The 57,671-nt window shown below is 69.4% G+C and carries 50 protein-coding genes and 2 tRNA genes (2 of these 52 running past the window's edge); 41 read left to right on the top strand and 11 right to left on the bottom strand.

Features of this window, described 5'->3' with window-relative positions:
• From ilvD to serA, 7 genes are all read left to right on the top strand, one after another.
• Positions 1–1,249 carry the 3' portion of a dihydroxy-acid dehydratase gene (ilvD, locus tag AB0O24_RS13260; RefSeq protein ID WP_058614257.1) on the top strand. 470 nt of this gene lie to the left of the window's left edge, so only the last 1,249 of its 1,719 coding nucleotides appear in the window; its start codon lies off the left edge, out of view; it ends in the stop codon at positions 1,247–1,249.
• Positions 1,250–1,297: 48 nt separating this feature from the next.
• On the top strand, positions 1,298–3,106 hold the full coding sequence (locus tag AB0O24_RS13255) for an acetolactate synthase large subunit (RefSeq protein WP_058614256.1): 1,809 nt from the start codon (positions 1,298–1,300) through the stop codon (positions 3,104–3,106).
• A gap of 1 nt (position 3,107) precedes the next feature.
• Complete coding sequence (gene ilvN, locus AB0O24_RS13250; RefSeq protein ID WP_058595899.1) at positions 3,108–3,617, top strand: acetolactate synthase small subunit; 510 nt, start codon at positions 3,108–3,110, stop codon at positions 3,615–3,617.
• Positions 3,618–3,768: 151 nt separating this feature from the next.
• Positions 3,769–4,794: a ketol-acid reductoisomerase gene (ilvC, locus tag AB0O24_RS13245; RefSeq protein ID WP_363375460.1), complete on the top strand. Its 1,026-nt coding sequence runs from the start codon at positions 3,769–3,771 to the stop codon at positions 4,792–4,794.
• A 138-nt stretch (positions 4,795–4,932) separates the two neighbouring features.
• Positions 4,933–5,463 (top strand): DNA polymerase III subunit gamma/tau, encoded by a 531-nt coding sequence (locus AB0O24_RS13240; protein ID WP_275799566.1) that lies wholly within the window; start codon positions 4,933–4,935, stop codon positions 5,461–5,463.
• A complete protein-coding gene (locus tag AB0O24_RS13235) occupies positions 5,460–5,798 on the top strand; it encodes a bacitracin resistance protein (protein ID WP_363375457.1) in 339 nt (112 codons plus the stop codon). The genes AB0O24_RS13240 and AB0O24_RS13235 overlap by 4 nt, the downstream gene beginning before the upstream one ends.
• A gap of 172 nt (positions 5,799–5,970) precedes the next feature.
• Positions 5,971–7,575 (top strand): phosphoglycerate dehydrogenase, encoded by a 1,605-nt coding sequence (serA, locus tag AB0O24_RS13230; RefSeq protein ID WP_275799563.1) that lies wholly within the window; start codon positions 5,971–5,973, stop codon positions 7,573–7,575.
• A 192-nt stretch (positions 7,576–7,767) separates the two neighbouring features.
• Here the strand turns inward: serA and AB0O24_RS13225 are convergent, their stop codons facing one another.
• On the bottom strand, positions 7,768–8,310 hold the full coding sequence (locus AB0O24_RS13225) for a TetR/AcrR family transcriptional regulator (protein WP_058628563.1): 543 nt from the start codon (positions 8,308–8,310) through the stop codon (positions 7,768–7,770).
• A gap of 79 nt (positions 8,311–8,389) precedes the next feature.
• On the opposite strand from AB0O24_RS13225, the gene AB0O24_RS13220 reads away from it, so the two are divergent.
• The 5 genes from AB0O24_RS13220 to AB0O24_RS13200 all read left to right on the top strand — a co-directional run bounded on the left by AB0O24_RS13220 (position 8,390) and on the right by AB0O24_RS13200 (position 14,559).
• Positions 8,390–9,928, top strand: a complete 1,539-nt coding sequence (locus tag AB0O24_RS13220) for an MFS transporter (protein WP_363375453.1) — start codon at positions 8,390–8,392, stop codon at positions 9,926–9,928.
• Between the two features lie 25 nt (positions 9,929–9,953).
• Positions 9,954–11,003 (top strand): 3-isopropylmalate dehydrogenase, encoded by a 1,050-nt coding sequence (locus AB0O24_RS13215; protein WP_275796718.1) that lies wholly within the window; start codon positions 9,954–9,956, stop codon positions 11,001–11,003.
• Between the two features lie 54 nt (positions 11,004–11,057).
• Entirely contained in the window at positions 11,058–12,164 is a 1,107-nt protein-coding gene (locus AB0O24_RS13210) for a branched-chain amino acid aminotransferase (protein WP_058614249.1), read from the top strand.
• Between the two features lie 393 nt (positions 12,165–12,557).
• On the top strand, positions 12,558–13,325 hold the full coding sequence (locus AB0O24_RS13205; RefSeq protein ID WP_307385995.1) for a fumarylacetoacetate hydrolase family protein: 768 nt from the start codon (positions 12,558–12,560) through the stop codon (positions 13,323–13,325).
• The gene (locus AB0O24_RS13200) at positions 13,318–14,559 is read left to right on the top strand and encodes an MFS transporter (RefSeq protein ID WP_363375450.1); all 1,242 of its coding nucleotides are present in this window, start codon (positions 13,318–13,320) and stop codon (positions 14,557–14,559) included. The genes AB0O24_RS13205 and AB0O24_RS13200 overlap by 8 nt, the downstream gene beginning before the upstream one ends.
• Before the next feature lie 181 nt (positions 14,560–14,740).
• On the opposite strand, the gene AB0O24_RS13195 is transcribed toward AB0O24_RS13200, so the two are convergent.
• The gene (locus tag AB0O24_RS13195; protein WP_363375448.1) at positions 14,741–15,826 is read right to left on the bottom strand and encodes an aminotransferase class V-fold PLP-dependent enzyme; all 1,086 of its coding nucleotides are present in this window, start codon (positions 15,824–15,826) and stop codon (positions 14,741–14,743) included.
• 80 nt (positions 15,827–15,906) lie between these two features.
• Between AB0O24_RS13195 and AB0O24_RS13190 the strand changes: the two genes are divergently transcribed.
• The 12 genes from AB0O24_RS13190 to AB0O24_RS13135 all read left to right on the top strand — a co-directional run bounded on the left by AB0O24_RS13190 (position 15,907) and on the right by AB0O24_RS13135 (position 30,544).
• Positions 15,907–16,863: a LysR family transcriptional regulator gene (locus AB0O24_RS13190; protein WP_275801298.1), complete on the top strand. Its 957-nt coding sequence runs from the start codon at positions 15,907–15,909 to the stop codon at positions 16,861–16,863.
• A gap of 10 nt (positions 16,864–16,873) precedes the next feature.
• Entirely contained in the window at positions 16,874–18,388 is a 1,515-nt protein-coding gene (gene gltX / locus AB0O24_RS13185; protein ID WP_275801299.1) for a glutamate--tRNA ligase, read from the top strand.
• Positions 18,389–18,589: 201 nt separating this feature from the next.
• Positions 18,590–18,661 (top strand) — tRNA-Gln (locus AB0O24_RS13180).
• A 103-nt stretch (positions 18,662–18,764) separates the two neighbouring features.
• Entirely contained in the window at positions 18,765–19,451 is a 687-nt protein-coding gene (locus AB0O24_RS13175) for a hypothetical protein (RefSeq protein ID WP_275799297.1), read from the top strand.
• Between the two features lie 396 nt (positions 19,452–19,847).
• Positions 19,848–21,539: a hypothetical protein gene (locus AB0O24_RS13170; RefSeq protein WP_363375444.1), complete on the top strand. Its 1,692-nt coding sequence runs from the start codon at positions 19,848–19,850 to the stop codon at positions 21,537–21,539.
• Positions 21,540–21,553: 14 nt separating this feature from the next.
• Positions 21,554–25,087 (top strand): S8 family serine peptidase, encoded by a 3,534-nt coding sequence (locus AB0O24_RS13165; protein ID WP_363375441.1) that lies wholly within the window; start codon positions 21,554–21,556, stop codon positions 25,085–25,087.
• A 71-nt stretch (positions 25,088–25,158) separates the two neighbouring features.
• Positions 25,159–25,734: a helix-turn-helix domain-containing protein gene (locus AB0O24_RS13160; protein ID WP_275799306.1), complete on the top strand. Its 576-nt coding sequence runs from the start codon at positions 25,159–25,161 to the stop codon at positions 25,732–25,734.
• Positions 25,735–25,937: 203 nt separating this feature from the next.
• Entirely contained in the window at positions 25,938–26,270 is a 333-nt protein-coding gene (locus AB0O24_RS13155) for a hypothetical protein (protein ID WP_275799308.1), read from the top strand.
• 156 nt (positions 26,271–26,426) lie between these two features.
• The gene (locus AB0O24_RS13150) at positions 26,427–27,209 is read left to right on the top strand and encodes a DeoR/GlpR family DNA-binding transcription regulator (protein WP_275799311.1); all 783 of its coding nucleotides are present in this window, start codon (positions 26,427–26,429) and stop codon (positions 27,207–27,209) included.
• A complete protein-coding gene (locus AB0O24_RS13145; RefSeq protein ID WP_363375437.1) occupies positions 27,206–28,171 on the top strand; it encodes a 1-phosphofructokinase family hexose kinase in 966 nt (321 codons plus the stop codon). Before AB0O24_RS13150 ends, AB0O24_RS13145 begins: the two co-directional genes overlap by 4 nt.
• 18 nt (positions 28,172–28,189) lie before the next feature.
• On the top strand, positions 28,190–30,247 hold the full coding sequence (locus tag AB0O24_RS13140) for a fructose-specific PTS transporter subunit EIIC (protein WP_363375434.1): 2,058 nt from the start codon (positions 28,190–28,192) through the stop codon (positions 30,245–30,247).
• A gap of 27 nt (positions 30,248–30,274) precedes the next feature.
• Positions 30,275–30,544, top strand: coding sequence for an HPr family phosphocarrier protein (locus AB0O24_RS13135; protein ID WP_058595874.1), 270 nt, complete (start codon positions 30,275–30,277; stop codon positions 30,542–30,544).
• Positions 30,545–30,721: 177 nt separating this feature from the next.
• Here the strand turns inward: AB0O24_RS13135 and AB0O24_RS13130 are convergent, their stop codons facing one another.
• Positions 30,722–31,360: an MBL fold metallo-hydrolase gene (locus tag AB0O24_RS13130; RefSeq protein WP_275799320.1), complete on the bottom strand. Its 639-nt coding sequence runs from the start codon at positions 31,358–31,360 to the stop codon at positions 30,722–30,724.
• 211 nt (positions 31,361–31,571) lie between these two features.
• On the opposite strand from AB0O24_RS13130, the gene AB0O24_RS13125 reads away from it, so the two are divergent.
• A tRNA-Glu gene (locus AB0O24_RS13125) sits at positions 31,572–31,647 on the top strand.
• A 215-nt stretch (positions 31,648–31,862) separates the two neighbouring features.
• Here the strand turns inward: AB0O24_RS13125 and AB0O24_RS13120 are convergent.
• Both AB0O24_RS13120 and AB0O24_RS13115 read right to left on the bottom strand, forming a co-directional pair.
• Positions 31,863–32,909, bottom strand: a complete 1,047-nt coding sequence (locus AB0O24_RS13120; protein ID WP_363375431.1) for a DUF4349 domain-containing protein — start codon at positions 32,907–32,909, stop codon at positions 31,863–31,865.
• Positions 32,906–33,460, bottom strand: a complete 555-nt coding sequence (locus tag AB0O24_RS13115) for an RNA polymerase sigma factor (RefSeq protein ID WP_275799323.1) — start codon at positions 33,458–33,460, stop codon at positions 32,906–32,908. The genes AB0O24_RS13120 and AB0O24_RS13115 overlap by 4 nt, the downstream gene beginning before the upstream one ends.
• 175 nt (positions 33,461–33,635) lie before the next feature.
• Between AB0O24_RS13115 and AB0O24_RS13110 the strand changes: the two genes are divergently transcribed.
• Positions 33,636–34,706, top strand: a complete 1,071-nt coding sequence (locus AB0O24_RS13110; protein ID WP_307386023.1) for a TerC family protein — start codon at positions 33,636–33,638, stop codon at positions 34,704–34,706.
• Between the two features lie 243 nt (positions 34,707–34,949).
• On the opposite strand, the gene AB0O24_RS13105 is transcribed toward AB0O24_RS13110, so the two are convergent.
• Both AB0O24_RS13105 and AB0O24_RS13100 read right to left on the bottom strand, forming a co-directional pair.
• Positions 34,950–36,263: an LLM class flavin-dependent oxidoreductase gene (locus AB0O24_RS13105; RefSeq protein WP_275800761.1), complete on the bottom strand. Its 1,314-nt coding sequence runs from the start codon at positions 36,261–36,263 to the stop codon at positions 34,950–34,952.
• Entirely contained in the window at positions 36,260–37,570 is a 1,311-nt protein-coding gene (locus tag AB0O24_RS13100; RefSeq protein WP_275800762.1) for a PLP-dependent transferase, read from the bottom strand. Before AB0O24_RS13100 ends, AB0O24_RS13105 begins: the two co-directional genes overlap by 4 nt.
• Positions 37,571–37,830: 260 nt before the next feature.
• On the opposite strand from AB0O24_RS13100, the gene leuC reads away from it, so the two are divergent.
• The 6 genes from leuC to AB0O24_RS13070 all read left to right on the top strand — a co-directional run bounded on the left by leuC (position 37,831) and on the right by AB0O24_RS13070 (position 44,185).
• A complete protein-coding gene (leuC, locus tag AB0O24_RS13095; protein WP_275800763.1) occupies positions 37,831–39,291 on the top strand; it encodes a 3-isopropylmalate dehydratase large subunit in 1,461 nt (486 codons plus the stop codon).
• Position 39,292: 1 nt separating this feature from the next.
• Entirely contained in the window at positions 39,293–39,889 is a 597-nt protein-coding gene (leuD, locus tag AB0O24_RS13090) for a 3-isopropylmalate dehydratase small subunit (RefSeq protein WP_058595867.1), read from the top strand.
• Between the two features lie 63 nt (positions 39,890–39,952).
• On the top strand, positions 39,953–41,326 hold the full coding sequence (gene murA / locus AB0O24_RS13085) for a UDP-N-acetylglucosamine 1-carboxyvinyltransferase (protein ID WP_275800764.1): 1,374 nt from the start codon (positions 39,953–39,955) through the stop codon (positions 41,324–41,326).
• A 4-nt stretch (positions 41,327–41,330) separates the two neighbouring features.
• Positions 41,331–42,068 (top strand): lysophospholipid acyltransferase family protein, encoded by a 738-nt coding sequence (locus AB0O24_RS13080; protein ID WP_275800765.1) that lies wholly within the window; start codon positions 41,331–41,333, stop codon positions 42,066–42,068.
• Positions 42,043–43,194 carry an NAD(P)H-dependent glycerol-3-phosphate dehydrogenase gene (locus tag AB0O24_RS13075; protein ID WP_363375423.1) on the top strand — a complete coding sequence of 384 codons (1,152 nt, stop codon included), beginning with the start codon at positions 42,043–42,045 and terminating at the stop codon, positions 43,192–43,194. The genes AB0O24_RS13080 and AB0O24_RS13075 overlap by 26 nt, the downstream gene beginning before the upstream one ends.
• A complete protein-coding gene (locus AB0O24_RS13070; protein WP_275800767.1) occupies positions 43,100–44,185 on the top strand; it encodes a D-alanine--D-alanine ligase family protein in 1,086 nt (361 codons plus the stop codon). The genes AB0O24_RS13075 and AB0O24_RS13070 overlap by 95 nt, the downstream gene beginning before the upstream one ends.
• A gap of 135 nt (positions 44,186–44,320) precedes the next feature.
• Here the strand turns inward: AB0O24_RS13070 and AB0O24_RS13065 are convergent, their stop codons facing one another.
• The gene (locus tag AB0O24_RS13065; RefSeq protein WP_275800768.1) at positions 44,321–44,836 is read right to left on the bottom strand and encodes a DUF3515 family protein; all 516 of its coding nucleotides are present in this window, start codon (positions 44,834–44,836) and stop codon (positions 44,321–44,323) included.
• 25 nt (positions 44,837–44,861) lie between these two features.
• On the opposite strand from AB0O24_RS13065, the gene thiL reads away from it, so the two are divergent.
• Positions 44,862–45,866 (top strand): thiamine-phosphate kinase, encoded by a 1,005-nt coding sequence (gene thiL, locus AB0O24_RS13060; protein ID WP_363375420.1) that lies wholly within the window; start codon positions 44,862–44,864, stop codon positions 45,864–45,866.
• A gap of 12 nt (positions 45,867–45,878) precedes the next feature.
• On the opposite strand, the gene rsmD is transcribed toward thiL, so the two are convergent.
• Positions 45,879–46,442: a 16S rRNA (guanine(966)-N(2))-methyltransferase RsmD gene (gene rsmD, locus AB0O24_RS13055; RefSeq protein WP_363375418.1), complete on the bottom strand. Its 564-nt coding sequence runs from the start codon at positions 46,440–46,442 to the stop codon at positions 45,879–45,881.
• Between the two features lie 77 nt (positions 46,443–46,519).
• Between rsmD and AB0O24_RS13050 the strand changes: the two genes are divergently transcribed.
• The 6 genes from AB0O24_RS13050 (at position 46,520) to mutM (ending at position 51,849) form a co-directional block, all read left to right on the top strand.
• Entirely contained in the window at positions 46,520–48,721 is a 2,202-nt protein-coding gene (locus AB0O24_RS13050; RefSeq protein WP_363375416.1) for an ATP-dependent DNA helicase RecG, read from the top strand.
• Between the two features lie 27 nt (positions 48,722–48,748).
• Positions 48,749–49,246, top strand: coding sequence for a pantetheine-phosphate adenylyltransferase (gene coaD, locus AB0O24_RS13045; RefSeq protein WP_275801507.1), 498 nt, complete (start codon positions 48,749–48,751; stop codon positions 49,244–49,246).
• Positions 49,247–49,556: 310 nt separating this feature from the next.
• Positions 49,557–50,051 carry a DUF177 domain-containing protein gene (locus AB0O24_RS13040; RefSeq protein ID WP_058596518.1) on the top strand — a complete coding sequence of 165 codons (495 nt, stop codon included), beginning with the start codon at positions 49,557–49,559 and terminating at the stop codon, positions 50,049–50,051.
• A gap of 2 nt (positions 50,052–50,053) precedes the next feature.
• On the top strand, positions 50,054–50,263 hold the full coding sequence (rpmF, locus tag AB0O24_RS13035) for a 50S ribosomal protein L32 (protein ID WP_013586329.1): 210 nt from the start codon (positions 50,054–50,056) through the stop codon (positions 50,261–50,263).
• 10 nt (positions 50,264–50,273) lie between these two features.
• Complete coding sequence (rnc, locus tag AB0O24_RS13030; protein WP_058614223.1) at positions 50,274–50,966, top strand: ribonuclease III; 693 nt, start codon at positions 50,274–50,276, stop codon at positions 50,964–50,966.
• The gene (gene mutM, locus AB0O24_RS13025; RefSeq protein WP_275797884.1) at positions 50,959–51,849 is read left to right on the top strand and encodes a bifunctional DNA-formamidopyrimidine glycosylase/DNA-(apurinic or apyrimidinic site) lyase; all 891 of its coding nucleotides are present in this window, start codon (positions 50,959–50,961) and stop codon (positions 51,847–51,849) included. Before rnc ends, mutM begins: the two co-directional genes overlap by 8 nt.
• 10 nt (positions 51,850–51,859) lie before the next feature.
• Here the strand turns inward: mutM and AB0O24_RS13020 are convergent, their stop codons facing one another.
• Positions 51,860–52,942, bottom strand: a complete 1,083-nt coding sequence (locus AB0O24_RS13020; RefSeq protein ID WP_363375413.1) for a GNAT family N-acetyltransferase — start codon at positions 52,940–52,942, stop codon at positions 51,860–51,862.
• 62 nt (positions 52,943–53,004) lie between these two features.
• On the bottom strand, positions 53,005–53,271 hold the full coding sequence (locus AB0O24_RS13015; protein WP_363375410.1) for a hypothetical protein: 267 nt from the start codon (positions 53,269–53,271) through the stop codon (positions 53,005–53,007).
• A gap of 440 nt (positions 53,272–53,711) precedes the next feature.
• Between AB0O24_RS13015 and smc the strand changes: the two genes are divergently transcribed.
• Complete coding sequence (smc, locus tag AB0O24_RS13010) at positions 53,712–57,233, top strand: chromosome segregation protein SMC (RefSeq protein ID WP_363375407.1); 3,522 nt, start codon at positions 53,712–53,714, stop codon at positions 57,231–57,233.
• A 4-nt stretch (positions 57,234–57,237) separates the two neighbouring features.
• Positions 57,238–57,671 carry the beginning of a signal recognition particle-docking protein FtsY gene (gene ftsY, locus AB0O24_RS13005; RefSeq protein ID WP_275798150.1) on the top strand. The gene runs 439 nt beyond the window's last position, so 434 of the gene's 873 nt are visible here — the first part of the coding sequence; its start codon is at positions 57,238–57,240; its stop codon lies beyond the right edge, outside the window.

The raw sequence follows: 57,671 nt of genomic DNA, 5'->3' as shown, positions 1-57,671 counted from the left end.
GGGCTCGATCGCCCCCGGCTGGGTCAAGCTCAGCGACGGCACCGAGAAGGACGTCACGATCATCGACTCGTTCGAGGCCGTGGGCGCGTGCCTCGCGGGCAAGATGAGCGAGGCCGACCTCAAGCGCATCGAGTGCGCGATCGCCCCGGGTGAGGGCGCGTGCGGCGGTATGTACACCGCCAACACCATGGCATCCGTCGCCGAAGCCCTGGGTCTCAGCCTTCCGGGCTCCGCCGCCCCGCCGTCGGCCGACCGTCGTCGCGACTACTTCGCCCACCGTTCGGGCGAGGCCGTGGTCAACCTGCTGCGCCAGGGCATCACCACGCGCGACATCCTCACCAAAGAGGCGTTCGAGAACGCCATCGCCCTCGCCATGGCACTCGGCGGCTCGACCAACGTCGTGCTCCACCTCCTCGCGATCGCCAACGAGGCCGAGGTCGAGCTGAACCTGCACGACTTCAACCGCATCGGCGACCGTACCCCGCACGTCGCCGACATGAAGCCGTTCGGGCAGTACGTCATGAACGACGTCGACCGTCACGGTGGCATCCCCGTCATCATGAAGGCGATGCTCGACGAGGGTCTGCTGCACGGTGACGCGCTGACCGTCACCGGAAAGACGCTCGCCGAGAACCTCGCCGACCTGAACCCCGACCCCGTCGACGGAAAGGTGATCCACCGCTTCGACGACCCGATCCACGCCACGGGCGGCATCACGATCCTCCACGGCTCGATGGCTCCCGAGGGTGCCGTCGTGAAGTCGGCCGGCTTCGACGGCAACGTCTTCGAGGGCCCCGCCCGCGTGTTCGAGCGCGAGCGCGCCGCCATGGACGCCCTCGAGGCGGGCGACATCGCCGCGGGCGATGTCGTGGTCATCCGCTACGAGGGCCCCAAGGGCGGCCCCGGCATGCGCGAGATGCTGGCGATCACCGCAGCCATCAAGGGCGCGGGGCTCGGAAAAGATGTACTACTCTTGACGGACGGTCGATTCTCAGGCGGCACAACCGGCCTCTGCATCGGCCACATAGCTCCCGAAGCGGTGGACGCAGGTCCGATCGCCTTCGTGCGCGATGGTGATCTGATACGGGTCGATATCGCCGCTCGCACTCTCGACTTGATCGTCGATGAGGCCGAGCTGAGTTCCCGCCGCGAAGGCTGGGAACCGCTTCCCCCGCGCTATACCCGTGGCGTTCTGGCCAAGTACTCCAAGCTCGTGCACTCCGCCGCGGAGGGCGCGGTCACGGGCTGACGGCCGTCCCCCTTTTTCTCACCTTCTTCCGGTTCTCGAGGTACTCCCATGTCCATCGATTCCCCTACGGCGGCCGTGCCCCGGCCTCCCGCCCGCACCGCCCCGGCGCCCGTGATGACGGGTGCGCAGGCGGTCGTCCGCTCGCTCGACCTGCTCGGTGTCACCGACGTCTTCGGCCTGCCGGGCGGGGCGATCATGCCCGTCTACGACCCGCTGATGGACGACGAGCACGTCCGCCACATCCTCGTGCGCCACGAGCAGGGCGCCGGCCACGCGGCAGAGGGCTACGCCGCGGCTTCCGGCAAGGTCGGCGTCGCGATCGCGACGTCGGGTCCGGGTGCCACCAACCTCGTCACCGCGATCGCCGACGCCTACATGGACTCGGTGCCTCTCGTGTGCATCACCGGACAGGTGTTCTCGACCCTCATGGGGACGGACGCGTTCCAGGAGGCCGACATCGTCGGCATCACGATGCCCATCACCAAGCACTCGTTCCTGGTGAAGACCGCCGAGGAGATCCCCGGCGCCCTCGCCGCGGCCTTCGAGATCGCCTCGACGGGTCGTCCCGGTCCCGTGCTGGTGGACATCACGAAGGATGCGCAGCAGGCCGAGGTGCCCTTCGTCTGGCCGCCCAAGATCGACCTGCCCGGCTATCGTCCGGTGACGAAGGCTCACGGCAAGCAGATCCAGGCCGCGGCGCAGCTGCTCGCCACCGCGCAGAAGCCCGTCCTGTACGTGGGCGGCGGAACGATCCGCGCGAACGCCGCTGCCGAGCTGAAGGTCCTGGCCGAGGCGACCGGTGCGCCCGTCGTGACCACGCTCATGGCGCGGGGTGCATTCCCCGACTCGCACGAGCAGCACCTGGGGATGCCCGGCATGCACGGCACCGTTCCCGCGGTGCTCGCCCTTCAGGAGAGCGACCTCATCGTCTCCCTCGGCGCGCGCTTCGACGACCGCGTGACGGGCAAGGCGTCGCTGTTCGCACCGCACGCGCAGGTGGTGCACGTCGACATCGACCCCGCCGAGATCTCCAAGATCCGTACCGCTGACGTGCCGATCGTGGGCGACCTCAAAGAGGTGCTCGTCGACCTGGATGCCGCCTTCCGCGCCGCCGACGCCGAGCACCCGCACGATTACTCGGAGTGGTGGACGTACCTGAACGGCCTCCGCGAGGAGTTCCCGCTCGGCTACACGCCCACCAGCGACGGTCTGCTCTCGCCGCAGCACGTGATCCAGCGCATCGGCGAGCTGACCGGTCCCGAGGGCGTCTACGCCTCCGGTGTGGGTCAGCACCAGATGTGGGCGGCGCAGTTCATCAAGTACGAGCGCCCCAACGCCTGGCTGAACTCCGGCGGCGCCGGCACCATGGGCTACGCGGTTCCGGCCGCGATGGGCGCCAAGGTCGCTCAGCCCGAGCGTGCCGTGTGGGCGATCGACGGCGACGGCTGCTTCCAGATGACCAACCAGGAGCTCGCGACCTGCGTCATCAATGACATCCCCATCAAGGTCGCGATCATCAACAACTCCTCGCTCGGCATGGTGCGCCAGTGGCAGACGCTGTTCTTCGACGGACGTCACTCCAACACCGACCTGAACACGGGGCACGGCACGCGCCGCATCCCCGACTTCGTCAAGCTCGCCGAGGCGTACGGGTGCCTCGCGATCCGCGTCGAGAAGGAAGACGAGATCGACGCGGCGATCCAGCTCGCGCTGGACACCAACGACCGTCCGGTCGTGATCGACTTCGTCGTGAGCGCCGACGCGATGGTGTGGCCGATGGTGCCGCAGGGCGTCAGCAACAGCTACGTCCAGTACGCGCGCGACCACTCGCCCGCCTTCAACGAGCAGGAGGACTGAGATGTCTCGTCACGTTCTGAGCCTCCTCGTCGAGGACAAGCCCGGTCTGCTCACGCGCGTCGCCGGCCTCTTCGCCCGCCGCGGGTTCAACATCGAGTCCCTGGCCGTGGGCGTCACCGAGGTGCCGGGTCTCTCCCGCATCACGGTGGTCGTCGACGTCGAAGGTCTGCCGCTGGAGCAGGTCACGAAGCAGCTCAACAAGCTGATCAACGTGATCAAGATCGTCGAGCTCGACCCCGCGGCATCCGTCCAGCGCGAGCACGTGCTGGTCAAGGTGCGGGCGGACAACGCGACCCGCTCGAACGTGCTCGAGGTCGTCAACCTCTTCCGCGCGTCGGTGGTCGATTACGCACCCGATGCGATCGTGATCGAGATCACGGGCGACTCGGGCAAGGTCGGTGCGTTCCTGAAGGCCATCGAGCCGTTCGGAGTGAAAGAGCTCGCGCAGTCGGGCCTTCTCGCCGTCGGTCGCGGAGGCAAGAGCATCACCGAGCGCGTCCTCCGCAGCTGAACCCCGTCGGTCCCTGAGCGCGTCGACGGGCCCGACACCCCGAACCCGTCGGTCCCTGAGCCTGTCGAAGGGTCCGACTGCCCAACTTCACACGTCCCACAACCCGGTCCCTTCGACAAGCTCAGGGACCTGAATCCAAGGAGAAAGTTCCATGGCAGAGATCTTCTACGACGACGACGCCGACCTCTCGATCATCCAGGGCAAGAAGGTCGCGATCGTCGGCTACGGCTCGCAGGGCCACGCGCACGCGCAGAACCTGCGCGACTCGGGTGTCGAGGTCGTCATCGCGCTCAAGGACGGCTCCAAGTCGGCACCCAAGGCGCAGGAAGACGGCTTCGAGGTCAAGAACGTCGCGGATGCCGCCGAGTGGGCCGACCTCATCATGATCCTCGCGCCCGACCAGCACCAGCGCTCGATCTACGCCGACTCGATCAAGGACAAGCTGACCGAGGGCAAGACGCTCGCCTTCGCGCACGGCTTCAACATCCGCTTCGGCTACATCGACGCTCCCGAGGGCGTCGACGTGATCCTCGTCGCGCCCAAGGCTCCCGGTCACACCGTGCGTCGCGAGTACGTCGCGGGCCGCGGTATCCCCGACATCATCGCCGTCGAGCGCGACGCCTCGGGTTCGGCCTGGGACACCGCTCTCTCGTACGCGAAGGCCATCGGCGGCACCCGCGCCGGCGTCATCAAGACGACCTTCACCGAAGAGACCGAGACCGACTTGTTCGGCGAGCAGTCCGTGCTCTGCGGCGGCATGAGCCACCTCGTCCAGTACGGCTTCGAGACGCTGACCGAGGCTGGCTACCAGCCCGAGATCGCGTACTTCGAGGTGCTGCACGAGCTCAAGCTCATCGTCGACCTCATGTGGGAGGGCGGCATCGCCAAGCAGCGCTGGTCGATCTCCGACACGGCCGAGTACGGCGACTACGTCTCCGGCCCCCGCGTCATCGACCCGTCGGTGAAGGAGAACATGAAGGCCGTCCTCGCCGACATCCAGTCCGGCGCGTTCGCGAAGCGCTTCATCGACGACCAGGACAACGGCGCCACCGAGTTCCTCGCCCTCCGTGAGAAGGAGCAGGGTCACCCGATCGAGGCGACCGGCAAGGAGCTCCGCGGTCTGTTCGCGTGGAAGCAGCAGGACAGCGACTACGTCGAGGGCTCGGCCGCCCGCTGATCCGTCCGTCGAACGCCCCGGGGCCTTACGGTTCCGGGGCGTTCGCCGTTGCATCGGGTGTTCTGGCCCCGGATGCCATGGACGCGGCGCCCGGCGGGGCGTGGCCCGGTCGCGGGGGAGCGCCGCTACCGTGGGATCGTGAGCACACCGCGCGATGACGACGCCCTCTCGTGGGGCGGTGACGACGATCCGACTCTCGACGTCGGCGACAAGCGCACGCCCGACCCGGTGGGGGAGCCGGTCGCGGGACCGGAACCGCTCGTGCCTCAGCCCCCTGTTTCGGATGCGCCGCCGACACGCGAGGCGCCGCGCGCGCCCGAGGCCGCGGCATCCGTCGATTCTTCTTCGAATGCGACTCCGGATGCCGCGCACTCCGCGCCGCTCGGAAACGTCGGCCTCGTGGGCATCGGCATGGTGGCGGCGACGTTCCTGCTCTTCGCGCTCGGCTGGCTGCTTTCGGGACGCCAGCTCCAGAGTCTCGGCATCCCCATCCCGGACGTGACCGTCGTCGCGATGACCATCGGGGCCACCCTCGCTCCGATCGTGTGGTTCGTGACGGTCCTCGTGCTCACGCGCTCGTGGCGCACGTGGCAGCGATTCCTGCTGCTGATCCTGGGCATCGTCCTGCTCGTGCCCTGGCCGTTCCTGTCGATGGGATCTCTCGCATGAGCGCCGTCGCCCGCACCCGTCACCTGCCGACGTGGCTCGTCGTCACGATCGCGGGAGTCTTCGGACTGTTCTACGCGTACGTCGTGTGGAGTTCGGTGGCGCTGCTCGTCCTGCAGGTCAACGGGCCGCTGGGACTCAACGGCCTCGGCTGGTTCGTCTACTGCCTGCCGATCGTCTTCCCGCTGATCGCGTTCGGCGTCGCTTTCGCGATCGGCGCGCGTCGGAAGGCGGGCGAGTTCGCCCTCGTGCTGCTGGCCGGCCTGACGCTGTCGGCGGCCTTCTGGCTCGCGATCGTGGGATACGGGACGACGTCGTACGGGTTGTACGGGTCGTAAGCGCGGCTCCGCGCACGTCGTCGTAGGCGACCCTCCGGCGTCACACGGTCCGGCATCCGTGCGCCTCCGCGCTAGGCTGGCAGACGGCCCGCACGGGTCGCGCGCCCGGTTCGCGCCGGCGGTGCGCGACGGTGCGCGTCAGACCCCCAGCACCGTTTCGAAGGACGCATCCGTGACGAAGCCCGTCGTGCTCATCGCCGAAGAACTCTCTCCCGCCACGATCGACGCGCTCGGCCCCGACTTCGACGTGCGCAACGTCGACGGGACCGACCGCCCCGCGCTGCTCTCGGCCCTCGCCGACGCGCACGCGGTGCTCGTGCGCTCGGCCACCCAGATCGACGCCGAGGCTCTCGCCGCAGCGCCGTCGCTCAAGGTCGTCGCCCGTGCCGGTGTCGGCCTCGACAACGTCGACATCAAGTCGGCCACCGCGGCCGGAGTCATGGTCGTCAATGCGCCGACCTCCAACATCATCTCGGCCGCCGAGCTGACCGTCGGGCACGTGCTGTCTCTCGCCCGTCGCATCCCGGCTGCCCACTCCTCGCTCGCGCAGGGCCTGTGGAAGCGCAGCTCGTTCACCGGCACCGAGCTGTTCGAGAAGACGATCGGCATCATCGGCCTGGGTCGCATCGGTGCCCTGATCGCCGCCCGGTTGCAGGCGTTCGACATGCGGGTGATCGCGTACGACCCCTACGTCACCGCGGCTCGCGCGCAGCAGCTCGGTGTGCAGCTCGTCTCGCTCGACGAGCTCCTCGAGCAGAGCGACTTCGTCACCATCCACATGCCCAAGACGCCCGAGACGACGGGAATGATCGGCGCCGAGCAGCTGCGCCGCATGAAGAAGACGGCGTACGTCATCAACGTCGCGCGAGGTGGCCTCATCGACGAGGAGGCGCTGTTCGACGCCCTCACCGCCGGCGAGATCGCCGGTGCCGGCCTCGACGTGTTCTCGACCGAGCCTCCCGCCGAGGGCGGCCCGGCGCGCAAGCTCCTCGACCTGCCGAACGTCGTGGTCACCCCGCACCTCGGCGCCAGCACCGAGGAAGCGCAGGAGAAGGCGGGTGTCTCCGTCGCCCGCTCCGTGAAGCTCGCCCTCGAGGGCGACCTCGTTCCGGATGCCGTGAACGTCGCCGGCGGCGCGATCGACCCGTTCGTGCGTCCCGGTATCGCGCTCGTCGAGATGCTCGGCCAGTTCTTCAGCGGCCTCGCCGACAGCGCCCTCACCAGCCTCGACATCGAGGTGCGCGGCGAGCTCGCCGCCTACGACGTGAGCGTCTACCGCCTCGCCGCGCTGAAGGGATACTTCAGCCGGATCGTCAGCGAGAGCGTGTCGTACGTCAACGCGCCGCTCTTCGCCGAACAGCGCGGGGTCGAGGCGCGGCTCGTCGTCGAAGCCGAGAGCCCGCTGTACCGCAACATCACGATCCTGCGCGGCACGCTCGCCGACGGCTCGACCCTGACGGTTGCGGGTACGCTCGCCGGAACCCGCATGGTGCCGAAGGTCGTCGCCATCAACGGCTACGACATCGAGGTGCCGATCGAGAAGCACCACCTCGTGATGCGCTACGCCGACCGCCCCGGCATCGTCGCGATCTACGGCCAGAAGCTGGGCGAGGCGGGCATCAACATCGCCGGTCTCCAGGTGGCGGCTCCGGATGCTACGGGCCGTGCGCTCTCGGTCCTCACCGTCGATTCGCCCGTGCCCGACGAGATCCTCGGCGCCATGCGCGAGGCCGTCGGCGCCGACCTGTTCCGGCAGATCGACATCGTCGAAGACTGACGCGACAGCGTTCGGGGGAGGGGGTCGCGGGAGCGGCCCCCTTCGTCGTTTCCGGGATGGTTCTGTACGGGGTGTTCATGGCGTGACGGCCTGGGCGACGATGCGAGCAGCCCGCGAGGGGTCAGGACGGTGGCCTCTTCGGCGCGCGGCTCGCTGGCCGCATCCTGGATGGATGCGCCGGTCACCCGTCGTTCAGGTGGTCGCCGCGACGACCGCGGCGATGAGCTTGTCGAGGTCAGCACCCTCGACCCGCGGGCTCGGGACGGCGTTGAGGTCGAGAACGGCGTTGAAGTAGAGGCCGTCGCTGACGAGCAGCACGATCTGCAGTGCGGTCTCGTCGCGGGTGTGGCCCCGCAGGCTCTCTTCCCAGAGCTCGCGCACGCGTCGGAGTGATGCGGTGGCGGCGTCGTTGCCGTTCTGCGCGAGGCGGGATACCGCGAGGATCGTCACGTCGAGCGCGGAGCCGGTGTTCTGCGATGAGCGGATGTGCGCGGCGACGGCGCCCTCCGTGGACCTCTCGATCTCTTCCACGTCTTCGCGCGCGAGCTTCTCGAGGCGCTCCACGAGCGCCGCTTCGAGGGCGCTCTTGGAGCTGAAGTGGTAGAGGAGACCGCCCTTGGAGACACCGGCCGATCGCGCGGTGGCATCGACGGTCGCCGCGCGCTCTCCCTCGTCGACGAGGATGCGCGTGAACGCGTCGAGGACGGCTTCGCGGGCGAGTGGGGGGCGGCTCATGACTCCTCGATCGTACTGGCGGCGGATGCTTCTCGTCTGTTACTATACCGGCTGGACGGTTTAGAAACGGATTCGAAGAATGCTCACCTCGTCGTTGCCCACGCAAGACATCGCCGTGACCCGCGCCGGGTGGCGTGGCTGGTTCGCGCTGGCGGTGCTCATGCTGCCCGTGCTCCTGGTCTCGGTCGACAACACGGTGTTGAGCTTCGCTCTCCCCGAGATCGCACTCGACCTGCAGCCGTCGAGCATCGAGCAGCTCTGGATCATCGACGTCTACCCGTTGGTTCTGGCTGGTCTCCTCGTCACGATGGGCACCCTCGGCGACCGCTTCGGCCGCAAGCGCATGCTGCTGATCGGCGCGACGGGTTTCGCAGCCGTGTCGGCGCTGTCCGCCTTCGCCCCGACGGCGGCTGCTCTCATCGCGGGCCGCGCGTTGATGGGCGTGTTCGGCGCGATGCTCATGCCCTCCACGCTGTCCCTGCTGCGGAGCATCTTCCGCGACCGTGATCAGCGTCGCTTCGCGATCGCGATCTGGGCCTCGGGCTTCTCGGCCGGCGCTGCGCTCGGTCCGATCGTCGGCGGCTTCCTGCTCGAGCACTTCTCGTGGGGCTCGGTATTCCTCATGGCGGTACCGGTGCTCGTGCCTCTGCTCATCCTCGCCCCGATCTTCGTGCCCGAGAGTCGCGACCCCGCGCCTGGCCGCTTCGACCCGATCAGCGTCCTCCTGTCGCTCGCGACCATGGTGCCGATCGTCTATGGCATCAAGAAGCTCGCCGTCGACGGCCCGGTGTCACTCGCGCCCCTGCTCTTCGTCATCGGCGTCGTCTTCGGCTGGTTGTTCGTGCGGCGTCAGCGGCGCCTGTCCGCGCCGATGCTCGACATGACGCTGTTCCAGCGCGGCACGTTCTCGGGCGCGATCCTCGTGAACCTGCTGAGCGTGGTCGGTCTCGTCGGGTTCCTGTACTTCGTCGCCCAGCATCTGCAGCTCGTCGTCGGGCTGACGCCGATGGTCGCGGGCTTCGCCCTGCTCCCGGGGCTCGCCCTCATGATCGTGTCCGGCCTCGCGGTCGTGCCCATCGCGGCGCGTTTCGCACCGCGCGTCGTCGTGCCGATCGCGCTCGGCTTCTCGGCGGTCGCCTACGTGATGGTCGCGCTCTCGACCGCCGACCTCGTTCAGCTCGTCGTGGCATTCGGTCTGCTGGGCGTCGGTATCGGTGCGGCTGAAACGGTGTCGAACGAGCTGATCCTGTCGAGCGCGCCCTCCGCGAAGGCGGGTGCCGCGAGCGCCGTCTCCGAGACGGCGTACGAGGTGGGCGCGGTGCTCGGAACGGCTGTGCTCGGCGGCATCCTGGCGGCGTTCTACCGCGCTCAGCTGGTCCTGCCGGCGGGGCTCCCGGATGCCGCGGCCTCAGCCGCGCGAGAAACCCTCGCCGGGGCTGTCGCCGTCTCGCACACCCTCGACGATGCGAGCCTGGCCGAGGCTCTGCGCGCCGCCGCGGCCCACGCGTTCGACTCAGGTGTGGTCGTCACGGCTCTGATCGGAGCGGGCCTCATCGTCGTCGCGGGTGTGATCGCTGCCACTACCCTGGGAGGATCCCGCGGCACGTCGACGAAGTGACGTGCCCCGAGCTCTGAGGAGAGCGATGTCGCGTGTCGTGAAGCTGGCCGTCATTCCGGGTGACGGCATCGGTCCCGAGGTCGTTGCGGAGGCCGTGAAGGTCCTCGACGCGGTCACCGCCGAATCGGAAGTCGTCTTCGCGAAGACGCATTTCTCCCTTGGGGCGGGTCGCTACCTCGAGACGGGCGACACGCTCACCGACGACGACCTCGCCGCCGTCGCGGCGCAGGATGCGATCCTGCTCGGCGCCGTCGGAGGAGTCCCCGGCGACCCGCGCTTGAAAGACGCGAACATCGAGCGGGGCCTGCTGCTGAAGCTTCGGTTCGAACTCGATCACTATGTGAACCTGCGTCCGTCGAAGCTGTACCCCGGTGCGAGCGGTCCGCTCGCCGACCCGGGAGATATTGACTTCGTGGTCGTGCGCGAGGGCACCGAGGGACCGTACGTCGGCAACGGCGGCGCCATCCGTCGCGGCACTGCGCACGAGGTCGCCAACGAGACGTCGGTCAACACCGCTTTCGGCGTCGAGCGAGTCGTCCGATACGCGTTCGCCCTCGCGGAGCGTCGTCGCCACAAGCTCACGCTCGTGCACAAGACGAACGTCCTCGTGCACGCCGGCGGCATGTGGAAGCGGATCGTGGATGCCGTGGCATCCGAGTACCCCGGGGTCGACGTAGACTACCTGCACGTCGACGCGGCAACGATCTTCCTGGTCACGAACCCGGGCCGCTTCGACGTGATCGTCACCGACAACCTCTTCGGAGACATCCTGACCGATTTGGCCGGCGCCGTCACCGGAGGCATCGGCCTCGCCGCTTCGGGCAACATCAACCCCGACGGCGCGTTCCCCTCGATGTTCGAGCCCGTCCACGGATCGGCGCCCGACATCGCGGGCACCCAGAAGGCCGACCCCACGGCCGCGATCCTCTCCGTCGCCCTCCTGCTCGATCACCTCGGGCTCACCGACGAAGCCGCCCGCGTCACCCGCGCGGTCGAGGACGACATCGCGAGCCGCGACGGCGCCCGCAGCACCGCTCAGATCGGCGACGCCATCGTCGAACGCGTCCAGGCGTAACCTGGACCGATCGGCCCGCATCGCCCCCGCGCATCGAACAGTTTTGGATCACGAATGACCACCATCGACACTGACCCCGACACCGGACTCGACCCGCTCGAGTTCGCCGTCACCCGCAACCTCGCGGCGAAGAGCGCGGCGGATCGCGACGCGATCCTCGCCAACCCCGGGTTCGGGCAGAGCTTCACCGACCACATGGTCGACATCTGCTGGTCGGTCCGCGGCGGCTGGCACCGCCCGCGCGTCTCGCCCTACGGGCCGATCTCGCTCGACCCGGCCGCAGCTGTCCTGCACTACGGACAGGAGATCTTCGAGGGCATCAAGGCCTACCGTCACGCCGACGGATCCGTGCACACCTTCCGCCCCGACCAGAACGGTCGTCGTCTGCAGCGCTCGGCCCGCCGCCTGGCGCTGCCCGAGCTGCCCGTGCCGTACTTCCTGCAGTCGCTGCGCGAGCTGATCGCCGTCGACGGCGCGTGGGTGCCGTCGGGCGAGGATCAGAGCCTCTACCTGCGGCCGTTCATGTTCGCGAAGGAGGCGTTCCTCGGCGTGCGCCCCGCGCACAAGGTCGCGTACTACCTCATCGCCAGCCCCGCGGGTGCGTACTTCAAGGGCGGCGTGAAGCCGGTCTCGATCTGGCTCAGCGAGGACTACTCGCGCGCCGGCAAGGGCGGTACCGGTGCGGCGAAGACCGGTGGCAACTACGCCGCCAGCCTCCTGCCCCAGTCCGAGGCGTACGAGAACGAGTGCGACCAGGTCGTCTTCCTCGACCAGGACCGCAACGTCGAAGAGCTCGGCGGCATGAACGTCGTGTTCGTCTACAAGGACGGCACGATCGTCACCCCGCAGTCCGACTCGATCCTCGAGGGCATCACGCGCGACTCTCTTCTGCAGCTCGCCCGCGACCGAGGGCACCACGTCGAGGGGCGCAACGTGTCGCTCGACGAGTGGCGCCGGGGTGTGGCATCCGGCGACATCGTCGAGGTGTTCGCGTGCGGCACGGCCGCGGTGGTGACGCCGATCGGCATCCTGAAGGGTCGCGACTTCATCGACGAGCAGCCGACAGGCACTCTCGCCCTCGAGCTGCGCGAAGAGCTCACGAACATCCAGTACGGCCGCGCCGAAGACAAGCACGGCTGGCTGTACCGCCTCGACGCGTAAGCGCCGAGTCCATCGGAGGGGTTCCCGGATGCCGGGGGCCCCTCCGTCGTCTCCGCCGGGCATCGTCCGCCATAAACGCGATCCGCTCACGCAAACGCGGTGTGCACGTGTTTCTGCGCGTGGATCGCGTTTATGGGTGCGATGGGTGCGGCTTTCGGTTGGGTCGGAAGCGGGTTCGTCGGTGTCGGCATCGGTGATGCGGCGCAGCCCGCCCCCGTCCATAAACGCGATCCGCTCACGGAAACGCGGTGTGCACGTGTTTCTGCGCGCGGATCGTGTTTATGGGTGCGGAATCCTGGGCGCGCTGATGCGGTTTCGCTCGACCCGGTCTCGCGCGCTCCGCGCGGGTCGGGAGACGGATGCCATGTCCGACCCCGCGGATAGGCTGAAGCGGTGAAGATCGCTCGATTCAGCCACCAGGATGCCATTCGCTACGGGATCGTCGACGACGGCGAGCTCGTGGTCCTCGCCGGAGACCCGATGTTCGCGGGCTTCGACACGACGGGGGAGCGCGTGCCCCTGTCCGATGTCGCGCTCCTCGCGCCGGTCATCCCGCGGTCGAAGGTGGTCTGCATCGGCAAGAACTACCACGACCACGCCGCCGAGATGGGCGGCGAGGCGCCCGCCGAACCCCTGATGTTCCTCAAGCCCAACACCTCGGTGATCGGCCCGGGCGATGTGATCGTTCGCCCCACGAGTCTGAGCTCGCACACCGACTACGAGGGCGAGCTCGCCGTCGTCATCGGCCGTATCGCCAAGAACGTTCCCGCCGAGAAGGCGAGCGACTACATCTTCGGTTACACCGTGGCCAACGACGTCACCGCGCGAGATCTTCAACGCAGTGATGGGCAGTGGTCGCGCGCGAAGGGGTTCGACACGTTCTGCCCCGTCGGCCCCGTCATCGAGACCGAGCTCGACCTCGAGACCGCCGCGATCACCACCCGCGTCAACGGCGAGGTCCGTCAACAGGGTCCGGTGTCCGACATGATCCACGGCGTCGGCGCCCTGGTCGCGTACGCATCCGCGGTCTTCACGCTCCTGCCCGGCGACCTGATCCTCACCGGCACCCCCGCCGGCGTCGGTCCCTTCGTCGCCGGTGATGCCGTCGAGGTCGAGGTCAGCGGTATCGGGGTTCTGCGCAACACCGCGCGCGATGCCTGACGCGACCGCGCCGGTGGGCATCGACCTCGCCGCCACCCAGCGCCGTACGGTGCGGGTCCTGGCGGCGGGGCAGGTGCTCACCGGAGTGGCTTTCGGGGCCACCCTGTCGCTCGGAGCTCTCCTCGCGGCCGATCTGTCGGGCCAGGAGGCGCTGTCGGGCTTCGCGACCGCCGCGGTCACCCTCGGCGCTGCCCTGACCGCCATTCCGCTCGCCCGACTGGCTGCCCGTCGCGGCCGGCGATTCGCGCTGACGACGGGAAACCTCGCGGCACTCATCGGGATCATCGTCGTCATCGCGGCGGCCGCCACCCGCACCTTCCCCCTGCTGCTGGTGGGCATCGCGCTTATCGGGGCCGGGAACGCCGGCACCCTCCAATCGCGCTTCGCCGCCACCGACCTCGCGACAACCGCACGTCGCGGTCGCGACCTCGCGACGGTGGTCTGGGCGACCACCGTCGGTGGGGTGGTCGGTCCTCTGCTCCTCGCACCCGGTGAGCTCATCGGGGCGAGCATCGGGATGCCGCGGCTGACGGGCGCCTACCTTTTCTCGATCGCCGCGCAGGTGTGCGCGTTCGCTCTGTACGTGCTCGTTCTGCGGCCCGACCCCCTCTTGCTCGCGCAGCGCCTCGACCGGGAGAAGGCGGCTTCCGTGGTCGCGGCCCCCGAGGTCGATCGCCCCGGTCTCGCTCGCTTCGCGATGCTTGCGGTTGCCGCCTCGCACGTCACCATGGCGTCGGTGATGGCGATGACTCCTGTGCACCTGTCGCACATCGTCGCTCCGGATGCCGTCACGCTCGCCGTCGGTGTCACGATCGCGCTGCATGTGTTCGGCATGTACGGCCTGTCCCCGGTGTTCGGCGTCCTCGCCGACCGCGTCGGCCGGCTTGCTGTGATTCTGCTCGGTCAGGCGCTGCTCGCGGCGTCGCTGGTCATCGCATCGCTCTTCGCGGACTCTCAGGCCGGAGTGCTGGTTGCTCTCGTTCTGCTCGGCCTCGGCTGGAGTGCGGCGACGGTGGCGGGCTCCGCCTTGCTGACCGAGGCGACCCCGCTCTCCCTGCGCCCGCGACGACAGGGACGCAGCGACACCCTCATGACCGCCTGCGCCGCAGTCGGATCGGTCCTCGCAGGCGTGATCCTCGGGCTCGTCGGATACGGGGGTCTCGCCCTGTGGGCCTTCGTGCCGGTCGCGCTCGTGTGCGTGGGTGCGGTGGTCGTCCGAGCGCGCGTGTCGTGAGCGTCGGGGCGACATGCCCCCCCCGGCGCGCACGAGAGCCCGCTTACCTATCCGCGTGCGCGTGCGAAACTCCTGAGAGATCGGGGCCGTGCACCGCGCGGCCGTCGAGAACAACGCGGTGAGCCCAGAAAGTCAGGAGTTCTGCACGCGCCCGGGCCGTGGCCGCGTGCGCGCCGACCGCTCAGATCGAGTAGCTCAGAGCTACCGGCCAGGCGGCGGGCACGGCGGTGGTCCCCAGCGCGCGGAGCGCGCGGTCCACGTCGCCGTCGTCGTTGAAGACGTGGAACGCGACGCGCGCTCGGCCCGCGCGTCCCGACGCCGTGATGCCGCGCGCAGACAGCCGCCGGAGGGCTTCGCCGTCGGCATCCGGCCACGTGACGATCGCCGAGGGGCGTACCGGCTGGGGGAGTCCGAGTCCCTCGCGGAAGCGCGCCGCCAACCCCGTCGTGTGGGCGTAGACCTCCGTGATGTCGGCGTCGGCGAACATCTCGATCGCGGGGGCGGCCCCGACGAAGGCCTGCCAGGCGGGCGAGATGTCGAACCGGCGCGCGTCCGGCGCGAGGGTGCCGCCGGTTCCGTAGCACGACGCCCACGGATCGTCTCCCGAGTACCAGCCCGCCTGCACCGGCCGGAGCGACCGCGCGAAATCGGGTCGCACGGTGAGGAAGCCCACGCCACGCGGGCAGCAGAGCCACTTGTACGCGTGACAGACCGTCGCGTCGAAGAGGGTGGCGTCGACCGGATGCCAGCCCGCGGCCTGCGTGAGATCGCACAGCGTGCGCGCCCCGACGCGGGCGGCCGCGGCGACGATCCCCGCGGCATCCACGACTTCTCCGGTCGCCGACTGCACGAGAGAGAAGGCCACGAGAGAGGTCTCGGCATCGACGGCGTGGGCGAGCTCGCCGAGCGACGCGGTGCGCAGACGGATGCCTCGACCGGCGTGGGCGAAGGGGGCGACGAGCGAAGCGAAGTCGCCCTCGGGGCAGAGGACCTCGGCACCGTCGGGAAGCGAAGCGGCGATGAGAGACACCATCACTGACGTCTGCGAGGCGATCGCGACGTCGCTGGCGGGGCAGCGCATGAGGCGCGCGTACGCGCCGCGCGCATCCTCGACGGCGCGGGACGCGGCGGCGACATCGGGGCGACCGGATGCCGCGGCGTCGAGGTCGGCGCGCACGGCGCGCACGGTGGCGCGAGACGGGAGACCGACGGTACAGGCGGCGAGATAGTCGCGGCCGCCGGTGAAGCGGGAGGCGAGGCTGCTCATGGATCCAGGCTCCCGCGGAGCGCGACATTGCACTAGAGCAGGTATTGCATGAGAAACATGCACTCTGCTTATGTATCAGGGTGACCGATCAGGACGACGACCTCGACGCCCATTCGCTCCGCGTCGTGAAGGCCATCGCCGACACCGGCTCGATCACCGCGGCCGCCCACGCGTTGGGCTACAGCCAGCCGGCGGTGAGCCAGCAACTGCGGCGGCTCGAGCGGCGCGCGGGCACGCCCATCGTCGAGCGCGTCGGGCGCGGTGTGCGCCTGACGGAGGCCGGCCGCGTCCTCGCGCGGCACGCGGCGGTGGTCACGACGGCCCTCGAGGCCGCTGCCGGTGACCTCGCCGAGCTGCGTGGTCTGCGGGCCGGTCGCGTGCGCATCGCCGCGTTCCCATCCGCGTCGTCGACCGTCGTTCCCCGCGTCATCGCCGCCGTCACGGCTCGCCGTCCCGGGGTTTCGATCAGTTTCGTCGAAGCCGAGCCGCCCGAAGCGATCGTCGCTGTGCGCGAAGATCGTGCCGACATCGCCCTCACCTACAGCTATCCGGGGGATCGTCGAGAGCTCGACCTCGCCGCCAACGGCCTCTCGGTGCGCGCGGTCGGCGGAGACGACACGGTGCTCGTCCTGCCCGTCGACCACCCGGCTGCCGCCGGCCCCATCGACCTCTCGCGTCTCTCGGGCGAGCGGTGGATCGCGGGGTGCCCCCAGTGTCGCGGGCACCTGCTCGAAGCCTGTGCGCGAGCGGGCTTCGTCCCCGACATCGCCTTCGAGACCGACAACTACATCGCGGTCGAGAACCTCGTCGCACAGGGGGTCGGTGTGGCGATCCTGCCGCGCATGGCCGTGGCATCCTTCCCTCTGCTCGCAGGAATCGCCGCTCCCCGGCTACCGGATGCCGAGGCCCGCACGCTGCACGTGGTGACCGCTCGCGGTGCGGAACGCGTGCCGGCGGTCGGGGTGGCGCTCGACGTCATCGCCGAGGTGCTCGCCGACTACCCTCTGCCCTCGGGGCGTCAGGCGCGCCGCCGGTAGGATCGAGGGGATGTCTGCCTCTCCCGATCCCCGCACCACGACCGCCACCGGCGCCGACGTTCGCGTCCGCTTCTGCCCGTCTCCGACGGGGCTGCCGCACGTCGGTCTCATCCGCACCGTCCTGTTCAACTGGGCCTACGCCCGGCACAACGGCGGAAAGCTCGTCTTCCGCATCGAAGACACCGACGCCGCGCGCGACAGTGAAGAGAGCTACCAGCAGCTTCTCGACGCGCTCCGGTGGATGAACATCGACTGGGACGAGGGCGTCGAGGTCGGCGGTCCTCACGCCCCCTACCGGCAGTCCCAGCGTCACGAGATCTACCGCGAGGTGCTCGACAAGCTCGTCGCGGCCGGCGCCGTATACGAGAGCTACTCGACCGCTGAAGAGATCGACGCGCGCAACGAAGCCAACGGCCGCGCGAAGCAGCTCGGGTACGACAACTTCGACCGCGACCTCACCGAGGAGCAGAAGGCCGCGTTCCGCGCCGAGGGGCGTCAGCCCGCGTGGCGTCTGCGCGTGCCCGACCACGACCTCACCTACGTCGACCTCATCCGCGGCGAGGTGACGTTCCCGGCGGGCTCGTTCCCCGACTTCGTGCTCGTGCGCGCGGGGGGAGTGCCGCTCTATCCGTTCGTGAACCCGGTCGACGACGCCCTCATGGGCATCACCCACGTCATCCGCGGTGAAGACCTCATGCCCTCGACCGCGCGGCAGCTCGCGCTGTACTCGGCGCTGGTGGATGCCGGCGTCACGACGTTCATTCCGCGCTTCGGCCACATGCCGCTGGTGCTGGGTGAGACCGGCAACAAGAAGCTCTCGAAGCGCGACCCGCAGGCCGACCTGTTCCTGCAGCGTGAGAAGGGATTCATCCACGAGGGGCTGCTCAACTACCTCTCGCTGCTCGGGTGGTCTCTGTCGAGCGACCGCGACGTGTTCTCGCTCGACGAGATGGTCGCCGCGTTCGACATCGCCGACGTCAACCCGAACCCCGCGCGTTTCGACCAGAAGAAGGCCGAGGCGATCAACGGCGACCACATCCGGATGCTGGATGCCGGCGACTTCGCCGCGCGGATCGTCCCCTATCTCGCGGGGGCCGGGTTCATCGCCGAGGAGCCGTCGCCGGAGCACCGGGCGATCATCGCCGCCGCCGCGCCCCTCGTTCAAGAGCGTGTGCAGCTGCTCGGCGAGGTACCGGGCATGCTCGGCTTCCTCTTCGTCTCCGAGGTGGAGTACGCCGAAGATGCGCTGAAGGGGCTGCCGGCCAACGCGGCCGAGGTGCTCGTGGCGTCGGTCGGAGCCCTCGAGCTCGTGCCGGGGGCGGAGTTCACCGCCGCGGCCGTGCAGGAGGCGCTGTCGACGGCGCTCGTCGAGGAACTCGGGCTGAAGCCGCGCGTCGCGTACGGGCCGCCCCGCGTGGCGCTGACCGGTCGCCGCGTCTCGCCGCCGCTCTTCGAGTCGATGGAGCTGCTCGGCAAGGCCGAGACTCTGCGTCGCCTCGACGCGTTGGTACGCCACCTCGGCTGAGCGTCCGCCGCCTCTCGCCCCGCCCGCGAGACTCGCAGAACCTCGCAGAATCCCCGTCGGATTCTGCGAGGTTCTCGCATTCTGTGCGCGTTTCGCGCCCGCAGGATTGCGGGGCGCGACGCGCGCGGGCCGACGCCGGTTTGGCACTGGGCCGCGCGTCACGTAAGCTTGATCCTCGGCACGAGTTCCGGCTCAGCGCCTTGGGGTATGGTGTAATTGGCAACACGGCGGTTTCTGGTTCCGTTGTTCTTGGTTCGAGTCCAGGTACCCCAGCAAGACGAAAAGCCCCGGTCAGCGCGCGAAGCGCGAAGAACCGGGGCTTTTGCTTTCCCCCGAGGGGCTCGCACCTACGCGGTCATCCTGATAGGCAGGATGTATGACCACGACCGCCTCTCCACCGCAACGACCGTCGCACGCGGAGCGTCGTACCCGCCGTGAGCGGCTGGCGACGTGGATCACGATCGGTGTCGTGCTCGTCGTCTGCGCCGTCGCGGCGTTCGGGGCGTACGGCATGGCGAACTCGTGGTGGGTCGAGGACGCTCCGACCGCCTCCGCCGATCAGCAACTCCCGGATGGGCAGTCGCGGTTCGACCAGGCCGGCCTCGACTTCCTGAACCGGCAGGGACTCGCCACCGTCGATGTCGTCGACGGTGGCTCCGCAAGTGAAATCGGCCTTCCCCCGAACGGCGACACGCCGGTCGAAACGCTCGTTCCGCTGACCGTCGATGTCCGCGGGAGCGAGGGAGTGATCTCCTTCGCCGGGGTCTCCTCGTTCGCCCTCGCGACGGAGCAGGACCGACTGACCGCTCTGACGGTGGCTCCCGCCTCGAGCACCACCTGGGTCGCCATCCGCTCGGATCTGGAGCAGCGCGCGGCTCAGTGGGGATGGTCGGAGAGTGATCTGCGGGACCTGCAGCAGAACGTCGGGGATGCGGGGCGCGAGGAGGGTGTCGCTCAGACGTTCCGTCTGCCGGCGACGCCCGTCGACGGGATGACCGTCACCGCCGAGGTCTCGGTGGATGAGGGCGGGCGCATTTCCCTGCGATACGTCTTCGCGCGCTGACCCCGCCCGTCCCCTCGTGACGCGTCGCGAGCACAATGGGGTCATGGGAATCTTTGCGCAGCGTCCGGAGGAACCGACCGAGTGGGCGGGGCTGCCCGGTGAGCCACGGCGCCCTCGAAGTCGTGCGGAGATGCTTCCGGAGGACGAGGTGATGAGCGCCTCGCCAGCGGACCTGCTCGGGGTGGGGGAGGCGCATCTCTCGTCGATCTCGATCCCCCTCGAAGTCGAGGGACCCTCTACTGATGACGGGGGAGAGACCGCGTCCACGTGATCGCTACGAGCGCCGCAACATGACGATCATGTGACGGTCTGTGGCGCTGGCAAAAAATATCTGAAAAATTCCTTCACATCGTGCTTCACTGTACGCACATCATCCGTACACCCCCTGAGGCACCTATGAAGAAACCCTGGATCGCCGCCGGTGCGGCCCTCGTCGCCGTCCTCGTCGTCGGTGGCACCGCCGGCACCGTCGCCGTCGCGCAGAGCGGCATCCCCGCCACGTCCACCCTGTCCGACTCGAGCGTCGGGGCCGTGGCATCCGCCATCGATCTCGACCGGGCCGGGTCATTCGTCCTCGCCGAATCGGAGGACACGGCGTCGATCGAGGGGAGCCGCCTGGTCGCTTCGGCACCCGAGACGAGCACCGTGCTCCCCGTCAGCCTCGACGTGACGAGCATCGAGCAGTACTGGCTCTGGGCGAGCGGGGTGGAAGTCACCGCCCACGGTCTCACCCCCGGTGCCGATGTCGAGATCGGCATCGTCTTCTCATCCGGCGTTACGAAGCACTGGGCTCCCGTGCGCGCCGACGAGAACGGAACGCTCGTCACGCGGGTCCGGACGCTCGATGTCGACCCCGAGAACACGCGGCCCGAAGCCGGCCTCGCTCAGATCACAGTCCGCTCCTCGGCCGGGGAGGCCGGTTCGGCGCTGCTCGACGTCACGGCGACGACAGACGTCATCACGGTCTCGAGCGACCCGGCGACGATCAGCCAGGACGAGTTCCTCGACAAACCTGTCACGATCCACGCCAGCGGATTCGCACCGATGACGAAGGTGTTCTTCAACCTCGGCATGCCGGACACCACGATGTTCGCGGTGGGTGAGAACGAAGGCCTGCACTCGGACGAGAACGGGGATTTCTCCTACCAGCTGCAGATGAACTCGGTCAACTCACAGGTGGGGACCTGGCTCATGAGCTTCGTCTCCGACGACCGCAGCGGTTCCGCCACCTTCCAGGTGACGGCGGGAGCCGCGCGCACCCCCGACAAGAAGGTGACGCCCGCACGCAGCGAGATCTCTGTCGCCGACTTCGTCGCCGAGCCCGGCATGCGCTTCGCCCTCGAGGGGTTCCTCCCCTTCGACACGTACGAGCTGCTGTTGACCACCTCGCGGGGGTACACCGCATCGCTCGGCATCTCGCGCACCAATGGTGAAGGTCGACACAGCAATGCGATCACCAGTCCCAAGGGAATACCGGAGGGGGAGTACACCGTGACCGCCCGGTCGACCACGACGGGCGACTACGCGATCGGCACTTTCCGCGTCACCGGAAATCCGGATGCTCCTGCGTCCGAGGTCTCGCTGTCGGCGGGTTCCGTGACCGCCGGTTCGCTCGCGGATTCGACGAAGGGCGTCTTCCTCTCCGGGCGTGACGTCACGCCGGGGACGAGCTTCCGTGTCTCGCTTCGCAACGGAGCCTGGGAGCGGCAACCGCTGCTCGTCGGCGCGGACGCGTACGCCACGGTCGGCGACGATGGAAGACTCGCACTCCAACTCGTCACTCTGCAGCGTCTCGCGCCCGGAACGTACATGGTGTGGGCGGAGGGCGGCGGCGGGGCCGCGGCCTACAACGTGCAGCTGCCGCTCGAGGTGACCGCCGACGCCACGTCGACGACCCCGTCGGTCGCTCCGGAGACGCGTCTTGCTCCCGTCGAGGAAGCGCCCGCTCTGCCGCAGCCCACTCCCGACGCGTCGGAGAGCCCTGCTCCCGCACCGGCACCAAGTGTGTCGCCGACCCCGATCCCCGATGCGATCGAGAACCACGTGCCGAATCCGGCGCTTCCCGTTCCGACCGTTCCCGCCCGCTGACTTCAGGAAACTTCATGATTACTCCCCGTTCGGCGCGTTCGCGCGCCTGCGCTCTGGTCGGGGCCGGCCTGCTCGCGACCACACTGTCGCTCGGTGCCGCCCTGCCCGCCGGTGCCGCCCCCGGCACTCTCGATGAGATCGCTCTCGCCCCCGCAGGCCCGAGCACGGGCACGCCCCTGCCCGATTCCGTGGTCTCCGCGGACGGACCGGTCGACGTGTTCGTCCAGACACGCGGCGACAGCGCCCTCGGCGTGCACAGCGCCTGGCAGGCGCGAGGAGCGTCGGAAGACGCGGCGTCGGCCGCCGCCGCCGATACGGCGACCGACAACGCCGAGGTCGCCGATCGCGTGTCGGAAGCGCTCGAGCAGATCGATCCGGATGCCAAAGTGCTCTACACCTCGACGTACTCCGTCCCGGGCATCGCGGTCAACGCGGATGCGGACACGCTGCGCGAGCTGGCCGAGCGGCCGGACGTCGAGAAGGTGTCCCGCATCGTCACGCAGTCGATCGAGCTGCCCGCCGCCACCGATGCGTCGCCGTCGAACTCCGCGTCGGACGCTTTGACGCGTGCGGTCAATGCCTGGCAGCAAGCGGGACGCACCGGCAAGGACGTGACCGTCGCCGTGGTGGACACCGGCGTTGACTACACCCACGCCGACTTCGGCGGTCCGGGAACGAAAGAGGCGTACAAGCAGGCGCTCGCCTCGACCGACGCGCCTGCCGCCGGCTGGTTCGACCCGGCCAAGTACCTCGGTGGGTGGGACTTCGCCGGCCCGACGTACAACGGGGCCAACGGTACGCCCTCGTACGACCCGATCCCGCGTCCCGACGCCAACCCGATCGACGGGCCCGGAGGCAACCATGGCACGCACGTTGCGGGAACCGCCGTCGGCCTGGGCGTCGACAAGGACCAGAAGACGTTCCGCGGCGATTACAAGGCACTCTCGGCGGAGAGCGTGCGGTCGACGTTCTCGATCGGCCCGGGCTCTGCTCCGGAGGCAGGACTCATCGCTCTGAAGGTGTTCGGCGACAACGGTGGCAGCACGGCTCTCACCGGAGCCGCTCTGGAGTGGATCGCTCAGAAGGTGGCATCCGGAACCTCGATCGACGTCGTCAACCTCTCGCTGGGCACGAACTACGGCGCGATCGACGACCCCGACAACGCCAAGCTCCAGGTGCTGGTCGACGCCGGCATCCTTCCCGTGGTGGCCGCGGGCAACTCGGGCGACGTCACCGACGTCGGAGGGAGCCCCGGCACCACGATGGGTGCTCTCACGGTTGCCGCGTCATCGAGCGGGCACGGCCTCGCCGATGCGGCCAAGGCCACCGTCGGCGACCCGGCGCAGAACGCTCCCGAGAAGATCAAGGTGCAGTACTCGCAGGAGTTCGGCTGGGACTTCGAGGTCGCGGCGAACGTCGTCGCCCTGTCGGAGAAAGCCAACGCGGATGGATGCAAGCCTTTCGACGCCGCCGACCGCCCTCGAGTACAGGGCAAGATCGTGTGGCTCGAGTGGGACGACGCGGATGTGGCGTGCGGTTCCGCCAAGCGATTCGACAACGCGCATGAAGCGGGAGCGGTCAGCGTCGTGCTCACCGGCCAGGCGGACTCGTTCGAGAACGGGATCGCGGGCAACGCCGCCATTCCCGGCGCACAGCTCACGGGCGACTCGACCAACGCTCTTCGCCCGGCGATGGAAGAGGGGCGGCTCATGATCGAGCTGCGCTCGGATCTCCGCCGCACGATCGAGGTGTTCGACTCGTCGCGCGTCGACACCGCGGCATCCTTCACCTCGCGTGGCACCCACGGCTCGATCGACGACGTCCTGAAGCCCGACGTGTCGGCCCCCGGCGTCTCGGTGATCTCGGCCGGTAACGGCTCGGGAACGGGTCTCGAGGTGCTCAGCGGCACGTCGATGGCCGCACCGCACGCCGCGGGCGTCGCCGCACTGGTCGTCGAAGCTCACCCCGAGTGGTCAGCGGAACAGGTCAAGCAGAAGGTGATGAACACCGCGGCGCACGACATCGTGACCGCCGGTGCCGATCCTCGCGCCTATGGCCCCGCTCGCGTCGGTGTGGGGCGAATCGACGCCTTGGCCGCTGTCGAGGGAGACATCACCCTCCGCTCGGTCGAGAACGGCGACCTGCTCAGCGCCTCGTTCGGCGTGATCGACGCCGGCACCGAGCCGATCGTGCAGACGAGAACCATCGCTGTCGGCAACGACGGGACGGATGCCACCACCCTCGACCTGCGATACTCCCCGCGTACCGAGACCCCGGGCGTGGCCTATGACGTGAGCCCGTCCACGGTCACGGTTCCGGCGGGAGGCCGTGTCGATGTGACGCTGACGCTGCGCATCGACGACCCCGCCGCTCTGCGCCGCACCCTCGACCCGACGATGCAGGCCGAGACCGGGGGAGCGCCCCGCCAGTACCTCGCGGACGCCTCGGGCGTCATCGAGGCGACCGGACCCACGGGAACCTACCCCGTGCGCCTCGCGGTGTACGCCGCGCCGCGTCCCTATTCGGAGACGCACACGGAGGGGATCGCGTTCGACGGCACGTCGGGCACCCTGACGGTCGTGGGTCGAGGGCTCGACCAGGGTGAGGGCCGCGAACGCTACCGTTCGATGATGGTGCCCCTGATCCTCGGCACCACCGACCCGGACGACACGTTCCCCGACACATCAGCCCAGCGCACGCTGGAGAGCGCTGACATCCTCGCCGTGGGAGCGTCGTCGACAGCGCCGCTGCTCGCGGATCCGACGCAGGGCGTGCTCACCTTCGGTCTGCAGATGGACGGCGAATGGGCGCGGATGTCGCCCCTGACCTGGCCGTCGGTGCAGCTCGACGTGAACGGTGACACCCGTGCGGACTTCATCGTGCAGGTGCAGCCCGGCGACGCCGGTGATGTGCCGGTGGCGATGACGATCGATGCCGTGACGGGCGACACGATCGAGGAACGTCCGGTCAACGGTGTGTTCGGTGATCAGGGGACGAATGTCTTCGACAACACCGTTCTCACGATGTCGACCTCGCTGAAGGCGCTCGGATACACGCCGGGCACCACGCAGACGACGATCCGCTACCTCGCGCAGACGCGGTCGTACTACAACCCCGCTTTCGACGGTGGCTATCAGAGCGCGCTGGTCGATCAGACGGCTGCGGCCACGATCGACGCCTACACGCCCGCCCTGGCGTTCGGGGACTCCGGGTCGACGTTGTTCGCTGACGCTGCGGGATCGGTTGCGGTGAAGCGGGCGGGGAAGGAGACGCCTCAGGTGCTCGTCCTCCACCTGCACGGCGATGGCGATGCGCGCGCGGAGATCGTCACCCCGACGGTCGTCCCTGAGCCCACGCCCACGCCGACGGACCCGGTCCCGAGCCCGACCGCATCCACCCCCGACGGTGGGGCGACAACTCCGCCCTCGCGCGGCGGCCTCGCCTCGACCGGTGTCGATGGCGTCGCGCTCATGTGGCTCGGTGCCGGTGCGGGTGCCGCGCTGGTCGCCGGATCGGCGATCGCGTGGCGACGCCGCCGACGCTCCTGAGTCCTGCCTCGGCGGGCGTCGCGCATCTCTCGGGATGCGCGGCGCCCGCCGAGGCGGCACACTGGGGGGACATGTCCGATCAGACGCTCGTCATCTCCGACCCTCGCGCGGTCCGCGCCATGGCGAATCCTCTGCGCATGGTCGTGGTCGACGAGCTGTATCGACGTCAGGGTCCGGCGACCGCCACCGAACTCGCCGAGCTCGTCGGGCTCAGCCCGAGCGCGATGAGCTACCACCTCCGGGCGGCCGAATCCACAGGACTCATCCGGCGCGGTGAGTCGACGGACGGACGCGAACGGCCCTGGCTCCCCGCGGCGCCGAGCTACTCGCTCGTGGCGAGTGCGGAGTCGGATGCCGTTCAGCGGATGGTCCTGATCGATTCACGCCTGACCCCCATGCGTCAGCGCATGGAGGAACTGCTGGCGGTGCGGTCTGTCCGCCCTCCGGATGCCGACATCACCTACATGGTCCTGCGGACGGGGCAGCTGCTGTTGAGCGCCGACGAGGTGGGCCGGCTCCAGGACCGCGTCATGGAGGTCTTCGACGAGTTCGAGGCCCTGAGCGCCGGTCGCTCCGAGGAGGGCGAACTGCGGCGCGCGCGGTATATGTGGTCGATCGTCCCGGAGCAGATTCAGCCCGAGGATTGAATCCGGGAGCCGAGGCCGCGCACGGGTCGCCTGCGGTGATTCCGACGGGGCCGGGGTAGCATCCGGGAGCGCAGTGTGGAGAATCGCCCCGACGGAAGAGGTCTGATGTGAAGCGTTCGTCGTTCTTGGTCGCGGGAGCTGTGATCACCGGAGCCCTCTTGGCGGGATGTGCGCCCGCGGCTGATCCGACGCCGAATTCGGACGTGAGTGCGTCCGTGGCACCGGCGGACCCCCAACCGTCCGCGAGCTCGCAGGCTCTGCCGCCGACGGTCGTGTCGCCCGGTGACCTCGACGGACGGGACGTGTCGGTCATCGTCGGCACGGCCCTGGTCATCGCCGCGCCGGACGGCACGGACGCGGAGTGGACCGGGACGACCGCGGATCGCACCATCGCGGAGTTCTCGGCCGGCGGGGCCTCCGAAGGCGCGACGTTCCATCCTGGCTTCATCGCGCGGGGGACGGGAACGACCGACGCGACGCTCAGCGGACCGGACGGAAAAGAGATCGCCTTCCGCATTTCGGTGGTCGCCCCCTGACACTCGGCGGGCTCGTCCGACAGCAGACCCGAGTGCCATTGTCGGGCCGCCGGGGGCGAAACCTCCTGTCCGTACCGTGCTCTGCGTTCCCCTGTCAGATGTGTTGATACGTGTGGCTTCGTGTTGTATCGTGTGGGAATCCTCGAAGGAGATCCCGTGTACGCAATGGAGCGCCAGCAGCTCATCGAGCGCGAACTGCGCGAGGTCGGACGTGTCAGCGTCGTCGACCTGGCCCGTCGCTTCGATGTGACCACGGAGACCGTCCGTCGCGATCTCGACCGCCTCGAGACCACCGGGTCTCTCCGCCGCGTCCACGGCGGGGCCGTGAGCATCGATCGCGCCAGCACCGCCGAGTCGACGCTGACCGAACGTCGTGAGCGTCACGGTGACGCGAAGCGCGCGATCGCCGCGAGCGCGGCCGCTCTGCTGGGTTCCGACTTCCGAGGCTCGATCTTCGTCGACGCGGGCACGACGGCCGCCGCCGTCGCTGCAGCGCTGCCCGCCACGCTCACCGTCTCCGCCGGAGTCGAAGTCGTCACGCACTCGCTCGAAGCCGCGCACCTCCTCGCCGGTGAGGAGCGTCTGTCGCTCACCACCATCGGCGGTCGCGTGCGCGGCGTGACCGCCGCCGCCGTCGGTGCCCACACCGTCCGCGCGATCGGGCAGTTGCGGCCCGACATCGCCTTCATCGGCACCAACGGTCTGAGTGCGACGTTCGGTCTCAGCACCCCGGATCCCGAAGAAGCCGCCGTGAAGACGGCCATCATCCAGTCCGCGCGTCGGATCGTGCTCCTTGCCGACGCGGCCAAATTCGGAGAGGAACTACTCGTGAGCTTCGCTCGTCTCGACGAGATCGACGTCCTCGTCACCGACACCCCGCCGACCGGTGCCCTCTCCGAGGCCCTGGCGGACGCCGATGTGGAGGTACGCGTCGCATGATCGTCACCCTGACCGCCAACCCCTCGGCTGATCGGGCCGTCGTCCTCGCGGAGGCGCTCGCGCCGGGCGAGGTGCAGCGCGCACTGTCGTCACGCGAGGACGCCGGGGGCAAGGGCGTCAACGTCGCCCGCGTCGTCACCGCGGCGGGCGCACCGGCGCGGGCCGTCGTCCCGGTGAACGGCCACGACCCCTACCGCCTTCTGCTCGAAGACGCCGGCATCGCGCTCGACCTCGTCGAGGTCGCGGGCCGCGCGCGAGCGAACCTCACCATCACCGACCCGGCGGGCGAGACCACCAAGCTCAACCTCCCCGGGGCCGAGCTCTCCGCTGCGGAAGCCCGCGCGCTCGTGGCGGGCGTCGTCGCCGCGGCAGAGGGCGCGAGCTGGCTCGTCCTGGCCGGATCGCTGCCGCCGGGCGTGCCGCCGACGTTCTACGCCGATCTCATCGCGGCCGTCCGCGAGCGGTGGGGGAGCGCTGCTCCACGGATCGCCGTCGACGCCTCCGGCGCCGCTCTGGCCGCGGTCGTCGAGACCGCCCAGCCGGATCTCATCAAGCCCAACCACGAAGAACTCGCCGAGCTCGTCGGTGAGGATGCCGCGGACGACGCCGACGTTCTCGCCGAGGCGGCGCGTCGCGCACGCGCCCTCGTCCACGGGCGCGTGGCATCCGCTCTGGTCACCCTCGGCGCCGACGGCGCGTTGCTCTTCTCGTCCGAGGGCGCCTGGCGCGGACGAGCCCCCAGAATTCACGTCGCGAGCACGGTCGGCGCGGGTGACAGCTCGCTCGCCGGCTATCTGCTCGCCGATCTCGAGGGAGCCTCGGCTCCCGTACGTCTTGCGCGCAGCATCGCCTACGGTGCCGCCGCCGCGACCCTACCGGGAACGCAGGCCCCCACCCCGGCCGATCTTCCCTCCGGGACGATCACCGTTTCCGATTTCCCCACCCCCATCGCAACATCCTGACCACGGAGGTCACTGCCCATGTCCGACATCATCACTCCGGAGCTCGTCAGCCTCGACGCGCCCCTGGGCACCGACAAGCAGTCGGTGATCCGAGCCCTCGCCGAGCGCGTCGTCGCGCAGGGTCGCGCGACCAGCGCGCAAGAGCTGTTCGACGACGCCTGGGCGCGTGAGCAGAAGGACGAGACCGGCCTGCCCGGCGGGATCGGTATCCCGCACGCGCGCAGCGCCTCGGTCACCGAGCCGACTCTCGCGTTCGCCCGCCTCACCCCCGGCGTCGACTTCGGCGCCCCCGACGGGCCCGCCGACATCGTCTTCCTCATCGCCGCACCGGCCGGTGCCGACGAAGCGCACCTCGCGGTGCTCTCGCAGCTGGCCCGCAGCCTCATGAACGACCAGTTCATGTCGGGCCTGCGTTCGGCCTCGACCCCCGCCGACGCGGTGCGGATCATCACGGATGCCCTGAACCCGGCGCCCGCGCCGGCAGCGGCCGAGGCCCCCGCCGCGACCCGCGCGGAAGCACGCACCGCCACGGCGACGAAGACGAAGAAGATCGTCGCCGTCACCGCGTGCGCGACCGGCATCGCCCACACCTTCATGGCCGCCGACGCGCTCACCGCCGCCGGCGCCGAGACCGAGGGCGTGGAGCTCATCGTCGAGCCGCAGGGCTCGAGTGGCTACAAGGCCCTCCCGCAGAGCGTGATCGACGACGCCGACGCCGTGATCTTCGCGGTCGACGTCGACGTGCGCGAGCCCCAGCGCTTCGCGGGCAAGCCCGTCGTCCGCGCGGGTGTCAAGCGCGGCATCGAGCAGCCGAAGCAGCTCATCGCCGAGGCCCTCGCCGCGAGCGACAACCCGAACGCCGCACGCGTGCAGGGCGGTGCCGCCTCGGCATCCGCTCCCGACGCCCCGGTCGCGCAACAGTCGGTGGGCCGTCGCATCCAGCGGTGGCTGCTCACCGGCGTCAGCTACATGATTCCGTTCGTCGCCGGTGGCGGTCTGCTCATCGCGCTCGGCTTCCTGCTCGGTGGCTACGAGGTCACCAAGGACGCCAAGGACATCATCATCCAGAACTCGCTCTGGGATCTGCCGACCGAGGGGATCACGTCGTCGTTCGGCCCGATCGGCCAGTACCTCGGCTCGGTCGCCTTCATGATCGGTGCCACCTCGATGGGCTTCATCGTCGCCGTGCTCGCGGGCTTCATTGCCTACGCGATCGCCGACCGTCCCGGTATCGCTCCGGGCTTCGTCGCCGGTGCCGTAGCGGTGCTGATGAACGCCGGCTTCATCGGCGGCATCATCGGCGGTCTGCTGGCCGGATTCATCGCCTGGTGGCTCGGGCGCTTCGACGCCCCGCGCTGGTTGCGCGGTCTCATGCCGGTCGTGATCGTTCCGTTCCTCGGCTCGATCTTCGCCTCGGGTCTGATGATCCTCTTCCTCGGTCGCCCGATCGCCTCGCTCATGGCCGCGCTCACCGATGGACTCACGTCGCTCGCGGCCAGCAGCGCGGGCGCGATCGTGCTCGGCGTGATCCTCGGCCTCATGATGTGCTTCGACCTCGGTGGCCCGGTCAACAAGGTCGCGTACGTCTTCGCCACGACCGGCCTCGCCGCCGCATCGCAGACCAACACCGCGCCCTACCTGATCATGGCCGCGGTCATGGCGGCGGGCATGGTTCCCCCGCTCGCGATGGCGCTCGCCTCGACCCTGCTCGCCCGGGGCAAGTTCACCCCCGTCGAACGTGAGAACGGTGCCGCCGCCTGGCTGCTCGGAGCCTCGTTCATCTCCGAGGGGGCGATCCCGTTCGCCGCGGCCGACCCCCTGCGCGTCATCCCCGCCTCGATGGTGGGTGGGGCGATCACGGGTGGCCTGAGCATGCTGCTGAGCGTGCAGTCGTTCGCCCCGCACGGTGGCATCTTCGTCTTCTTCGCGATCACCCCGTTCTGGGGTTTTGCCCTCGCGATCGTGGCGGGTACCGTCGTGACGGCGCTGATCGTCGTGGCCCTCAAGGGTCTCGGCCACAGCACCAAGGACGCCGCCGTCGCCGAGGCTGCGCCCGCAGCCACGGTCGCCGCCTAACACCCCGTCGAATCGAAAGGATTCACCATGGCAGAACGTCAGGCCACCATCGCCAGCGCCTCGGGCCTCCACGCCCGTCCCGCGAAGCTCTTCGTGCAGGCCGTGCAGGAGAAGAAGATCCCCGTCACGATCGCAGCGAACGGCGGCGCCGACCTCAACGCTGGCAGCATCCTCTCACTCATGGGCCTCGGCGCCGGTCACGGCACGGTAGTGACGCTCAAGGCCGAGGGTGAGGGTGCCGAGCAGGCCCTCGACGAGCTCGTCGCTCTCCTCGAGACCGACCTCGACGCGCAGTAAACACTTCACGCAGAACACCGGATGCCACGGGCCTGACGGCTCGTGGCATCCGGTGTTCTGGCGTTTCGGGGCGGCCGTCGTGTTCCGGACTCCGGACCAGCCCGGGCTCAGCGCCGCACCCGAGACGCGTTACCCGCCGAGAGCCTCACCCGTTCCGGAGTCCGGGACGACGCCGCGTCACACGTCGGTCGAGTCGCCCGGCTTGAGATCGACGAATGACCCGCCATTCTGCTCGGCGGCCCAGGTCAATCGCCCATCGCCCATCTGCTTGCCGGCAGCTGAGAGGGTCATGTCGTGCGTGGCGAAGACGCGCTCGGGCTTGACGTCGAGGACGAAGTCGATCGCGTCGCCGATCTTCAACCAGGGGGCGCCCACGGGGGCCGCGAGCAGAGCGACCTTCTTGTGCTTCGGGACGGTGTACGAATCGCCCGGGTAGTACAGCGCACCGTTCACCAGGACGCCGACATTGTCGATGACCGGGATGGACTCGTGGATGACGGCGTGCTTCCCGCCGAAGAACTCCAGGTGGAAGGGCGCGAGGTCGAGGGTATCGCCCGGATGCACGACCGTGATCTCGAAGCCCACCGCGGCCTGCTTGACTCCCTCGGGGCCGTAGATCGGTGTGCCGGGGTGCGCTTCCAACAGACGCGTCAGATGCTCAGGCGTCCAGTGATCCGGGTGTTCGTGGGTGAGGACGATGCCCACGAGTCCGTCGAGTCCCTCGAGCGGCGAGGTGAAGGTCCCCGGATCGATGACGAGCGTGTGTCCCGACTCGGTGAGGACGAGGGCGGCGTGTTCGTGCTTGGTTACTCGCATGGCCGCAAGTCAACTCTTCGCACGACGGTGCGGCAACCGCTGGCGCGCACGACCGTGGCGGAGTAGATATGCTCGCCGGGGGATACTCGACGAGCTCTTCCCCCTGTCGTGCGATGGCGGTACGGTGGCCGGACACGCCCGAGATCCGCGGCGATCCCGCCCCGATTTTGCCTGCGTGTTTTTGTGGTGCATACTTGAACGGTTGCGACGCGGCCCCATCGTATAGCGGCCTAGTACGCCGCCCTCTCACGGCGGTAACGCGGGTTCGAATCCCGCTGGGGTCACCAACGACAAAAAGGCTCCGACCGAATGGTCGGGGCCTTTTTGTTGTTCGGGTGCCGCGGCTGGACGAGGAGCCGCATGAGCGGGTTGGGCCCCACCGCCCGGAGGCTCCGCACGCTCGGCGGTGCGCGCCCGCCATGCGCAGAATCGGAGATGTGCAACGGATTCGGATGCCGCGAGCACTGGCATCCGAATCCGTTGGCGGCGTCCGACTCCGGCGTCACACGTCCGCGTCAGTCGACCGGCGACGCCGGGCCCGCCGGACTCCCCACACCACCGCGCCGATCACCGCGGCCACGGCGAGCCAGGGGAGAAGGAAGCCCAGCCCGATCACGACGCCGTTCAGCGCGGCGACGAGACCGTTCCACCCCGCGACGAGGCCGTCGCCGAAGCCGGCGGGATCGGCCGAGACGGTCGAGGCCTGAGGGAGCACCTGCACCGACAGCGACGACATCGCCACCTGGGACTCCAGGAGCGTCAGCTGTTGCCGGTCCGCGTCCAGCTGCGCCTGGCGCTCGGCGAGAGCCGACTCGGCCGCGATGAGATCGCTCACCGAGGCCGCCTGCGCCATCAGCTCGGTCAGACGGGCGACGGATGCCTCTGCCGCGGCGACGCGTGCCCGCAGGTCGACCGCCTGATCGGTGACATCGCTTCGGTTCACGCTCGACGCGGTCACGGTCCCGATGTCGGACAGGCCGTCCATGACGCCCGTGAGCTTGTCGGCGGGGACGCGGACGGTGACCCACGCGGTCGAGGGATCACCGCTCGCGCCCTGCGGCATATCCTGCCCCTCGAACGGCACCGCGCCGGACGCGCCGCCGACCTGCGACGATTCGACGTAGCCTCCGACGGAGGTCGCGGCATCCGAGATCCGGGTGACGGCGGCGCCGACGTCGCTCGCCTCGACGGTGGCCGATCCGTTCGCGACGATCTCGCGCGTGGGAGCGCCGGGCGCGGCCTCGGTGACCGATCCATCGAGCGCGCGGGCATCGGCGGCACTACCCGCGGCCCCGGAGTACTGCTCCGTGAGGGCGCCTCCACCCGCCGCGGACTGCTCGAACAGCGCGCGGCTGCCGCCGTTCATGACGGCGGGGCCGACGATGGCCGCGATCAGGACCACGCTGGCAGCCGCGGCGGTCCACCCGCCGATCCGGGCGCGACGTCGCCGGCGATCGGCGCGGGCGGAGTCGCTGATGCGCGCGAAGATCACCCTCTCCATCGATTCGATCCGGTCGTCGTCGAGAGGGGGGAGCGTGGGGGTGTTCATGGGGTCTCCGTCTCCATTGCGGTGGCGCGCATCCGAGACCGGATGCGGGAGAGGCGATTGCGCACCGTGCCGTGCGTGACGCCGAGATGCTCTGCCGCAGCCTGGTAGCCGTAGCCCTCGGCGGCGCACAGACGGAAGATCTCGCGATCCACCTCGCCGAGGCCGTCGACCTCGGCGAGGATCGCACGCACCGTTTCCGCGTCGACGACCTCCTGCTCGACGTCGACGCGCGCCGGCATCTCGGGGTCGAGGGCGGCGTGCGACCCGTGACGCGCCCGGGCACGGAGGCGGTTCGCCGCCTGCAGGCGACAGACCGTCGAAAGCCACGGCAGGAGCGACGTCCCCTCCAGCGTCATACCGGGCAGCTTCTTCCACGCGACGACGAACGTGTCCTGCACGACGTCGTCCGCATCGCTGGGATTGCCGACCAGGCCCAGTGCCGTCCAGTACACGGGGCGGACGTACGCGCGGTACAGCGATCGGAAGGCCATCTCCGACCCGCCCGCTGCGCGCGCGACGAGCGCCCTGTCGTCGATCACGTCGTCGGTCATCGGCATCCACTTCTCGTCGGGAGCGGCTCTGCGAGCACTCTCTCACTGAGAGGTGTTCGGGCGCGCGCGATCGTCTCACGGAGATATGCACGCAATGAGCACTACGTGCACAAGCCGCCCGCTGCGCAGGGGACGGCCGATAAACTAGAGCGTTTCCCCCCGAGAAAGGCCCGCGATGGAGCTGCAGCTGGACCCGCTCTTCCAGACGATCACCCTCGTGGTGCTCGTGCTGATCCTGGTCGCGGATCTGCTGATCATCCTCAAGCGCCCTCACATCCCCGCGGCGAAGGAATCGACCCTGTGGGTCGTGTTCTACGTCACGCTCGCGCTCATCTTCGCCGGAGTGCTGTGGATCGTCGCCGGGGGAGAGGTCGCGGGGCAGTTCGTCGCCGGCTGGCTGACCGAGTACAGCCTCTCGATCGACAACCTGTTCGTCTTCGTGCTGATCATGGGGCAGTTCGCGGTGCCCCGGCGCTATCAGCAGGAGGTGCTGATGGTGGGCATCATCATCGCGCTCATCCTGCGTGGGGCGTTCATCCTGGTCGGCGCGACCATCATCGAGAACTTCAGCCCGATCTTCTACCTGTTCGGCGCGTTCCTCGTGTACACCGCGATCCGCCAGGCCTTCCCGGGCGACGACCACGACGACGACACGCAGAAAGAGAATCTGATCGTGCGGACGCTCCGGCGCGTCCTGCCGATGAGCGACTCCTACGACGGCAAGAAGGTCATCACGCGCGTGAACGGCAAGAAGCTGTTCACGCCCATGATCATCGTGTTCGTCGCGATCGGCGTGACCGACCTGCTGTTCGCGATCGACTCGATCCCCGCGATCTTCGGCATCACGCAGAGCCCGTTCATCGTCTTCACCGCCAACCTCTTCGCCCTCATGGGGCTGCGTCAGCTGTACTTCCTGCTCGGCGACCTGCTCGACCGCCTCAAGTACCTCCACTACGGCATCGCGTTCATCCTGGCGTTCATCGGCGTGAAGCTCGTCTTCCACGCGATGCACGTCAACGAGCTGTCGTTCCTCAACGGCGGCGAGCCCATCGAGTGGGCTCCCGAGATCTCGACCTGGGTGTCCCTCGCCGTCATCGTCCTGTCGATGGCGGTGGCGACGATCGCGAGCCTCGTCGCCGCGCGGGGTGAGTCGTCGTCCGCCGGGGCTCAGGATGCCGCTGCGGAAGTGGCGGGTGAGAAAGGGACGCCGGCGACGGTGGAGCAGCCCGAGCGCGACGGACGGTGACCGAGGAGCCTGAGCCTGTCGAAGGGTCCGGGGGTCTGCGAGCGCCGGGGTGCAGCGCCGCGGCGTGAGGGCCCTGAGCCTGTCGAGGGGTCCGGGGCTCCGCGGGGGCCGGGGTGCAGCGCCGCGGCGTGAGGGCCCTGAGCCTGTCGAAGGGTCCGGGGGTCCGCGGGGGCCGGTGGCTTCGACAGGCTCAGCCACCTGAGGCCGCGACGGGGTGAACACCGAACTCCCGGCATCCGCCCGCTAGAACGCCCGCAGGTTCGCCTGCAGCCCGCCGTCGACGTACTCCTCGCGCAGGATTCCTCGACGGCGCAGGATCGGCACGAGATCGTCGAGAAGACGGTGGACGGTGACCGGATGAAGGTCCCCCCACAGCAGGACGCCGTCGTTGCCCCACGTGCCCAGCTCCTCGATGCGGTCGGCGAACTCCTCGGCCGTCCCCACGAACCCGGAACCGTCGTTCAGCCGGCCGAGGCGCGCGTGCGCAGCCAGGATCGTCCGCAGCGGCGCGTCGGCGTCGTGCTTCCCGACGAGTCGTTTGATGCTGCCCTCCGACACGTGCTCGCCGAAGATCGAGCGATCGAGAGGACTGTCGAGGTCGAGACCGGTGAGATCCGTCTCGAGGTCGCTGGACTGCTTGCGCGCGATCGCGATCAACGCCTCCTCGGACGGATTCGCGGATGCCGCGACCAGACGGTCGGCCTCCTCCGGCGACGACACCAGCACCGGCTGGATCGCGAAGAGGATCTTGATGTCGGCGGCGTCGCGCCCCGCTGCCTCCGCCGCGGCGTGGATGCGTCCGCGGTAGGAGCGGATGCTCGCCTCGTCCAGCGGGGCGAGCGCCAGCTGCACGTCCGAGTTGTGTCCTGCGAACGCCAGCCCGCGCCCCGAGCCGCCCGGTGAGACGATCGCCGGTTCGCCATCGGTGAAGGGGATCGCGTTGAGCGGACCGTCGAAGCCGAAGTGCTGACCGCGGTGGCGCGTGGCATCCAGTTTCGTCCCGTCGGCGTAGACGCCCGACTCCTCATCGACGACGAGCGCGCCCTCGCCCCAGCTCCGCCACAGTTGACGGATGCCGTCGAGCCACTCCTCGGCCCGGTCGTAGGCCGCGTCGTGTCCGAGCTGCGGGGCCGTGGAGAAGTGGCGCGCACTGCCGGTGTCGGTGACGACGTTGAGTCCGAGACGGTGCCCGCTCAAGTGCTGGAGGGTCGCGAACTGTCGTGCCGCCGTATAGGGCAGGTATGCGGCCGGGTTGACCGTCGGCACGACCCCGAGATGCCGGGTCGCGGCGAAGAGGTACGGTGCGAGCAGCAGCGGATCGTGCTTGGGTCCACCGAAGGCGTGGCGCACCCGAAGATCGATCGTGTCGGCGCTTCCGAGCGAGGGGGCGTCCTCGATGATGAGGAGGTCGAAGCCCGCCTGCTCGAGAGTCCGCGCCGAGTCCTGGTACAGACCCGGTTCCGTCCAGCGGTGATTCCACCGGAGGTAGGGATGGCCCCAGCCGTGAGGGCCGAAGCCGCGCGCCAGGAACCACCCGAAGTGCTGCAGACGGCTCACAGGACGACCGTTTCGCGCTCGGCGACGGGCACTCCCACGAGCGCCTGTTCGAGGTCGACGAGGATGTCGGCGATGTCCTCGATCCCGATCGACAGGCGGATCGTGCCGGGGAACACTCCCGCGCGCTCGCGCTCCTCGACCGTGCGCGCCGAGTGCGACGTGCTCTGCGGGTGCAGCACGAGCGAGCGCACGTCGCCGAGGTGGGTCATGTGCGTGATGAGCTTCACCGACTGCACGACGTGGCGCGCGGCTTCGAGTCCGCCGCGCAGGGTCACGGTGAAGACCGAGCCGGTGCCTCGCGTGAGGTACCGCGCACCGAGATCGTGATGCGGGTGGGAGGCGAGGCCGACGTGATCGACGCGCTCGACCTCGGGGCGGTTCTCGAGCCACTGTGCGACCGCCAGAGCGTTCTGCGACTGGCGCTCGACGCGCAGGCTCAGCGTCTCGATGCCCTGCCCGATCAGGAAGGCGTTCAGCGGCGACGGCGAAGGACCGAAGCGGGGGGCCACGCTCTCGCGGATGTACGCGCCCCGTGCACGGGCGCCGTACTTCTCGGCGTAGCTCGCCCCGCCGAGGCGGTCGGCGTGGACGAGGTGCGGGAAGAGATGACCGGATGCCGCGGCGTCGAAGCGTCCGTCGTCGACGATGACGCCGCCGAGAACCGCTCCCTGTCCGGCGAGGAACTTGCTCGCGGAGTGCACGACGATCGCGGCACCGTGCTCGATCGGACGCAGGAGGTACGGGGTCGTGAAGGTGCTGTCGACCACGAGCGGGATGCCGCGTTCCCGCCCGATCGCGGAGACGGCGGCGATGTCGAGCACGTCGTTGCGGGCGTTGGAGAGGGTCTCGGCGAAGAGTGCCTTCGTGCGCGGGGTGATCGCGTTCCGCCACGCGTCGAGATCGGAGGTGTCGACGAATGTCGTCTCGATGCCGAGGCGCCCGAGGTTGTCGAGGAGCAGACCGCGAGTGCCTTCGTAGATGTGCTCGGAGGCCACGACGTGATCGCCCGCGCCGGCCAGGGCGAGCAGGGCGACGGTGACGGCGGCTTGTCCGCTCGAGACGAGGACCGCCTGATCGCCGCCCTCGAGGGAGGCGAGGCGGTTCTCCACGGCCTGCACGGTGGGGTTGCCCGTGCGCGTGTACCCGAATCCCGCGCCGGTGCCGAAATGCTCGGCGGACTCGTCGAGGTCGGTGAACGTGAAGCCGGCCGTGAGGTAGATCGGCAGGGCGCGCGGCGAGGCGGGCACGGTCGAGGCCCCCACGTGGACCTGTCGGGTAGAGAATCCGGGCTCTGCGTTCGCGGCCATGCGGCACGCTCCTTCCTGCGGCGTTCCGCCAGGCTCGCACGAGGTGTTCCGCGACACCGAAATGTGCGGCGTCGTGTTACGCCCGTCTTCACGTGCGCGGCACGCCCTGAGCGGCGAGACGGGTGAAGGCCGGTGGTATCGTGACCAGGTGCGGATCGCCGGCCTCCTCCTTAGCGGCCGCGACGAGACCTTGTTCTAGGCCTTTCTCGTCGCGGAGTTCGTCGCGGGCCTCACACCCCTCCCGAGGAGAAACGCAAACCATGAGCACGATTCCCGAGAACCCTCGCACCCTGGCCGAGAAGGTCTGGGACGACCACCTCGTCGTCAAGGGCGAGAACGGGCAGCCCGACCTCATCTACATCGACCTCCACCTCGTGCACGAGGTCACGAGCCCCCAGGCGTTCGACGGCCTGCGCGCCGAGGGTCGCCCCGTTCGTCGGCTCGACCTCACGATCGCGACCGAAGACCACAACACCCCGACGCTCGACATCGACAAGCCGATCGCCGACCTCACCAGCCGCACGCAGATCGACACGCTGCGCCGCAACGCCGACGAGTTCGGCGTCCGCATCCACTCGCTCGGCGACAAAGAGCAGGGCATCGTCCACGTCGTGGGGCCGCAGCTGGGCCTGACGATGCCGGGCATCACGGTCGTCTGCGGCGACTCGCACACCTCGACCCACGGTGCGTTCGGCGCGATGGCGTTCGGCATCGGCACCAGCGAGGTCGAGCACGTGCTCGCGACGCAGACCCTGCCGCTGAAGCCCTTCAAGACGATGGCGATCACGGTCGAGGGCGAACTGAAGCCCGGCGTGACGGCGAAGGACATCATCCTGGCGATCATCGCCAAGATCGGTGCCAACGGCGGCCAGGGCTACGTCCTCGAGTTCCGCGGCAGCGCGATCCGCTCCCTCTCGATGGAGGGGCGCATGACGATGTGCAACATGTCGATCGAGGCGGGCGCCCGCGCCGGCATGATCGCCCCCGACGAGACGACGTTCGCCTACGTCAAGGACAAGCCGCACGCCCCGCAGGGGCAGGACTGGGACGACGCCGTCGCCTACTGGCGCACGCTCCCGAGCGACGAGGGTGCCGTCTACGACGCCGAGGTCTTCCTCGACGCGAACGAGCTCGAGCCCTTCGTCACCTGGGGCACCAACCCCGGCCAGGGCGTCTCGCTGTCCGACGTCGTGCCCACTCCTGCCGACATCATCGACCCCAATGAGCGCGCCGCCGCCGAGCGGGCGCTCGAGTACATGGACCTCGAGGCCGGCACCCCGATGAAGGACATCCCCGTGGATGCCGTCTTCATGGGCTCGTGCACCAACAGCCGCATCGAAGACCTCCGTGCCTTCGCCTCCGTCATCCAGGGGCGCACCAAGGCCGAGAACGTCCGCGTCATGGTCGTCCCGGGCTCGGCGCGCGTGCGCCTGGAGGCCGAGGCCGAGGGCCTCGACAAGGTGTTCACCGACTTCGGCGCCGAGTGGCGTTTCGCCGGCTGCTCGATGTGCCTGGGCATGAACCCTGATCAGCTGGCGCCGGGGGAGCGCTGCGCTTCCACCTCGAACCGCAACTTCGAGGGGCGGCAGGGCAAGGGCGGGCGTACGCACCTCGTGTCGCCGCTGGTCGCCGCGGCCACGGCCGTGCGCGGCACGCTGTCGAGCCCCGCCGACCTGGAGCCGCTCCCCGCGGACATCGTTTCGACCGGGGCGGAGGCCTGACATGGAGAAGTTCACGACGCACACCGGTGTCGCCGCGCCTTTGAAGCGGTCCGCGGTCGACACGGATCAGATCATCCCCGCCGTCTTCCTCAAGCGGGTCACCAAGACGGGCTTCGACGACGCACTGTTCGCGAACTGGCGCCAGGATCCGGAGTTCATCCTGAATCAGGATGCCTACCGCTCGGCATCCATCCTCGTCGCAGGTCCCGACTTCGGTACCGGATCGAGCCGCGAGCACGCGGTGTGGGCGCTGCGCGACTACGGCTTCCAGGTGGTCCTGAGCCCGAAGTTCGCCGACATCTTCCGCGGCAATTCGGGCAAGCAGGGCCTGGTCACGGGCGTGATCACGGAGGACGAGGTCGAGCAGATCTGGGCCGTCCTCGAGGCGAACCCCGGCATCGAGATGACCGTCGATCTGCAGGCCAAGACCGCCACGGTCGGCGACCTCCAGGTCTCGTTCGACATCGACGATTACACTAGGTGGCGGCTTCTCGAAGGGCTCGACGACATCGGGCTCACGCTGCGTGACGAAGACAAGATCACGCAGTTCGAGGCGCGCCGCGAGGCATGGCGGCCGCGGACCCTTCCGGTCCGCTGAGCCCGATCGACCCGATCGGGTCGATTCGCCGCCCCTCGTCCACGAAGTGAGGTCCACCCCCCTATGAGCACACTCGTCAGCGACACCGGAGAGCACCCCATCGGGCAGCCGGATTGGGAGGCGGCAGAGACCCTCACGATCCGAGGCGGTCGTCCGCTGCGGGGAACCGTCGAGGTCAAGGGGGCGAAGAACCTCGTCACCAAGGCGATGGTGGCCGCCCTCCTCGGCGACACCACCAGCACGCTCCGCGACGTCCCCATGATCAGCGATGTGAAGGTCGTGCGTTCGCTCCTCGAGGTGCACGGCGTCACCGTGACCGAGGGTGAGGAAGAGGGAACCCTCCACCTCGACCCCTCGGGCGCGGTCGCCGCGCACTTCGAGGAGATCGACGCGCATGCCGGCGCTTCGCGCATCCCGATTCTGTTCTGCGGGCCACTGCTGCACCTTCTGGGCGAGGCGCTCATCCCTGACCTGGGCGGATGCCGCATCGGCGACCGTCCGATCAACTTCCACATGGACGCGCTCCGTGCTTTCGGCGCCGTGGTCGACAAGAGCTACGAGGGCATCCGCATCACGGCCCCCAACGGCCTGCACGGCGCGAACATCACGCTCCCGTACCCGAGCGTCGGCGCGACGGAGCAGGTGCTCCTCACCGCGGTCCGCGCGAAGGGCGTGACCGAGCTGCGCAACGCCGCCATCGAGCCCGAGATCATGGATCTCATCGCGGTGCTGCAGAAGATGGGCGCGATCATCTCTTACGAGCCCAACCGCGTCATCTTCATCGAGGGCGTCGACAAGCTCGTCGGTTACGACCACCGTGCGATCTTCGACCGCAACGAAGCGGCATCGTGGGCCTGTGCGGCCCTCGCCACCGACGGCGAGATCTTCGCCAAGGGCGCTCGCCAGCAGGACATGCTGACGTTCCTCAACGTCTTCCGCAAGGCCGGCGGCTGGTTCGACGTGCGCGAAGACGGCATCCTGTTCCGTCGCGGCGAGGCGCTCAAGCCCGTCATGGTCGAGACCGACGTCCACCCCGGCTTCATGACCGACTGGCAGCAGCCCCTCATCGTGGCGCTCACCCAGGCGCCGGGCACATCGACGGTCCACGAGACCGTGTACGAGAACCGTCTCGGCTTCACCGCGGCGCTGAACAAGATGGGTGCCGACATCGTCGTGCACCCGAAGGGCATCGCGAGCCCCGACCGTCGTGTTCCGCGCCGCGACCTCGAGCAGGCCGCCGTCATCAACGGACCGACGCCGCTGCACGGTGCCGACGTCGAGGTTCCCGATCTGCGTGGCGGCTACAGCTACGTCATCGCCGCGCTGGCGGCCGAGGGGGAGTCGACGGTGCGCAACATCGGCATCATCCGCCGCGGGTACGAGAAGTTCCTCGAGAAGCTGACCGCTCTCGACGCCGACTTCTCCGTCGTGGGCTGAGGCCGTGGCCGTCACCCCCGAGAAGAGTAGGCCGAGCGCCTTCTGGCCGCTCGCCGCGATCGTGGTCCCCGCGGTGGGGCTGTTCGCCCGTATCGAGATCCGCGGCGGCGAGAACCTCCCGCGGGAGGGAGCGTACGTCCTCGCCCCGAACCACAACTCGGAGTTCGATCCGCTCATCGTGGCGGTGGCGGTCTGGCGGCTCGGCCGCGCGCCCCGGTTCATGGCGAAGGAAAGCCTCTTCAAGGTCCCTGTTCTCGGCGCTGCGCTGCGCGCGACGGGCATGGTTCCCGTCCCGCGCGCCTCGGCGAGCGCGAACCAGTCCATGAAGGCCGCGCAGCAGATCGCGGAAGACGGGCGCGGCGTCATCGTCTACGCCGAGGGGACGCTCACGCGCGATCCCGACCTGTGGCCGATGCGCGGCAAGACGGGCGCCGTCCGGCTCGCCCTCGCCGGCGACCTTCCGCTCATCCCCATGGCGCAATGGGGTGTTCAGCAGATCCTTCCGCGCTACGGCAAGCTCAAATTCCCCCGCCGCTCGCACGTGATCGTGGAACTCGGTCCCGCGATGGATCTGTCGGAGTACGCGGGCTCCACCTCGCCCGCCGTGCTCACGAGCGCGACCGACACGCTCATGGGACGCATTTCGCAGATGCTCTCCGGCATCCGAGGTGTCCCGGCTCCGGCGGAGCGGTGGAACCCGTCGCAGCACGGACAGAATGAGACGGGGCGCCTTGAGTCGTAAGAACGTCGCGCCCGTCGCCGGTCCCAAGGTCGCCGTCATCGGCGCCGGAAGCTGGGGCACGACGTTCGGGAAGATCCTCGCCGACGGCGGGGCGTCCGTCGTCATGTGGGCGCGCCGTCCCGAGCTGGCGGCGGAGATCACCGAATCCAAGCGCAACAGTCGTTATCTTTCCGGCATCAACCTGCCGCGCACGATGACGGCGACCACCGACCTGGCCGAGGCGATCCGCGGTGCCGAGCAGATCTACCTCTCGGTGCCGAGCCAGTCGCTGCGCGAGAACCTCGCCGCGATCAAGCCATTCGTCGAGCACACCGACGTGCCGATCGTCTCGCTCATGAAGGGCGTCGAGAAGTCGACCGGCCTGCGCATGAGCCAGGTCATCGAGCAGGTGCTCGCGTGCGACCCGGCGCGGATCGCCGTGGCATCCGGACCCAATCTCGCGCTCGAGATCGCACGGGAGCAGCCGACCGCGGCCGTCATCAGCTCGCTGAGCCCCGAAACGGCCGAGGCGGTCGCTCGACGCGCACGCAACCGCTACTTCCGGTCGTTCGTGAACACCGACGTCATCGGCACCGAGTTCGGCGGAGTCCTGAAGAACCTCATCGCGGTGGCGATCGGCATCGTCGACGGCGTCGGGTACGGCGAGAACACGAAGGCCTCGATCATCACGCGTGGACTCGTGGAGATGACCGACTTCGCGGTCGCGCAGGGCGCGCAGCCCGAGACGCTGCAGGGCCTGGCGGGCCTCGGCGACCTCATCGCGACGTGCCAGTCCCCGCTCAGCCGCAACAACACGGCGGGGCGTCTGCTCGGCCAGGGCTACGGATACAAAGAGGTGGTCGCTCAGATGCAGCAGACCGCCGAGGGCCTGGCATCCGTCGCTCCCGTTCTTCAGCTCGCGAAGCAGGTCGGTGTCGACATGCCCATCGTGCAGCAGGTGAAGATGGTGCTCGACGGCACCATGGACCCGCGGGACATCGCGCCCCACCTGACGACCGACGACGACCAGCCGCAGGGCGAGAGGACGCGAAATGACCAAACCGGTGGTGGTGGTGCTCTTCGGCGGGCGCTCCAGCGAGCATTCGATCAGTTCCGCCACGGCGGGCGGGGTGCTTCGCGCGATTGATCGTGACCGCTTCCGGGTGATCCCGGTCGGCATCACCCGCGACGGCGCGTTCGTGCTCGAGGACGATGACCCCGACAAGTTCGCGCTCGTCCCCGAGGCTCTTCCGCAGGTGCTCGACAACGGCACGCGGGTGCGCCTTCCCGACTCGACGCTGACGCGCGAGTGGACGGTGACGGATGCCGAGGGCACGCGGTCGCTCGGAGATGTCGACGTCGTGCTGCCCATCCTCCACGGGCGGTTCGGTGAGGACGGCACGGTGCAGGGGCTCCTCGAGCTCCTCGGCATCCCGTATGCCGGCGGCGGCGTGCTCATGTCGGCGATCGGTATGAACAAGCACGTGACCAAGCAGGTGCTGCGGGCCGCGCACGTGCCGGTCGTGCCCTGGGTGGCTGTGACGCGCGCCGACCTCGCTCGCGACCGGCAGATGTGGGAGCGCCGCATGCGCGCCCTCGACCTGCCCGTCTTCGTGAAGCCCAACGAGGCGGGCTCCAGCGTCGGTGTGACCAAGGTGTCGCGGTGGGAAGATCTGGATGCCGCCCTCGACACCGCCTTCGCGGAGGACGGCCTGGTGCTCGTGGAGCAGGCGATCGTCGGGCGCGAGCTCGAGTGCGGCGTCCTGCCCGGGCGTGACGGGAGACCCGTGCGGGTGTCGGTGGCGGGGGAAATCGTGGTCACGGGCCGGGAGTTCTACGACTTCGAGGCGAAGTACCTCGATGCCCCCGGCGTCGACCTGGTGTGCCCCGCCGATCTCCGCGACGGCGAGCTCGCCGAGATGCAGCGCATCGCCGCCCAGGCGTTCGAGGCCATCGGCGGTCAGGGCCTGGCGCGCGTCGACTTCTTCTACACCGGCACGGAGTTCTTCGTGAACGAGGTGAACACCATGCCCGGGTTCACCCCGATCTCGATGTTCCCGACGTGCTGGATCGCTTCCGGCTTGAGCTACCCCGACCTGATCAGCGACCTGCTCGACGCGGCGCTCGAGAAGGCCTGACCGCCCCTTTCATCGGCCGCGCGGGAACGCGGGAGGCGCGATCTCGCTGACTTGCGCCATATGTCGGTCGGAGTCGCGTCTCGACGTGCATACGGCGCACGTCAGGGTGGCGGATTCGACCGAGGGGGCCAGCGGCTACGGGGTCGGCGTCGGTGACGGCTCGGGAGCCTGGGTCGCGTCCGAGAGCGACGTGCACTTCGCCCCGGTCGCGGGGAGATTGTCGCGGATGAGCGGGCCGAGGGCCTGGGCCACGTCGCCGCTGCTCGCGATTCCCTGATCCAGGAACACCTGCACCGCGGGCTCGCGGCCATACGTGGTGAGCGTGTACTTGTTCTCGGACGCCCGGGACTCGTCGACGATCCAGTCCACGCCGTCCGACGTCCGGCACGGCAGCGTCGTCGGTGCGGGGGCCTCGAGACCACAGGTCATGAGAATGGATGCCGGATTCCCCCACGCCGCGGTCGATTGCGCGTCGGTCCATCGCCGCTCCTGTCCCGAGATCGTCTTGGGCAGACGCGCTTCGACGTTGGCACAGGCCGGGTCGTTCGCGAGCTTCGCGGGCTCCATCGCGACGTTCGTGCTGCAGGCCGCGAGCCCCGGCAGGAGCGTGAGGGCGGCGAGCAACGCGAGGGTCCGTGAAGAGCGGGGCACCCCTCCAGGCTAATAGCGTGGGGGAGTGACCGACGCCGAGACCAGCCGTGAGATCACCGTGGGAGAGCTGTCCGAGGGGCAGATCCTCCGCGGCATCCTGGATCGCCTTCCCCCGTCGACGGCACCGGTCGGGCCGGGCGACGACGCGGCGGTGCTGGCCGTCCCGGACGGTCGCGTGGTCGCGACGACCGACACGCTGGTGCACGGCCCCGACTTCCGGCTCGCGTGGTCGTCGGCGCACGATCTCGGCTTCAAAGCGGCCGCCGTGAACCTCGCCGACGTCGCCGCGATGGGTGCGCGGCCGATCGCTCTTCTCGTGGCCCTCGCGATGCCCGACGCGACTCCGGTGTCGTTCGTCCGTGGCTTCGCCGAGGGGCTCGCCGACGCCTGCGCCGAGCTCGCGCCCGATTGCGCTGTCGAGGGCGGCGACCTCACGGTCTCGGACACCCTTACGATCGCCGTCACGGCCCTGGGGTCGCTCGACGGTCGCGACCCCGTCCGTCGCTCGGGCGCACGGATCGGCGACGGCGTGTACGTCATCGGCGAGCTCGGCCCGGCTGCGAAGGGCATCGAACTGCTCTTCCGCCGGTTCACGGATGCCGATGGCACCCCCGTGGTCGTCACGCCCGAGGCACGCGCGAGCCTCACGGCGGCGGACGCGCACGCGCTGTCACGCCAGCTCGCCCCCCGACCGCCGATCGCGGACGCGCTGCGCGCCGCGGACGCGGGCGCCACCGCCATGATGGACATCTCCGACGGTCTCGCCCTCGACGCGACTCGGCTGGCGGACGCGTCGGATGTGACCATCGCGTTCGACTCCGCAGCCCTGGGCGACGACCCCGCACTCGCTCTCGGCGGAGGAGAGGACCACGGGTTCCTCGTGACGTTCCCCGCGGAGACCGCTCCGCTCGGGCGCCGAGTGGGAACGGTCGAGGCACGCGGAGAACGCTCGATCACGGTGGACGGGTCGCCGTGGACAGGGCGCACGGGCTGGGACCCCTACCGCGATTGGGATGCCGGCCGCGGGTGACGGCCCGCGTCTTCAGGCGGTCGGTCGACCCCACCACATCGTCGTGTCGCCGTAGGTGCGCTCCCGCTCGGGCTCGAGCCCGGCGGCGGCCCAATCCGGCGCGGGGGAGCGCTTCGCGCGCTCGACGATGACGGCCGCGTCCGGGCTCAGCCGGGGCGCGAGGGCGAGCAGCACGCGGGTGAGCTCCTCGTCGCCCACGTCGTACGGCGGGTCGATGAACACGAGGTCCCACTCGGCGCCGGATGCCGAGAGGTAGGTCGTGACGTTCGCGCGGTGCACCCGCACGGGGGCCTCGACGCCCGCAGTTCGCAGTCGATCCGCGTTCTTGCGGATCACGGCGGCGGCGGGAGCGGACAGCTCGACGAGATCGGCTGAGGCGGCCCCGCGGCTGAGGCTCTCGAGCCCGAGCGCTCCGGAGCCGGCGTACAGGTCGGCGACGCGTGCTTCACGGAGGAGGTCGGCGGATTCGAGCGCCGCGAAGAGCGACTCGCGCACGCGGTCGCTCGTGGGGCGCGTGCCCTTCGCGGGGACCTCGAGCACGGTTCCGCCGGCACGGCCGGAGATGATGCGCGTCACCCTTCCAGCCTACGGTCGCTCGCCCGAGCCAACCGGGAGCCGCCGACGATGTCGGTGGTCATCCCTAGACTCGACGTATGCCCGGTCTGTCGCTCGCCTCCCGTCTCGACGGAGCGATCGGCGGCAAGACGGCAGCGGCGTTCGACCGCGCCTTCGGCGTGAAGACCGTCGGCGAGCTCCTCGAGCACTACCCTCGGCGGTACGCGCGGCGCGGTGAGCTGACCCCCATCTCGACCCTGCCCCTGGGCGAACCGGTCACGATCGTGGCCGAGGTGGTGAGCGCGAGCGAGCGGCGCATGCAGAATCGCCGGGGGTCGCTCCTCGAAGTGGTGATCAGCGACGGCGACGGCCGCCTGTCGCTGACGTTCTTCAACCAGCCGTGGCGGCTCAAAGACCTCACTCCGGGCAGGCGCGGCATCTTCTCGGGCAAGGTCGGTGAGTATCGCCGACAGACGCAGCTGACGAACCCCGACTACGAGCTGTTCGACGACATCGCCGAGGCGCGCGCCGAGGCCGAGGTCAGCGCGAAGCGTCCGATTCCGATCTACCCGGCCACGGCGACCGTTCCGAGTCCCCTCGTGCAGAAGACGATCTCGCTCGTCCTCGACTCGCTCGGCGACATCGACGATCCCCTCCCCGCCGACCTTCGCGCGCGGCGCGGTCTGCTCCCGGCTCGCGCCGCCCTCGAGCAGATCCACCGTCCCGAGAACGACGACGACATCCCGCCCGCCGTGGCGACGCTGCGGATGCAGGAGGCGTTCGTCCTGCAGACGGCGTTGCTGCAGCAGCGCCAGTTCGTTCGCGCGCTCTCGGCGACGAAGCGCCCCGCGCATCCCGGCGGGCTCCTCGAACGTTTCGACCGCATCCTGCCGTTCGAGCTCACCCCCGATCAGCAGAGCGTGGGTGCCCAGATCCAGTCCGACATGGTGGGCGACTGGCCCATGAACCGTCTCGTGCAGGGCGAGGTCGGCTCGGGCAAGACCCTCGTGGCCCTGCGCGCCATGTTGCAGGTCGCCGAGTCGGGCGGGCAGTCGGCCCTGATCGCCCCGACCGAAGTGCTCGCAGCACAGCACCTGCGGTCGATCGCCCGCATGCTCGGCCCCGAACTCGCCCCCGAACTCATGCCGACCCTGCTCACCGGTCAGCTTCCCGCTGCGGAGCGGCGCAAGGCCGCGCTGCGCGTCGCATCCGGTCAGGCGCGAATCGTCGTCGGTACCCACGCCCTCCTGAGCTCCACGACGACGTTCGCCGACCTCGGGTTCGTCGTGGTCGACGAGCAGCACCGTTTCGGCGTCGACCAGCGAGAGGCCCTTCGCGCGAAGGGCGATTCTCCGCACACCCTGGTTCTCACGGCGACGCCGATTCCGCGCACCGTGGCGATGACGGTGTTCGGCGATCTCGACGTCTCGACGATCCGGACGATGCCGGCCGGGCGTGCCGGCATCCAATCGTTCGTCGCGCCCCTCGCTGAGAAGCCGAGCTGGTTCGCGCGCGTGTGGGATCGCGTGGCCGAGGAGGTCGCGCAGGGTCGCCAGGCCTTCTTCGTCTGTGCCGCGATCGACGCCGAGCAGCTCACGGCCGACGAGAAGACCGACGAGCCGGCCGATGCGCCCGACGGTGCGCCCGACGGTGCCGCGACCGTCGCTCCGAACGAGACCAACCGAACGCGGTGGGGCGTCGTCCAGGTCGAGGCCCTGCTGTCGCGCCTGCCGGCCTTCGCCGACATCCGGGTCGAGATCCTGCACGGCAAGATGCCGTCCGATGAGAAGGATGCCGTGATGCAGGCGTTCGCGCGCGGCGACATCGACGTGCTCGTCGCCACCACGGTCATCGAGGTCGGTGTCGACGTGCCCAACGCGTCGACGATGGTCATCCTCGAGGCCGACCGTTTCGGCGTCTCGCAGCTTCACCAGCTGCGAGGTCGTGTCGGTCGTGGCGGCCTCCCTGGCCTGTGCCTGCTCGTCACCGAGGCGGCGCCGGGCACCTCGTCGCGCGCGCGGGTCGACGCGGTGGCGGCGACGCTCGACGGCTTCGCGCTGGCCGAGGTCGACCTCGAACTGCGCGGCGAGGGCGACGTGCTCGGCGGTGCCCAGTCGGGCGTGCGTTCGTCCCTCCGCCTGCTGCGTGTCGTCACCGACGCCGACCTCATCACCGAGGCGCGCGCCGAGGGCGAGCGGCTTCTCGCCGACGATCCGGCGCTGCAACGGCATCCGGGGCTGGCGGCTGCGCTCGAGCGTCGTCTCGGTGTCGAAGAACGTGCGGCGCTCGCGAAGTCCTGAACGAGCAGCCGTCGGTAGGCTGGCGGCATGGACCCCCGGATCGCCGTTGTTCCCGGCTCGTTCGACCCGCCCACGCTGGGACATCTCGACGTGATCCGCCGAGCGGCCGGTCTCTTCGACCAGCTGCACGTCCTCGTGGTGCACAATCCCGGCAAAGAAGCGATGCTGCCGATCGCCCAGCGCCAGTCGCTGCTCGAGCAGTCGATCGCCGAGGCGGGTGTCGACGGCGACGTGGTCGTTGCGGCGTGGAGCATGGGGCTCCTCGTCGACTACGCGACCGAGGTCGGCGCGAAGGTGCTGGTCAAAGGCATCCGATCGCAGGTCGACGTGGCCTACGAGACGCCGATGGCGATCGTGAACCGGGATCTCGCGCACGTCGAGACGGTCTTCCTGCTGCCCGATCCCTCGCACGCGCTCGTGTCGAGTTCTCTGGTGCGCCAGGTCGCCGGTCTCGGAGGCGACGTGTCGCCGTACGTGCCTCCCGCGGTCGCGCGGTTCCTCGACACCGGCGCTCGCGGGATCTGACCGCCGCGATTCTCGGCGGGGCGGTTTCGCGGCGCGTTCTGCCAAGCGCGCGGTCGGCGCTCGCGCATAAACGCGATTCGCTCACGGAAACACGTGCAGCACGCGTTTCTGTGAGCGGATCGCGTTTATGGGTATGCCGGCGGGCATTTCGGCGGCTCCGCCCGCACGGCCGCTGCACCGACCGCGTGCGCGCGGCCGCGTCGTCCGGCCCCTCCCCAGGGCCGCCCGGGTAGCATGGACCCCCGTGAGAACCCACCGCCCCGGACCTTTCCAGCTCCCCGTGCGCGACATCGAGCGCAAGCCGGGCGAGATGCGCGAGCACAGCCTCGAGATCCCCGCGCCCGAGAAATGGGGCGAGGGTCTCGTCTCCGTTCCCGAGGCGGAGCCGCTCGAGCTCGAGGTGCGTCTCGAGTCGGTCCACGAGGGAATCCTCGTGTCGGGAACCGTCGACACCACTGCCACCGGGGTCTGCGGACGCTGCCTGATCGACATCGAGGAGCCTGTCGAAGTCGAGTTCCAGGAACTTTTCGCGTATCCTGGGGATGAAGCGAGTGACTTCGACGTTCAAGACGACCACGTGGATCTTGAAAATCTGGTCCGGGATGCCATTGTCCTGTCGCTTCCGTTCCAGCCGGTGTGTCAGCCGGATTGCCTCGGGCTCGACCCGGTCACGGGCGAGAAGCTGACGGAAAGCCCCGGCGACACGGAGCAGTCGTCCGTTGATCCTCGATGGGCTGCGCTCCAGCAGTACACCCCAGACGACGGCGATGCGCTCCGCGCCGCCCCCAAGACAGAGAAGAGCTAGACATGGCAGGTAACCCCCCGAAGCGGAAGGTCTCCCGCTCCAACACCCGTTCGCGTCGCGCGCAGTGGAAGGCCGAAGCCCCCGCGCTCGTCAAGACCATCGAGAACGGCAAGGTCGTCTACAGCCGCCCCCACCAGGCGAAGGTCGTCACCGACTCGCAGGGCACCGAGCTCTTCCTCGAGTACAAGGGCCGCAAGGTCGCCGACGTCTGATCGGCGATTCGTGACGCGTAACAACGTCGAGCGCTCAGCGCTCACCGAGAAGCTCGGGGTCGACATCGACCCCGAGCTTCTTTCGCTCGCGCTGACACATCGCTCGTTCGCCTACGAGAACGGCGGCATCCCGCACAATGAGCGCCTCGAATTCCTCGGTGACTCCGTGCTTGGTCAGGCCGTGACCGTGCGCCTCTTCACGCGGCATCCGGATCTCGACGAGGGCCAGCTCGCCAAGCGGCGCGCCGGCGTCGTCTCGACGATCGCCCTCGCCGAGGTCGCTCGCGGTATCGGTCTCGGCCAGCACGTCCGGCTCGGCCGGGGAGAGATCCTCACCGGCGGCAACGACAAGGACTCGATCCTCGCCGACACGATGGAAGCGCTCATCGGTGCCACGTATCTGTCGGCCGGTCCGGATGCCGCGACCGCCATGGTGCTGCGACTCGTCGAGCCCTTGATGGCCGACCCTGCCCGGTACGGCGCGGCGATGGACCCGAAGACCAGCCTGCAAGAGATCGCGGCTCGCCTCTCACTGCCCGCCCCCACCTACGCCGTCGAGGCGTCCGGCCCCGATCACGACCGGCGCTTCACGGCGACCGTCACGGTCGGAGACGTGGTGACCACGGGAACCGGGTCGAGCAAGAAGCAGGCCGAGATGGCCGCGGCGCTCACGGCCTGGCGCGAGCTCGACGCGCGTGCCTGAGCTTCCCGAGGTCGAGGTCGTCCGCGCCGGTCTCGAACCCGCCGTCACCGGCGCGCTCATCGCGTCGGTCGACGTTCGCGACGAACGAGCGCTCACCCGTCACACCGGCGGAGCGGCGCACTTCGAGGCGGCGCTCACCGGGCAGCGGATCAGCGCCGCCGTCCGGCGGGGCAAGTTCCTCTGGATGCCGTTCTCCGACGACGAAGCGATCGTCACGCACCTCGGCATGAGCGGGCAGATGCTGCTCCGGGTTCCGGGGGCCCCCGAGGAGCGCCACGAGCGCATCCGCATCGAGCTCGAGCACCCGGTCCACGGCCCGCTCTCGGTCGTGTTCGCCGATCAGCGGACATTCGGTTCGCTGGCCGTGGACCAGCTCGTCGACACTCCCGACGGCGCGGCGGCCGGACGGGGTTCGGATCTCGCGCGCGTGCCCACGCAGGTCGCGCACATCGCGCGCGATCCGCTCGACCCCGCTTTCGACGTCGCGCGCTTCCGGGCGCGACTCTCGCGCACATCCTCGGGGATCAAGCGCGTGCTGCTCGACCAGACCGTCGCGAGCGGCATCGGCAACATCTACGCCGATGAGTCGCTGTGGGCGGCACGCATCCACCCCGAGACCTCGGCATCCGTTCTTCCGACCCGGGCCGTGAATCGTCTGCTCGGCGAGGTCCGCGCGGTGCTCGACAAGGCACTGGCGGAGGGCGGAACGAGCTTCGACGCCCAGTACGTGAACGTGAACGGTCAGGCCGGCTACTTCGCGCACTCGCTCAACGCGTACGGGCGCACCGGTCAGCCGTGTCCCCGGTGCGCCCGGCCCATCGTGCGGGTGTCGTTCATGAACCGCTCGAGCCACTTCTGCCCGCACTGTCAGCGCGTGCGCTGATCGGCCATCGTCAGTCGAGCACCTTCTTCCACGCCCCCTCGTAAGCCACGGGCGCGAAGCCGATCGCCTCGTTGATCGAGAGCATCGGACGGTTCTCCTCCGCGTTGTAGGTGAGCACGCGCGGCGAGGCGGGCGCGATGTCGCGCCACGCGAGCAGACCCGCGCACTTCACGAGCATGCCGAGGCGGTGCCCGCGATGGGTACCCACGACGAGGGTGTCGTGCTGAGACGTCGCGGCCGTGCGGTCCTTGCCGATCGCGAGCTCGTTGAAGGCCACGAGGTCCCCGCTGTCGATGTGTTGCGCGGCCGTGACCAGCAGCAGACGTCCCGCATCGAGGTAGGTGCGCTCGTAGCGGCGTACGCGATCGGCATCCCACTTCTCCTCGTCGAACTCGAGGCCCGCCGCAGGCGCGTCGGTCACCATTCGTTCTTTCATGAGCGCCATTCCGTCGACGAATTCGTCGGGGGTCGGCAGGACCCACTGCACGATCCGGTATCCGGCGGAGGCCGACTCGGCTTCGGCGAGGAGCGCGCGAAGGCGGGGCTCCGCGGTCGTCAGGTCGAGAGCGCTGTTGCGTTCGACCTGTTCCAGAGCGTGCCCGGATGCCAGGAAGTACCGCGCGATGTGATCGTGCGGCACCGAACCGAAGCCGGTGGGAGCCTCGAGGTGAGGCCCGTCGGCGGCGGGGTGTTCCGCCCAGGACTGGAGCACGGTTCGACCGTGCTCTCGAGCGGTCTGTTCCACGAGCGCGTAGCCGGCGCGACCGATGCCGCGTCCCCAGACCGATCGAAGAAGCTCGACGAGCCAGTAGCCCGAACGGGCCCCGTCTTCCTGGGGGAGGTCGAGACCGATACGACCCACCGCCTCGCCGTCGAGAAGCACGAGCCACGAGAGACGCACCTGCGCGGGGTCAGGCTGGAAGTTCGGCAGAAGCTCGTCCGCCGGCATGGAGTGATCGTCGTGACCCGAGATCTCGGCGTACACGAGGTTGCGCACGCGGGTCATTTCGCGGAAGTCCGCGGCGTCATCGTCGTCGATGGAGGCGGGGATGTGCAGGCGTCGGAACTCGACGCCGTCGGGGAGCGAAGTCATCAGGTGTCTTTCGTGAGGGGATGGGACGGTGTGCGCCGCCCGCGCGGGGCGGCGCACACCATTCAGATGGTCGGACGCATCAGTGACGCCGTCCGGTACCAGTCGCGTTCACGCTGGCTCCGTTCGGCGTACTGCACCCGAGCGCGGTGCGCGCTCGTCGTGCGCAGCTCGATGACGTGCACGCGAGCCGCGTGGCGCGTCAACAGCCACAGGCCGAGGCGCAGGGTGAGACGGTCGATGAGACCGACAGGTCGGTCGACGATCGTGGGAAGAGAGACGGTGGGCGTGGCCGCGGTGTGCTGCGGCGCGCGCGTGGGCAGAGTGCTCATGCGGAGGCTCCGGTGAGAAGAGGTGAAGAAAGGAGACGGCGAGCGGTGCTCGCGAGGGATCGAACGATCCTTGACGCTCGGCATCCGACGGATGCGGCGCGAGAAGCGGAGACGGCAGGCGTCTCGACGCGACGGGTCAGCCCAGGAAGACGGGCATTCCGACGACGGTGGTCACTCCGGCAAAGGATGCGGACAGCACGGGAGCGGCGGTGAAGCCGGTGGCGGTGAAGCCTGTGGTGTTGCGAATCATGGGAGGACCTCCTTTCGTCGTCGGTTGCGACCCCCGACGCTAGCGAAGGCTGTCAGCGAATGTCAAGCTCGCGCTCAGATTCCGTGGGATCCCGGGCGCGTCCTCGGGGAGCGAGCGGCTCGCCGCCCCGGAATTCCGCGGGTTCTCCGGTAGCGTGAGGCGTCGACGATCAGACGGGAGGCGCGGCGACATGCACTTGAAAAGCGTGACGCTCAAGGGCTTCAAGTCGTTCGCGCAGTCGACGACGTTCGCGCTCGAGCCCGGTGTCACCTGCATCGTCGGTCCGAACGGATCCGGCAAGTCCAATGTCGTCGACGCTCTCGCCTGGGTCATGGGGGAGCAGGGGGCGAAGACGCTCCGCGGCGGAAAGATGGAGGACGTCATCTTCGCCGGCACCTCGACACGGGGCCCGCTGGGGCGCGCCGAGGTGCAGCTGACGATCGACAACTCCGACGGCGCCCTCCCGATCGACTACAGCGAGGTGACGATCAGCCGGACGCTGTTCCGCACCGGGGCCAGCGAGTACGCGATCAACGGTCAGACGAGTCGCCTCCTCGACGTCCAAGAGCTGCTGAGCGACTCGGGTCTCGGCCGCGAGATGCACGTGATCATCGGTCAGGGGCGCCTCGACACGGTTTTGCAAGCCACCGCCGAGGATCGTCGGGGCTTCATCGAGGAGGCGGCGGGGATCCTCAAGCATCGCCGCCGCAAAGAGAAGACCGTCCGCAAGCTCGAGGCGATGGAGACGAACCTCACGCGTCTCAGCGATCTCGCCGGGGAGCTCCGCCGGCAGTTGAAGCCGCTCGGGAAACAGGCCGAGATTGCCCGAGAGGCGGCCACGATCGCCGCCGTCGTGCGAGACGCGAAGGCCCGCCTGTTCGCGGACGACCTGGTGCGCCTTCGCAGTCAGCTCGCGGATGCCGCGCGGGCCGAGACCGAACGGCACACCGAGCGTCTGGTCCTGCAGGAGCAGGCGGAGGGCTTGCGTCATCGCGTGGAACGACTCGAGGAGGAGCAGCGATCCGAGGCGGTCGATCAGGCGCGACGCGTGGCGTTCTCGCTCGAGCAGGTGCAGGAGCGTCTCCGTGGGTTGTACACGCTCGCGGGCCAACGCCTCGCCCTGCTCTCCGACGACGACCGCGACGCGGGTGCGTTCTCGCCCACCGTGTCGCAGTCGACGATCGATGACGTCCGGAGCGAGATCGACGACATCTCCGCCGGCCTGGGGGACGCGCAAGATGCTGCCGCGGATGCCGCCCGAGCGGTGGCGCGGGCCCGAGCTGATCTCGACGCCCTCGACGTCGACATCGCCGCACAGAGCGCGCTCGTCTCGGAGCACGACATGAGGCTCACGGCGCTGCGGGGGGCGGCAGCCTCCGCCGCATCGACGAGGGACGCCGTGCTTGCGGGCGTCGAGCGCCAACAGCGTGCCCTGGACGCCGCGCTGGTCCGCCGGGCGGAGGCCGAGGAGGCCCTCGCCGCTCTGGATCCGACGATCGCGCCCGAAGCGGATTCCGCGGAGCACGCGGCGGCCTACGAGCGTGCTCAGCGCGATGCGAACGACGCGGAGGCGGCAGTGGCGCAGTTGCGCGAGCGCCTACACGCCGCGGAACGCGAGCGTGACGCCCTGTCCGCGCAGACCACCGCGCTGGGTCGCGCGCTGGACGTGCGCAATGCCGCCGCCGACCTCGTCGCCTCGGGTCAGCCGGGGGTACGTGGACTGGTGGGCGACAGCGTCAAGGTGACGTCGGGTTACGAGGCGGCCGTGGCGGCCGCCTTGGGCTCGCTCGCCGAGGGTGTGCTCGTCGACGATTCCGCCGCGGCGTTCGCGACGGCCCGCGTCGCCGCCGAGGACGACCTCGGCGTGGTCGAGATCGCCCTCGCCGACGCATCGGTCGACACCCCCGCGGTGAGCGTTCCGGCGGGGGGCGTTCGAGCGGTGGACGTGGTGACCGCACCGCCGGGGATCCTCGGCATCCTGGCCCGGGTCGTCGTCATCGACGACCTGGATGCCGCGCGGGCGGCCCTTGCGTCCCTCGACGACCGCACGACCCTCGTCACGCGTGCCGGCGAGGTCCTGACCGTTCACACGCTGCGAGCGGGCTCGGGCGCGGGACGTTCGCGGCTGGAACTCGCCGCGGAGCGCGATGCCGCTGCCGAACGACTCGCCGAGATCGTCGTCGTCGCGGATTCGCTGCGCGAAGCGCTGAGCGACGCTCAACGGGCGCTCTCCGACGCGCGACAGCGAACGAAAGACTCGCTCGCCACGCTCCGCGCGCACGACGCCGCGCTGGCGGCGCAGGCCGAGAAGGTGAATCGCGTCACCGTGCGGCACGAGGCGGCGGTCGCGGAGTGCGAGCGCCTGGAGGCGGGCCTCGCGCAGGCCTCCGCCGCGGTCGCGGAGGCCGAGGATGCGGCCGCCGCAGCCGAAGCCGCTCTGGCCCGAGCCCTCGAGGCCCCGCGACCGATCCTGGACGCATCCGCGCGAGACGGCATGGTCGCGGAGCTCGAGGCGGCGCGAGAGACGGAGATGCGCGCGCGCCTCGACATCGAGACGCTGAAGGAGCGGGTGCGTGCGGGTGAGGCGCGCATCGTCCAGCTCGAGAACCAGCGGGAGCGCGAGCGCGCGGCCGCCGAGGAGGCCGCGCGCCGCGCGGTGATCCGTCGCGCGCAGCGCGAGATCGCGGCCGAGGTCGCGGCTCAGCTCCCCGCGCTCCTCGACTCGGTCGACCGTTCCGTGAGCCACGCCCGTGTGGAACTCGCCGCGGCAGAGGCGACCCGCACCGCGGTCTCGGCGGATCTGGCCCGCGCGCGCGCCGAAGAGGCGGACGTGCGCGAGCGGCTCGCGCGTCTCACGGAGAGCGTTCACGGGCTCGAACTCCAGATGCACGAGAAGCGACTGCACGTCACGAGTCTGCTGGAGCGCGTCCAGTCCGAGCTCGCCCTCGACGAAGACATTCTCGTTTCGGAATATGGTCCCGACCAGCTGGTTCCGGGGGACTCTGACGGCGAGGGCGTTGCTTTCGACCGGGCCGGGCAGAAGCGCCGGCTGCAGGAGGCGGAGCGGAAGCTCGGCCAACTCGGCCGCGTCAATCCGCTCGCCCTCGAGGAGTTCGCCGCTCTCGAGCAACGCCACGCATTCCTCACCGAGCAGCTCGCCGATCTGCAGCAGACGCGCGCGGACCTTCAGACGATCATCGCCGAGCTCGACGAGCGGATGCAGACGATCTTCGTCGCCGCGTTCGAAGACACCCGCGCCGCGTTCACCGAGATCTTCCCCATCCTGTTCCCGGGCGGATCGGGGAGCATCTCGCTCACCGATCCGGAGCACCCGCTGACGACGGGGATCGAGGTCTCCGTCCGCCCGGTGGGGAAGAAGATCGAACGGCTCTCGCTCCTGTCGGGCGGGGAGCGCTCGCTCGCGGCCGTCGCCTTCCTGACGTCGATCTTCACAGCCCGGCCGAGCCCGTTCTACATCCTGGACGAGGTCGAGGCAGCCCTCGACGACGCCAACCTCGGACGGCTCCTCGGGGTCTTCGAGAAGCTGCGCTCGAGCAGTCAGTTGATCGTCATCACACATCAGAAGCGCACGATGGAGATCGCTGACGCGCTCTACGGCGTGTCGATGCGACAGGACGGGGTCTCGGCGGTCGTCGGTCAGCGCATCGGCGATCGGGCAGCGGCCGCACGAGAAGCCGCCCCCGTAAGCTGAAGCAATGGCTGAGAACTCCTGGTCGCTCGGGCGCGCGCTGCGCGGCCTGTTCGTCAAACCCACGATCGACGAGACGACGTGGGAAGACCTCGAGACGGCCCTCCTGACGGCCGACTTCGGACCCGACGTGACCGAGCGCCTCGTCGACGAGCTGCGCGAGAAGGTCGAGCGCTTCCGCACGACCGACCCGCGCGACCTGCAGCGCATGCTGAAGGAGACGCTGGAGGAGCATTTCGCGAAGTTCGACACGACCCTGCGGCTCACCGAGCGTCCGGCCGTCGTCCTCGTCGTCGGCGTGAACGGTGTGGGCAAGACGACGACCATCGGTAAGTTCGCGAAGTTCCTGCAGCGGTACGGTCGCAGCGTCGTCGTCGGAGCGGCCGACACCTTCCGTGCCGCGGCGGTCGACCAGCTCGCGACCTGGGCGGAGCGCGGGGG

Source organism: Microbacterium sp. NPDC086615, assembly GCF_040686055.1.
Lineage (GTDB): Bacteria > Actinomycetota > Actinomycetes > Actinomycetales > Microbacteriaceae > Microbacterium.
The sequence above is the reverse complement of the archived record's forward strand: the minus strand, read 5'-3'. Positions and strand labels throughout refer to the sequence as shown.

Excerpts from the sequence above, each read along its gene's own strand:
- AB0O24_RS13255 (WP_058614256.1), top strand. The coding sequence starts at position 1,298 with ATGTCCATCGATTCCCCTACGGCGGCCGTGCCCCGGCCTCCCGCCCGC.
- ilvN (WP_058595899.1), top strand. The coding sequence starts at position 3,108 with ATGTCTCGTCACGTTCTGAGCCTCCTCGTCGAGGACAAGCCCGGTCTG.
- ilvC (WP_363375460.1), top strand. The coding sequence starts at position 3,769 with ATGGCAGAGATCTTCTACGACGACGACGCCGACCTCTCGATCATCCAG.
- AB0O24_RS13235 (WP_363375457.1), top strand. The coding sequence starts at position 5,460 with ATGAGCGCCGTCGCCCGCACCCGTCACCTGCCGACGTGGCTCGTCGTC.
- AB0O24_RS13225 (WP_058628563.1), bottom strand. The coding sequence starts at position 8,310 with ATGAGCCGCCCCCCACTCGCCCGCGAAGCCGTCCTCGACGCGTTCACG.
- AB0O24_RS13220 (WP_363375453.1), top strand. The coding sequence starts at position 8,390 with ATGCTCACCTCGTCGTTGCCCACGCAAGACATCGCCGTGACCCGCGCC.
- AB0O24_RS13215 (WP_275796718.1), top strand. The coding sequence starts at position 9,954 with ATGTCGCGTGTCGTGAAGCTGGCCGTCATTCCGGGTGACGGCATCGGT.
- AB0O24_RS13210 (WP_058614249.1), top strand. The coding sequence starts at position 11,058 with ATGACCACCATCGACACTGACCCCGACACCGGACTCGACCCGCTCGAG.
- AB0O24_RS13200 (WP_363375450.1), top strand. The coding sequence starts at position 13,318 with ATGCCTGACGCGACCGCGCCGGTGGGCATCGACCTCGCCGCCACCCAG.
- AB0O24_RS13195 (WP_363375448.1), bottom strand. The coding sequence starts at position 15,826 with ATGAGCAGCCTCGCCTCCCGCTTCACCGGCGGCCGCGACTATCTCGCC.
- gltX (WP_275801299.1), top strand. The coding sequence starts at position 16,874 with ATGTCTGCCTCTCCCGATCCCCGCACCACGACCGCCACCGGCGCCGAC.
- AB0O24_RS13175 (WP_275799297.1), top strand. The coding sequence starts at position 18,765 with ATGACCACGACCGCCTCTCCACCGCAACGACCGTCGCACGCGGAGCGT.
- AB0O24_RS13170 (WP_363375444.1), top strand. The coding sequence starts at position 19,848 with ATGAAGAAACCCTGGATCGCCGCCGGTGCGGCCCTCGTCGCCGTCCTC.
- AB0O24_RS13165 (WP_363375441.1), top strand. The coding sequence starts at position 21,554 with ATGATTACTCCCCGTTCGGCGCGTTCGCGCGCCTGCGCTCTGGTCGGG.
- AB0O24_RS13160 (WP_275799306.1), top strand. The coding sequence starts at position 25,159 with ATGTCCGATCAGACGCTCGTCATCTCCGACCCTCGCGCGGTCCGCGCC.
- AB0O24_RS13145 (WP_363375437.1), top strand. The coding sequence starts at position 27,206 with ATGATCGTCACCCTGACCGCCAACCCCTCGGCTGATCGGGCCGTCGTC.
- AB0O24_RS13140 (WP_363375434.1), top strand. The coding sequence starts at position 28,190 with ATGTCCGACATCATCACTCCGGAGCTCGTCAGCCTCGACGCGCCCCTG.
- AB0O24_RS13135 (WP_058595874.1), top strand. The coding sequence starts at position 30,275 with ATGGCAGAACGTCAGGCCACCATCGCCAGCGCCTCGGGCCTCCACGCC.
- AB0O24_RS13130 (WP_275799320.1), bottom strand. The coding sequence starts at position 31,360 with ATGCGAGTAACCAAGCACGAACACGCCGCCCTCGTCCTCACCGAGTCG.
- AB0O24_RS13120 (WP_363375431.1), bottom strand. The coding sequence starts at position 32,909 with ATGAACACCCCCACGCTCCCCCCTCTCGACGACGACCGGATCGAATCG.
- AB0O24_RS13115 (WP_275799323.1), bottom strand. The coding sequence starts at position 33,460 with ATGACCGACGACGTGATCGACGACAGGGCGCTCGTCGCGCGCGCAGCG.
- AB0O24_RS13110 (WP_307386023.1), top strand. The coding sequence starts at position 33,636 with ATGGAGCTGCAGCTGGACCCGCTCTTCCAGACGATCACCCTCGTGGTG.
- AB0O24_RS13100 (WP_275800762.1), bottom strand. The coding sequence starts at position 37,570 with ATGGCCGCGAACGCAGAGCCCGGATTCTCTACCCGACAGGTCCACGTG.
- leuC (WP_275800763.1), top strand. The coding sequence starts at position 37,831 with ATGAGCACGATTCCCGAGAACCCTCGCACCCTGGCCGAGAAGGTCTGG.
- leuD (WP_058595867.1), top strand. The coding sequence starts at position 39,293 with ATGGAGAAGTTCACGACGCACACCGGTGTCGCCGCGCCTTTGAAGCGG.
- murA (WP_275800764.1), top strand. The coding sequence starts at position 39,953 with ATGAGCACACTCGTCAGCGACACCGGAGAGCACCCCATCGGGCAGCCG.
- AB0O24_RS13075 (WP_363375423.1), top strand. The coding sequence starts at position 42,043 with ATGAGACGGGGCGCCTTGAGTCGTAAGAACGTCGCGCCCGTCGCCGGT.
- AB0O24_RS13070 (WP_275800767.1), top strand. The coding sequence starts at position 43,100 with ATGACCAAACCGGTGGTGGTGGTGCTCTTCGGCGGGCGCTCCAGCGAG.
- AB0O24_RS13050 (WP_363375416.1), top strand. The coding sequence starts at position 46,520 with ATGCCCGGTCTGTCGCTCGCCTCCCGTCTCGACGGAGCGATCGGCGGC.
- coaD (WP_275801507.1), top strand. The coding sequence starts at position 48,749 with ATGGACCCCCGGATCGCCGTTGTTCCCGGCTCGTTCGACCCGCCCACG.
- AB0O24_RS13040 (WP_058596518.1), top strand. The coding sequence starts at position 49,557 with ATGCGCGAGCACAGCCTCGAGATCCCCGCGCCCGAGAAATGGGGCGAG.
- rpmF (WP_013586329.1), top strand. The coding sequence starts at position 50,054 with ATGGCAGGTAACCCCCCGAAGCGGAAGGTCTCCCGCTCCAACACCCGT.
- AB0O24_RS13020 (WP_363375413.1), bottom strand. The coding sequence starts at position 52,942 with ATGACTTCGCTCCCCGACGGCGTCGAGTTCCGACGCCTGCACATCCCC.
- AB0O24_RS13015 (WP_363375410.1), bottom strand. The coding sequence starts at position 53,271 with ATGAGCACTCTGCCCACGCGCGCGCCGCAGCACACCGCGGCCACGCCC.
- smc (WP_363375407.1), top strand. The coding sequence starts at position 53,712 with ATGCACTTGAAAAGCGTGACGCTCAAGGGCTTCAAGTCGTTCGCGCAG.